The following is a 57,236-nucleotide window of genomic DNA, read 5'->3' as shown; positions in this document are numbered from 1 at the left end:
TTCTTCCTGGCTCATCCGCGGACCATCGCCGCTTTCGGCAGGGAATGCAACCGACGGGGCGTCTACCCCCAAAGCATCGACATCAACGGCAACAAAGTTCCCTCCTGGCGCGGTGTCCCCATTTTCCCGTGCAACAAACTGCACGTCAGCGACACCCGCACGAGCTCGATACTGCTGATGCGCACCGGTGAGGACAGCCAGGGCGTCGTCGGGCTGCACCAGACCGGCATACCCGACGAGTATCAGCCCGGACTGTCCGTGCGGTTCATGGGTATCGACGACAAGGCCATCATCTCCTACCTCGTCAGTGCCTACTACGCCGCGGCAGTGCTGGTCCCCGACGCGCTCGGCGTCCTCGAACACGTCGAGATCGGACGTCAGGACTGATCGTATGCGCCCCTTCGAACTTCCGGATTTCTACACGCCCCACCCCGCCCGGTTGCATCCGCACGTCGACTCCGCCAGGACACACACCACACGGTGGGTGGGGGAAATCGGACTGCTCCGCCAATCCCGAATCGACCCTTCGGCCACGGCGATTCCCGGCGAAACCGAATTCGACGACCACGACTACGCCCTGTTGTCCGGCTACGCCCACCCGGACGTCTCGGTATCGACACTGAACCTGCTCGCCGACTGGTACGCGTGGATGTTCGTCCTCGACGATCAGCTGCCGCCTCACGACGAGCACACCGACTCCTCCGCGGAAGCACGATCACACGTACAGCGGCTCCTCGGATTCCTGCACACCCACGCAGCGTCCGTTCCGGAGCCGAACACACCACTCGAACGCGGGTTGGCCGAGTTGTGGCAGCGTACCGCCGCGACGGCCCCTCCCCGGCTGCTGCGACGACTGGCCGCCGACACCCGCCTCCTGCTGACAGCACGAGTACGGCAACCATCCCGCACAGTCGCGTCCATTCCCAATCCCGTGGACCATCTCCGCGACAGCCGCCACTCGAGCGGCGCCCGCTGGGTGGCCACACTGGTCGAGTACACCCTCGGCGACTCCCTGCCACCAGACGTGGCCCGCAGCAGGCCGGTACGACTGCTGCGGGCGTGCTTCGCCGACGCGCTACGACTGTGCAACGACCTCTTCTCCTACCAACGCGAAACCCGGCAGGAACGAAAACGTGACAACGCGGTACTGAGCATCGAACGTTTCCTGGAATGTTCACCCCAGCGAGCCGCTGAGATCGCCAACGCGGTGCTGACCCGACGGGTACATCTCTTCGAGACCACGCTGCACCGTGGTCTGCCCGCCCTGCTCACCGAACACGCACTACCCGAACAGCAGCGCACAACCGTGTTGGCCTATGCCCACGGGCTGCGTGACTGGTTGGCCGGCGCGCACGAGTGGCACTCGATGTCCACTCGCTACATGAACACCGGACCGATCCACACCACTCGGATACGGCAGCCCGCCGGCCTCGGTTTCACAACCGCTGTCCACGACGCTCACCCGGTGGGCAACACCGGCCCAGCGGTGACATCCGGCGAAACCCGACCGTGGTGGGAACTCCCCTCGTGGAGCGCCCGAAGCCACGACACGAACCGGACCACCACGAACCCGCTGCTGACACGGTTGCGATCCCGCACCGCGACCTGGGCCCAACGACACGGGATCCCCGAGAACGCACTGTCGAGCACGACACGCACCAACGATTACGCCCTGCTCGCGGCCAGAGTGCTCCCCGACGCGGGCGAGACCGAGCTGGCCCTGATCGCCCACTGGAGTCTGTGGGCACGGTTCGTCAACGACGGTGCTCACCGAGAGCAGTATCGGCCTTGGCCACGACTGGCCGAATTCCTGCCCCCGAATCCCGACGATATGCCCACCACCACCGAACCGGTCGAACAGGCACTGGCCGAGCTGTGGACCCGCACTACCACGATCATCCCGGCACAAGCGCGGCGCCGTTTCCGACAACGCATCCGGAAATTCCTGCATCACACGGCGGATGAACCGTTCGAGTCCGTCGGGAACGAGCCCACCGATTTCCTCGCCCCGCTGGAAACGCCACACCGAACCGCCCGATCCCACCTCCGGCTGGCTCTGACCGAACTGCGGTTGGGACCGGATATACCACCAGGAGTGCTACGCAACCCCGCGATGCGTTCACTACGGCAGGTTTTCACCGAGATCACGGCACTGCACGAGGACCTCGTCGTCGCGCACCACCGCGGCTGGTGTGAAGTCCCGGTGGCAGCGATACCGACACCGAGACGATCGCACGACGAGCGAGGACACCACGCAGTCAGCGTACTGACCGATCTGCTTCGCACACGGCGGCGACGATTCGAATCCCTGCTGAACCGAGACGTAGCCGAGGCCCGTGCCGAGTACCGGCTCTCCCCCACGGCCGGCAGGCAGCTCGACAACTACCTCGACGCTCTCGACCACTGGATCACCGGTGAGTTGAGTTGGCTGCTGGAAAACGCGCGACACAACCTCAACCCCGCACCCGCGACCCGGTCGGCCCAGCATCGGCTGCCCAGCACCGACCGTCCCACCGCGGCTGCCTTCCCGGCATAACCACCGCTGCCGTCCCGGCCGCGTGCGCACCTCGTACGCGGCCGCACACCACAACGCACGTTTTCGCATTCGAGCAGATTGGTAACCGCGCATCGTGACTGTTTCCGACCCGGACACCGGCGTTTCCCCCGAACACTCCAGCCTTTCTGTCGAAGCCGCCCGCAAGCTGTCGACAACCACGAAGTCGGCGCCGCAGATGCAGGGCATCACCTCGCGGTGGTTGCTGCGGATGCTGCCCTGGGTGCAAGTGGAAGCAGGCACCTACCGCGTCAACCGGCGGTTGACGTATCAGCTGGGGGATGGGCGGTTGACGTTTACCAACACGGGGGCGCAGGTGCGGGTGATTCCGCAGGAGTTGCGGGAGTTGCCGTTGCTGCGCGGGTTCGACGACGAGTCGTCCCTGGCCGTGTTGGCCGACCGGTTCACACAGCACCACTACGACCCCGGCCAACTGATCACCGAACAGGGTGAGGCCGCGGATCGGGTGGTGTTGTTGGCGCACGGTAAGGCCAACAAGATCGGCCCCGGTGAGTACGGCGACGACAGCGTCCTCGACGTACTCGCCGACGGCGAACACGTCGGACAACGAATCCTCGTCGACGACGAGGTCAGCTGGCCACACACCGTCAAGGCCATCACCCCCTGCACCGTGCTCACCCTGTCCCGACAGGACGTACGTGAGGTGACCGAACGCTTCGAGAACCTCTCCCGGCACCTACGACAGGCCGAGTCCCGGCCGGTTCCACCACACAACAAACACGGTGAGGCGTCGATTGATGTGGTGTCGGGTCATTGGGGTGAGCCGTTGTTGGCGGGGACGTATGTGGATTATGAGGTGGCGCCGCGGGAGTATGAGTTGAGTGTGGCGCAGACGGTGTTGCGGGTGCACAGTCGGGTGGCTGATTTGTACAACCAGCCGATGAATCAGACTGAGCAGCAGTTGCGGTTGACGATTGAGGCGTTGCGGGAGCGTCAGGAGGAGGAGCTGGTCAATAATCGTGAGTTCGGGTTGTTGCACAATGCGGATTTGTCGCAGCGGATTCACACGCGGACCGGCCCACCCACCCCCGACGACCTCGACGAACTACTCTCCCGCCGCCGCAAATCCGAGTTCTTCCTGGCTCATCCGCGGACCATCGCCGCTTTCGGCAGGGAATGCAACCGACGGGGCGTCCATCCCGCGACGACACAACGCGACGGCGTCACCCTGCTTTCCTGGCGCGACGTGCCACTGCTGCCCTGCGACAAGATCCCGATCAGCGACACCGCGACCAGCTCCGTGCTGGTGATGCGCACCGGTGAGGACAGCCAGGGCGTCGTCGGGCTGCACCAGACCGGCATACCCCACGAATGCGCCCCCAGCCTCAACGCGCGGTTCATGGGTATCGACGACAAGGCCATCATCTCCTACCTCGTCAGTGCCTACTACGCCGCGGCCGTGCTGGTCCCCGACGCGCTCGGCGTCCTCGAACACGTCGAGATCGGACACTGACCCCTTCGACCCGATTTCAACCACTCGTTTCGCCACCGGCCCGCGAGCCCCTCCTCACAAGGGATGATCACCTTGGCCACCGTCGAAGACACCGGCAACATCCGATCCAGCGCCGAGATACTCGATTTCACCCGTGAACTGGTGCTTCCCACCCTGCGCGCCACCGTCGACCAACTGTCCCCGGCAGCCCGCGCCGTGGCCACCTATCACCTGGGCTGGCGGGACGAACACGGCACACCCGTCAACGGCCAGAGCGGCAAGACGCTGCGCTCGGCGCTGGTGCTGCTCACCGCCGAAGCGGTGGGCGGTTCTGCCGAGGCGGCCGTGCCCGCGGCGGTGGCCGTGGAACTGGTGCACAATTTCTCCCTGCTGCACGACGACGTCATCGACGGCGACGAAACCCGACGACACCGCCGTACCGCCTGGGCCGTGTTCGGCTCCGGAGAGGCGATCCTCGCCGGGGACGCCTTGCTGGCCACGGCCACCGACGTGCTCGTGGCCAGCGAACACCCCGCGGCCGCCGAAGCCGTGCGCACCCTCAGCAACGCGGTACACACCCTGATACGGGGGCAGAGCGCGGACATGGACTTCGAACGTCGCCACGACGTCACCCTGGCCGAGTGCGAAAGCATGGCCACCGCCAAAACCGGTTCGCTGTTGGGGTGCGCGTGTGCGCTCGGGGCCTCGTTCGGGGGTGTGACAGGACCGCGCGTGGACAAACTACGCGCCTTCGGCGAGTATCTCGGGTTGGCGTTCCAGCACGTCGACGACCTGCTCGGTATCTGGGGCGATCCGCGGCACACCGGAAAACCCGTCCACTCCGACCTGCGGGCCAGGAAGAAGACCCTGCCGGTGTTGGCCGCGCTGAGCACCACCACCCCTGCCGCCGAGCAGTTGCGCACCTTGTACTACCGCGGACATCCGCTGTCGGCTCCGGAACTGGCCCGGGTGGCCGAACTCGTCGAGTCGGCCGGTGGTAAGCAGTTCAGTCTCGACGAGGCCGATCGGTTGTTGTCGTTGGCGTTGACCGAGCTGACCACGGCGGGAACGCAGCGGAGAGCCGGTTCGGAACTGGCAGAACTGGCCCGGGTGGTCACTCGGCGGGATCGTTGACTCGAACGAGGAGATCCGTTGATCACTCGCTCGGACACGGGATAGCCTCACCACCGGTGGGCACGGGGGGCTGCCGTGGGGGCGTGATCGCCACGGGCAGGCACCTCGTGGCCGCAGGATCCGACCGATGTGTCGGTGCTGTCGACATGGGCACCGAAAGTCGCGGCGCGGTCACGGAACACGCCCGGCCGCCGTGGCGGCGACAAGAGGTAACAAGTGCCACACTCCCCTGCTCCCAACCGCGCAATACCAGCTCAGCGGGATCACGAAGAGGTTCGCAGCACCGCTGTGATCTTGCTGTGTCGTTGTCCAGCACAGACGGGTGGTGCTTTATCGCAGTGTTACCGGTAGGCTCTGTCACACCGGACGGGATCACCCGCCGGTGTTACTGACCGTTGCTCCTATCACGAGTCAAGACGGATGACACTTCAAGACGACCGTGCTCGGACCTGGTTCCAGCCCATGGTGCCAACCGAACAACCGCACAGGGACGCCGCAGACGACGCCGGGCCGCTGACCACCCGGATCGAGGGGGAACTCGTCTTCCCTGAACAGCCACCGACCCCGGCTCCCTGGGCGGAACGGCTCGAAGTCACCCAGCCGTTCATACCCGCGATCCGTGACCAAACTCCGGAGTTCGCCAAACGGTTGACCGCCGAACCGGTGACCGCCGCTCCCCACCCGCCGGACGACTCTCCTACAGTCAGCGCCACGCCAGTAGGGGAACCGCAGTCGTCCGTGCCCAGCGAGACCACCGAAACCTCGACCCCGTCGAACGGAGCCGAGGTCGGACAACCGCAGAAACGACGCAGCCTCGCCCGCCGTGTCGTGCGACGGATCCTCGGCCCGGACCTGCTTCGTAAGGACCCGGCTCCGAAGAAACGCTGAATCGTCTTCGGTTGGGATCGGGCATAATCGGAACGGTCCACACTCGACCGATTCCTTTGTCGCCAGGGAGCGCATTGTCCACAGCACCACCGGCCACGGCCGGCAGAGTCGATACCCTGCCCGCTCCCGGCCCCCGAGCCACCGGGCGGTTGCCGTTCGCCGCGGTCTCCGTCGGTGTGATCGCTGTCGTCTTCGCCGTGGTGTGCGCGTTGACCACGGGCCGCTACGGCTACTTCGGGGACGAGCTCTACTTTTTGGCCGCGGGCCATCACCCCGCGTTCGGCTACGTCGACCAGCCCCCCGGTGTGCCGCTGCTGGCCAGCGCCATGCAGGCCCTGTTCCCCGAATCGCTGAACGCGCTACGAGCACCGTCACTGCTGGCCGCGGTCGGCTACATCGTGCTGACCGCGTTGAGCGCCCGCGAACTGGGTGCCACACGCGTGACACAGGCGTGCGTGGCCGGAGTGGCCGCGTTGACCCCGCATCTGGTCGCCTCGGCGCACCTGCTGGTGACCTACTCGTTCGACCAGACGCTGTGGGCATGGGTCGTATGGCTGTTGCTCCGCTGGGCACGCCGCCACCACGCCGGAGAACCCGCGAATTCGACATTGGTGGCCGCGGGGGCGGTCACCGCCGTCGCGGTCCAGTTCAAACTCCTCATCCCCGTGCTGTGGCTGGTCGTGCTCCCGATAGCGGTGCTGTTCGGTCCTCGTCGATTACCGCTTCGCCCCGGGCTGTGGGCAGGCGGTGCGATCGCGATCGTCTCCGTCCTGCCCGGAGTGTGGTGGCAGGCACGGCACGGCTGGCCCCAGCTGGCCATGGGCCGGGTCGTCGACAGCGAAACCGGCGGCGCGTGGACGTTTCTCAACGCCTCGGTCAATCAGCTCGGCCCCGCGAGCACGGTATTGGCGTTGCTGGGGCTGTGCGGCCTGTTGATCAGCCCGAAGTTGCGTCCGTACCGGTTCCTCGGCGTGAGCGCACTGGTGGTCACGCTGGTGTTCATACTGCTCAGCGGTCGTTCCTACTACACCGCCGGGCTCTACGCCGTACTGTTCGGTGCCGGTGCCGTGGTGGTGCAACAGTGGTGGTGGCGTCTCGACGCTTCGCGGTACCGGTGGACGCGGTGGTCGCTGCCGCTGGTGGCGCTGGGGTGCTGTGCGTTGAGCCTGAGCGCGGCCGTGAACACGCTGCCACTGACCCCGGTCTCGCGGGTCAGCCCTCGTAATGTGGTCGTCACGGCCAGCCTCGGCTGGCCCGGTATCACCGAGCAGGTGGCACGGGTCTACCGCGAACTGCCCGACGACGGCGCGCCGACCGCGGTGGTCACGCACGACTACTGGTCGGCGGGAGCGCTGCATCACTACGGGCCGGAGCGCGGTGTTTCCGACGTCTACAGCCCCAGCCGTGGCTTCTGGTACTTCGGCAGACCCGACGACGCGGTGCGTCGTGTGGTCTACCTGGGTGGTGATCCACAACAACTGCGCCAACTGTTCGGCACGGTCCGTTCGGCGGGGTCGGTCGAGACGGATCCGGCTTTTCGGACCTACTACGACGACATGCGTATCTGGGTGCTGCGCGACCCGAAACTCCCCTGGTCACAAATCTGGCCCCGCCTGCATCACATGAGTCTGTGGTGAATACCGCAGTAGTCCTCTGCCCGGGGGTGGCCCGCGCAGTCCCCGGCCCGACGCCTCAGTGACCGCCGTCGGGCTCCGCGCAGCCGCCGTCCGCACTCGGGCCCTCGGCCCGTATCGACACGTCATGATCATCGATCTCGCCGTTGACGCAGATCCCGTTCCCGGCGGTCGACCAGAAGTGGACACCGCCGGAAACGGCGGTCACTTCACGTGGTCGCAGTCCCGCACGGCGCAGCGCACCGTCCACTGAACCGGGGCTGAGCCGCTGGTGGTCATCGAGACCTACCAGCTCGGACCGTAGCAGCGCCACTGTTGCCATCGACCACGCCCGCTGTGGGCGAATCGCCCGTCACGAACTGTTTTCAGCACGGCTGTCCGAGTTTTGCGTCCCGGCTTAACAACAGTTTTCGGTTCGCCTAAACTTTTGGTTGTGCACGACGTAGCAGCAGAGGGGTCGGGGGTGGCGAGCACGGCCACGACGCTGGACCGGCTCAGGCGGGACCAGACGGCCACGGTGACATCGGTCAACATCCACGGTCCCCAACGACGGCGCCTGATGGATCTGGGAATGTTGCCCGGGACCCGGATCCACATCGATCGGGTCAGCCCGCTCGGCGACCCCACCGCCTATCTCGTGCGGGGCAGCGTGATCGCACTGCGCCGCGAACAGGCCCGCGGTATTCACATCACCGTCGAACAGGAGTGACCACCGTGGCAGAAGACCTGCCCACCCCGAGCGCGAGCCCACCACCCGCCGCGAACACGGCATGCGGAACCTGCGTGTTCAACAACGCCGCCCAGCTGCGCGCGCTCGGCGTCGACGTCTCCGGACACGACCACGTGGTGGCACTGGCGGGCAACCCGAACACCGGCAAGAGCACGGTGTTCAACGCGCTGACCGGGTTGCGCCAGCACGTCGGCAACTGGCCCGGCAAAACCGTCACCGGCGCCGAAGGGGGATTCGGGTACCGCCAGCGACACTACAAGCTCATCGATCTTCCCGGCACGTACTCACTGCTGTCCGACAGCCAGGACGAGGACGTCGCCCGGGACTTCCTGCTGTTCGGCCAGCCGGACGTGACAGTGGTCGTCGTCGACGCCACCCGCCTGCAGCGCAACCTCAACCTCGTGCTGCAGATCCTGCAGGTCACCGGCCGGGTGGTGGTGGCGCTCAACCTGGTCGACGAGGCCCATCGGCACGGTCTCGCGCTCGACCAGCGCCACCTCGCACGCGAGCTCGGGGTGCCGGTGGTGCCCATGACGGCACGAAATCGCCAAGGACTGGACACGCTGCTGGAAGCGATCGAACAGGTCGCGCTGGGGACAGTGGCCACCCGGGCGCGGCGCGTCCGGCACGGCGACGACCGCACCGAACACGCCGTCTCCGAACTGGCCGCACGACTCCGTCGGGACCACCCCGGACTGGCCAACACCAGGTGGATCGCGTTGCGCCTGCTGGAAGGTGATCCGGGCATCGAACGCGCCGTCACCGACGGCACCCTGGACCGGCTGAGCGGAGCGACACCACACGCCGTCTCATCCGAAACGACAGGGACATGACCAGCTCCTCGATCCTCGACCACGCCGCCCGGCTGCGCGACGGCCTCCCCGAGGGATTCCGCGACGAGGTCGTCGAATCCCTCTACAGCGACGCCGCACGCATCACCGAAACCAGCGTCACCGAACGCCACGACGGAACGAAACTGACCCTCGACCGCTTGCTCGACCGGGCGCTGACCCACCGGGTGTGGGGGTTCGTGGCGATGGGCCTGTTGTTCTTCGGCGTGTTCTGGTTCACCATCTCCGGCGCCGCGGGCCCGTCGAGCCTGTTGTCGAACGTGCTGGTCGACTACGGTCACAGCCGGTTGCACGCGCTGGTGGCACCATTGCCGACCCCCGACTGGGTGACCGGGTTGCTGCTGGACGGGGTATATCTCTCCACCGCCTGGGTGGTGGCGGTGATGCTGCCCCCCATGGCCATCTTCTTCCCACTGTTCACCCTGCTGGAGGATTTCGGCTATCTGCCGAGGGTGGCGTTCAACCTCGACCGGCTGTTCGCCAAAGCGGGCGCGCACGGCAAACAGTCCCTGTCGATGATGATGGGCTACGGCTGCAACGCGGCCGGGGTGACCGCCACCAGAATCATCGACAGCCGCCGGGAACGGCTGATCGCCATCATCACCAACAACTTCAGCGTCTGCAACGGACGCTGGCCCACCCTCATACTGATGGGCACGATCTTCATCGGGGCGCTCGCCCCGCCCGCCCTGGCGGGCGTGATCGCCGCGGCCAGCGTGGTCACCGTGGCGTTTCTCGGTGTGCTGGTCACCCTGCTGGTGTCCTGGACGCTGTCGAAAACGGTACTGCGCGGTCACAGTTCCACCTACTCCCTGGAACTACCCCCCTACCGCCCACCGAAGGTGTGGCGCACCCTCTACACCAGCCTCATCGACCGCACCCTGAAAGTGCTGCGCCGCGCGGTGGTCATGGCCGCCCCCGCCGGAGCGGTCGTCTGGCTGATCAGCAACGTCACCATCGCCGACGCGAGCATCGCCGCGCACCTGGTGGGCGCGCTCGACCCGCTGGGATGGGTGCTCGGCCTCAACGGCATCATCCTGCTGGCCTACCTCGTGGCGATCCCGGCCAACGAGATCATCATCCCCACCATCCTGATGCTGACGATGACGCTGGGGACCAACCTGTTCGACGCGCAGCAGGGTGTGATGCTCGAGCTCGGCACTGCCCAGACCCACACGGTGCTGACCCAGGCCGGCGGGTGGACCCTGCTGACCGCGGTGAACCTGATGCTGTTCAGCCTGCTGCACAATCCCTGCAGCACCACCATCCTCACCATCTGGAACGAAACCAAAAGCCCGAAATGGACCACGGTGGCCACGCTGCTGCCGATCGGGCTGGGCTTCGCCGTCACCGGGCTGACCGCGACCGTGGCACGTCTGGCGGGCTGGGCGTAGCCGCCACCGGCCCGCCCTTCGACTTCCCCGATACGGACGGGACATCCGGTGCGCCCCGCGGAACGAGGAACGCCCGACGAGCAGCGCCGAGCTCGTTCAGGGCGGGCCGGGAACTCAGGACCGTGCCAGGTGGGCCTCCAGCGCGTCGGCACCGGCCACCGCTCCGCCGGTGCCACGTATGCCCGCCGCGGTGGCGGTGACCGTGGCGCGCAGGTACTCGTCACCGGCGACCTCGTCGACGGTCTTGCGCAGCGCGGCGGCGTCGACATCGTCGGGCAGTCGTCGTGCCAGCCCCAGTTTCTCGGCCTGATCGGCGTTGGCCCGCTGCTCGGCCATCTGCGGATAGGTCACCAGTGGCACCCCGTGATACAGCGACTCCATCGTGGAGTTCATCCCCGCGTGTGAGAGAAACACATCGGCGTGCCGCAGCACCTCGAGCTGCGGAAACCGGGCACGCACGTCGAAATTGGCGGGCAGCGGGCCCAACTCGTCGGGTTCGATCCGGTCCCCGATGGACATCGCCACCTGCCACCCGCTGTCACCGAAGGCGCGAACACATTCGCGGTAGAAATCGGGACGCTCGTTGAACGTGGTGCCCAACGAAATGAACAGCAGCGGCGCGTGCTCGTCGCGGGGTGCGAAGGAGTCCCCTCGTGCCCGGTTCCCCATCGACGGCCCCAGGAAACGGAAGCGCTCGTCGAAGGTCTCGGCGGCGGGCTGGAACTGGTGGGGCACGAAAACCAGGTTCAACCCGGCCGGGGTGGGTGCCAACATCGATTCCGGAGCCGACACGCCGAACTGCTCGGCCAGTTCGTGGTGACGCGTGGAGATCTCCCGCAACGCCGGGTGGTCCGGGTCGAGACCGTCCGGCAGGAAGTACTTCATCAGTGAGAACCGCTCGTTGGCGGCGAAACTGGGCACCAGCGCCACCGCGGGAACCCCCAGTGCCTCGGCCAGCATGGGCCCACCCAGGCTCATCATGTCGTAGCACACGGCTTCCGGCGGGTCCGCCGCGAAGTGCTCGCGCAACACCGGAAGACTGTCCCGGGTGTGATCGAGCATCATGTGCATCATGTGGGAGATCATCTCGACGGTGATCTCGTCCAGCGACGGTGTCGGCGGCACGGAAACGTCCACTCGCGTGTCGACACCCCACGCCCCCGCGGCGGCAACGGTGTCCAGTTTGTGGTTGCCGGTGGCATAGCTGACCCGATGGCCCCGGCGGCACAGTTCCTCCACCAGCGGCAGGGTCGGGTTCACGTGCCCGTCGAACGGCGGCGCGACGAACGCGAAATGGCGGGGCATACATCCTCACAACGGCTTCGGGAGAAATAATGGCACGACTGCCGGTTTTCGCCGTTCGATTATTCCCCGACGATTCCGCCCACGCCCGTACGTACCCTCAAACGTGACATCATCAACATCGCTGTGTGGTGCGAATACGCCAAAACGGACGAGAACGGCGCTCCCACGAACCCCACGTACTCGAAATGGTGGGTGCTTCGTTGATCGTGTTCGGCCGTTCGCAGCGTGGATGGTGAGTCGACGGTCGGAATCCGACGAGGACGCCGTTCCCTCGCACAGTGCGGGGGCACGTGGCGGGCGAGCAACGTGTTTCATGCCGCCCGGCCCGCTCCCAAACGGAAGACCCCCAACGATACACCCGACCAACGGTACAAGGTCGCTCAGTCATAACCCGGGCAGTGGTTGTTTCGTCTGGTGAAACAGATTCTTGTGCTCTGTTCGGTGGGATTTCACAGTGCGTACTCAACACACCCGGGTGCGCTCGATGTTCCGGTCGCGGATCGGAAAGGTGCGGCCACTCACGAAAGGGGCAAGGATGTCGTACTACCTGCTGCGGACCGCCCGGGATTTCGTCGCGACGAACATGGCGAACGTGGGGCACTCCGACACCGCGGGGAACACGACGTGTGACCGATGGACACTGCGGCATCTGGTGAACCATGTGATCGCCACGACCGAGGCACTCGGACGGATGAGCAGAGGCGAGCCGATCGGACCGGAAGACATCGCCCCGGACACCACGGCTGAACGCGGCTACCTGGGCGGGGATCCTGTGGCCGCTTTCCACCGTGTCTCGGATCCTCTGGTGAGGATGTACCAGGGGGTCAGTTCCTCCGAACGCCTGACCTGCACCCTGCTGCGTCTGCCACGGCCCCCTACGCCACTGTTCGTCTCCCTGTGCCTGCTCGAGTGGTCGGTACACGGCTGGGACATCGGGCGTAGCACCGGCCGGGCCGTACGGATTCCGGAACCTCTCGCCGAGACGGTGTTGCCCTTCGCCTCGCAGCTCGGCGGAGGCGTACCCCATCAACTGCCCAGTTTCGCCACACCGACTGACTCTCCCCCTCATGCAAGCGCGGACGAACGGCTTCTCACCTTCCTGGGGCGCGAGCCCCGGCAGCAGGGCGAGACCACGACCGAACTCGGTGACAACACCGCGGTTCCCATCTTTCGCGAGGAGGACAGATGAGCGACCACACGGCGATCCTCTTCCCCGGGCAGGGCTCCTACCTGCCGGGAGTTCTCGCCAACGCCGCCGACCATCCGGGAGTGCGGCCGGTACTCGAGGAGATCGACCGTACCGTTGCCGAGTACGGACACACCGCGGTGAGCCCGCTGGTACTCAGCTCGGACGCCGCGGATCTGGACGCTTTGGTTTCGCGTCCCTCCGAGCTGTCCCTGGCGATTTTCGCGGCATCGCTGGGTGCCTACGAATTGTTCAAGGCGGCGGAAGTGCCCGGTGATGTTCTGGTGGGGCACAGCATCGGGGAAATCACCGCGTTGGCCGCCGCCGGTGCGGTGTCAGTGCGGGATGCCACGCGCATGCTGTGCTGGCGCCACCAGCTGTTGGACAGCGCCGCGCTGCCGGAGGGAGGAATGCTCGCGGTCAAGGCCGGCGCACAGCGGGTCGTGCATCTGACCGGCACGGTGGATGACTGGTCGCTGAGCATCGCCGCGGACAACTCGCCCCACGAGGCCGTCGTGTCCGGCTCGGAGCGGGGACTGCGGGGGCTCGAGCAGGTGGCGGAGGCGGCTGGGTTGAGAACGACTCGGCTGGCCAGCGCCTACCCGTTCCACAACCCGGTGTTCGCCCCTGTTGCCAAGCGGCTCACCGAGGTGCTGGACACCATCGTTGATCACGACCCGTGGCCGAGGATCTATTCCCCGATGCTGGGACGCTACCTGGCCGGTCCGCAGGATGTACGTGAGCTGTACGCGGGACATCTGCACCGGCCCGTGAACTTCCTGCAAGCCACGCGCGCCTTGTCCGACCGCGGTATCTCGGTGTTCGTGGAGGGAGGTCCCAGGCAGGCACTGACCACCCTCGTCGGCCAAACCCTGCCCGGGGTACGCAGCCTGGCTCCGCTGAGCCGCCGAACCTCGGCGACAGACATCATCGAGCAGATCCGCACCACAGCCGAGACGACGACGTGGAACACCGAACCGTCCGGCGACAACGTCTCACCGCCGCCGCCCGAGCAACCACCAGCTCCGGAAACACCTGCCGCGGACCCCGGCGCGTCCACGAACGGGATTCCCGCCGAGAGCAACAGCGCATCGCTGCCTCCGAGACAGGACCTGGCGGCACAGCTGCGGCAACTGTTCGCCGAGTCCGTGGGCTATCCCACTGACGTGTTCACCGAGGACGCGGATCTGGAGGCCGACCTGGGGATCTCCTCCGTCAAACAGGTCGAACTGTTCACCAAGGTGTTGGACCAGTACGGCGTCCCCAATCCGCCGAACAACATTCGGATGCGGGCGTACTCGACCCTTCCACGACTGGCCGAGTTGTTGCACCTGCTGGCAGCGGGAGAACCGGTCGAAAGCCGCTGAGCAGCCCCGGGAGAATCACCATGATCACCGACTTCACCGGCAAGGTCGTTCTGGTAACGGGCGGGGCCAAAGGCGTCGGAGGTGCTATCACCACCGCCTTCGCTCACAGCGGCGCGCACGTGATCGTCAACTACTTCCATTCCGCCGACGAGGCGCGCGAACTGGTATCCACCATCACTCAGGACACGCCCGGCTCCGCCGAGATGCTGCGGGCCTCGGTGGCACGCCGCACTGAGGTAGCGGAAATGTTCACCGAGGTCCACCGCCGCCACGGCGGCCTCGACGTGCTGGTCAACAATGCTGCCCGCGGTGCCATGGATCCGATCGGACGCACCGAGGACTCGGAATGGAAACGAGTGCTCGATGTCGATCTGCACGGGACCAGATGGTGCATCGAATACGCGGTGCCCCTGCTGGAGCTGGGAGACGGCGGAGTGGTCGTCAACATCTCGGCCATCGCCGCCCAGTACGCCTTCGGCAACTTCGCTCCAGGTGGAGCGGCGAAGGCGGCCATGGAATCCTTGAGTCGTCATCTAGCGGCCGAACTCGCCCCCGCAGGAATTCGACTGAATGTCGTCTCCAGCGGACTCCTCGACAACGACACCCTTCCCCTGTTCCCCGATAGCGACCGAATGGCCGCCACAATCACCGCCGGTACCCCCCTGGGGCGACTGTCTACCGAGGATGACCTCACCGGTGCCACGCTGTTTCTGGCCTCCCCACTAGCGGCGGGCATCACTGGTCAGACGCTGGTCGTCGATGGCGGTCTGACTCTGTTCAACGCCAGTCTCTCGCCGCCACGCAGCGATCCACCGACGTGGACCACGACGTTCCCCGCACAACAGCGCGGGCTCCTACCGGCGGCGCAGCAAACACCCACGACACGCGTCGGGACCGAAAGCACGGCCGAACCAACGACTGTGACAGAGCCTCCGCGCAATCACTCCCCCCAACGGGATCGCACAGCTGAGGACCGACTGATCGCGGTAGTTGGGACCGGACTGGTCGCGCCAGGCGCCAACGATCCCGAGGAGTTCTGGCGTCTGCTCGGCCAGTCCGAGGACGCTTTCGGCGAGCCACCCCGCTTCAACGTGGACCACATCCACTCGGCCGCCCCGGAAGCCGAGGACAAGGGTTACTCCCGGGTATTCGGATTCATCCGCGACTTCCAACCACACCCCACACTCGCGGCGGAGCTCGCGGAGGGGCACTGGTCGCGGCAGGATCTCGCACCGTTGTTCCTGCGACACGCGCTGCTGCAGGCTCGGGAAGGGATCACGATCGGTCAGGACACCCGTTGCGGGCTTTACGCCGGAGCCTGGACCGGCAGCAGTCAGAGCCTCGAGGATTCCCTGCTGGTCCATGCGGGAACCCGTGGCGCAGCGGCCCGGCTGTCCGGTAACGGACACGAGGAGCGGTTACGCGAGGTGCTGCGTCGCCATTTCCAGCATGCCGGTACGCGCCCCCGCTACTGCCTGCCCGACATGGTGCTGCGTACCGCGATGAGCGGTCTGCTGCCGGAGAGTTCCGACACGTTGGCCGTGGACACCGCCTGCTCCTCCTCGTTGTACGCGGTGGACATCGGAGTCAAGAACCTGTTGTCCGGCCGCTGCGATCTGGCCATGTGCGGCGGAACCGGCACGGTCGACCGACGGGTTATGGTGCTGTTCTCCAAGCTGCGCGGTCTATCACGGACCGGGGAGGTGCGTGCCTTCGACGCCGACGCAACCGGTGTACTGTTCAGCGAATGCGCCGGCATCGTCGCACTGAAACGGTTGTCCGACGCCCGTGACAACGGCGATGAAATCCTCGGGGTACTCACCGGGTTCGGTGGGGCCTCCGACGGCAGTGGCCAGGCGATCGCCGCTCCCAGCGAGACCGGCCAGGGCCTGGCGATCGACCGGGCCCGCACGGTCAACGGGACGACCAGCGAGGACGTCGGTTGGGTGGTCGGGCACGGCACCGGCACCGTCGCCGGCGACACTGTTGAGCTGCGAACCCTCGCACACCGCGCGCGAATCGGTGGTCTGCCCGTAACCTCGAACAAGTCCCTGGTCGGTCACGGCGGCTGGACCGCAGGGCTGCTCTCCCTCATCCACGCCCTGCTCGGGTTGCGGCACAAGCGCATCCCGGCCCAACAGCATTTCGCCACCCTGCCCCCGGACGTGCCCCCGGACACGATCACTGTCCCCACCACCGACCTCACTTGGAACGACAACCGTGACCACCCGTCGGTGGTGGGTGTATCCGGATTCGGCTTCGGCGGAACCAATGCCCACCAACTCGTCAGCGAGCCGGAGCTGTCCACCACCGAACCGCTCCCGACTTCTGGACCGCCCCAGAGCGAGGATCAGATGGTGCTGATCGCCTGGAGCGCTCATCTACCCGGCCATCCCGACCACGACGCGGTCCGACAGTGGCTGATCGGTCAGGGCAAGGCCCCGCCCCGTTCCTTCGGTGAGGACTACCCGCTGCCGCCGATCCCGGTGCGGCGCCTGCCCGACACCACCGCCCGCGGTATCGACCGCTGCCAGCTGATGGCTCTGGAAGTCGCCCACCAGTTCACCAGCGAACACGGCGAATTGTGGGCCGATCACCGCGACACCACCGGTGTCATCGCCGCCCACATGGGCCCACCCCGCGCGATGGCCGACTACACCCTGCGCGTGGGTACCGACGAGCTGCTGGCGGCTGTGCGGTGGGAAAGTGACAGTCCGAATGAGGACGAGCAGGCCATGCGGGACTTTTTGCACGCGCACCGGCAGACCGTGCCCGCCTCCAACGAGGAGTCGATGCCAGGGGTGATGACCAACATCGTCGCCTCCCGCATCCCGAACCGGTTCGACCTGCACGGGCCGTCCATGACCGTGGACTCCGGACACGCCTCTACCACGGCCGCTCTCGATGTCGCCGGTCAGTACCTGCGTACCGGCGAACTCGATCTCGCCCTGGTGCTGGGCGCCAACGGCAACACCACCCCGGAGATGGCCGAGATCGTCGAACTCCCACAGCATCAACTGGCCGAGGGTGCGTTCCTGTTCGCGCTGACCCGGGAAGGGCTCGCCCACCAGCAGGGATGGCCGATCCTGGCACGCATCCACAGTGCGTTACAGCACGCCGAGCCGAACGGGACCCCACCGGCTCTGGAATGGGGCACCGACGACGAGCCCAGTTATCTGGCGGCCGACGCGGCGCCGGCGCTGATCCGCGCGGTCGAATCCGGTACGCCGGAAACCGAGATCGACACCCGCGACCGCGGTCCGCGCATCACCGTAACGACGACAACGGACGCCGCAGGAACCCCACCTTCACCGCGACCTGCCACCTCGCCCGCCACATCCGACATTTCCCCAGGTGGGACAGCGATACCAATCGAGCGCTACACGCCGGTTACCCGACGCGTCGAGCTGGTTCCCGCCGGCCCGGAATTGCCGAGCATCCCACCACGCGGTATCGCACTCGTCGGCTCGGCGGAGCTGGCCAAGCAGCTCTCCGAAAGGATCTACCACACCGGCGCGATTCTGCTGTCCACCGACCCGGACACACCATCCGATGTGGCCACCGTTGTCGATCCCTCCGCTTCGGAACTCGGCACTGCCCTCGACGTCATCGAACAGGCGAGCCCACACGTGCGGATCATCGCCTCCTCGCGGGAAACCACCCAGCCATGGCCGACCCCACCACCGCAACCGCTGCTTCGGTTGCCGGAATTGGCCGTGCTGGTCTGCCAACGGCTGGGAACGCGGCTACGCGACGGATCCGTGGCCGCACTGCTGCTGGACACCCTTCGAACGGAGAATCCGCACCCGCATCTGACCCTCATCAGCGGATTCCTCCGAAGCCTGCGCCGCGAGCTGAACACACCGGTGTGGGCGGTGGCCACCAACGCCGAACTGAGCGATGCCCTCGACGAGCTCCAACGGGAATCCGCCGCCGACGACGAACACACCCTGGTCCTGTACCGCAACGGCGCCCGATACCTCGAACGGCTCCGCCCCTTGCCGGCAGCCGCCACACGGGAGTTGATCGTGGACTCCTCCTCTGTCGTCGTCGCGACCGGCGGGGCCCGCGGCATCACGGCCGTGGCCCTCACCGCGCTCGCCCGTCAGGCACGCCCCAAGCTGTGGCTGCTGGGCAGCACCCCACCGGACCAAGCCATACCGCCGGAGATCAGCGACGCCACCGAAGAAGAGCTCCCGAAGCTGCGCGCGCGGTACCTGAACGAGGCTCGGCGTGCCGAACCCGACCGCACGATCCCCGAACTCAACGCCCGCTTCGACCAACTCCTACGCGCCCGCGAGGTCACAGCCACCTTGGACAATCTCCGCGAACTCCTCGGTAACCAGCGCGTGCGCTACCTGCGATGTGACGTCACCGACCCGGACGAGGTCCGGCACGCCGCCACCGCGATCCACGCCGAAGACGGTCATGTCGACCTGCTCGTGCACGCGGCCGGCCGTAACCGCTCCGCGGCCCTCGAATCGAAAACACTGAGTGACTACCGTGCCGTACGCGATCCCAAAGTCACCGGGTACCATAATCTCAAAGCGGCCTTCCGCGACCCCGAACCCGGCTACTGGTGCAACTTCGGCTCCGCCCTCGGCACAGTCGGGCTCGACGGTGAAACCGACTACGTCCCGGCCAACGAGTACCTGGCCAACGCCGCGCGCCACACCGACCGGCGTGGTAGTGGTACGGAATTCACCATCGGCTGGAGCCTGTGGGGCGAGGCCGGCATGCGTGCCAACACCCCGGAATCGGCGACAAAACATCTGCCGGAGCCGATCAGCAACGCCAAAGGCGCCACCGACTTCCTCACTGAGCTCAGCACCGCACGCGCGCCCGAATCCTATGCTCTACACCTGCCGGACAACACCGGGCGTACCCACACCGCACTGTTGACCGGTCATCTCGAAACGAGTGAGAGCACCGACAGAGTGGGCCAGGGCGTGCTGGCCGAGCCTGAGCACCACGACGATGGCCAGGCCACGTGGTCCTGGCGAGCGGACCTCAAGCGTGACGGTTTTCCGCTGGAACACGTCATCGCGGGCAAACCCGTGCTGCCCGGGCAATTCATGGTCGCGCTGGCCGGGGAAGCCGCCATGGCGACAGTACCCGGAACCGTCGTTCGCGGATGGCGGGAAGTTCGCTTCGACCACTTCGCCTTCGCCCTCTCCCGAGGCGAACCCGTTCCCTACGGCATCCGTGCCGAACTCCTGGCACACGACACGCCAACACATCGCGTGCTGGTCACAGTTCTGTCCGACGTAGTCGCTCCCGACGGACGGATCCTGCAACACGATCGCGAACACTGTCGTGCCGAAGTCCTCCTCGGATCCCCCCGCACACCGCCCACATGGCAGCCCCCACCCGTTCCGGCAGACGCCGTCCGCACCGTCGATCCTTTCACCAGGCCGGAATCCGAGATCAACTTGAGCGGGATCTTCCGCACCACCACCGCCGTTACCGTTGACCCGCACGGTGGCCGGGGGCGATGGCTACCCGGTATCGACAGCACCGACGGGCTTTCCGCGCTGCGATTGCCCGCACTCCTGCTCGACTCCCTCATACGGAGCCGCTCCTTCGTCACCACGGAACAGGACACGATCGCCACGTCGGTTCCACTGCGGTTAGGCCACATCGACCTCTACACGACGGACAACGATGCACGGCTGGCCCGCCGCCATCCTTCGGGAATCGAGTTGCACCACGATGCGGAAGCCAGCGTGTGCACCGCGTCCACCGTCGACGGGCACATGCTGGTCCAAATTTCCGACATCGACACCAAACTCGCGAGCACCATGCCCCTCGACGAACCCTGACCGGCCCGACGCCGCGCTCCGAGGAGGGTCACGTGAGCACTACGTTCGACATCGAACACACCGTCACCGCCGACGACACTGACTACGCCAGAAACGTCTTCTTCGCGGATTTCCTCAAGTGGCAGGGCCACAGTCGTGACAGGTTCCTCATGCGATACGCACCGGATTTCCTCGAGGAACTCAACAGTGCGCGGACAGTGATCACCACCCGATGCCAGTGCGAATACTTCCTGGCGGTCACGGTGGCCGACACAGTCTCCATTCGGCTGTCCATCCCCACCGTGTACTTCAACCTCGCCATCTTGCGCTTCGCTTACCACCTGCTCGACCCCGACAACAACGATCCGCTAGTCGCCCGCGGCGAACAACAGGTCGCCTGTGTACGCCGCGACGAAAACGAGACCGTCCCCACGAGCTGGCCCCGAGAAGTACTGCGGGCAGCCGAGGATCTGGGCGGCGATGTCTCCCGAGCATTCGTCGACTAGCTCCCGAGCAAATTCAATCGCGGAAGCAACATGTCCGAGCACCCACACCGAGGAGAACCCCATGGAATTCCATCAGGACAACCGGCTACCCCTGCTTGCCGTTGAAGACCTCTCACCAGCCGGAGTCGAACTACGCGAGAAGATCATCGACACCTTTCACAGCACGTTCGACGTAGTCGACAACGACGACCACATGTTGGGTCCTTTCAACGCCGCGCTGTACTCCCCGAAACTCCACGATCTAGTGGTACGGCTGGCTACCACCTCGATGACCAGCATCCAACTTTCCGATAGTGAACGAGAGATCGCGGTGCTGACCCTCGCGGTCCAGCGCAAGGCCGACTACATATGGTACGCGCACGAACGAGTGGCGCGCGCCGCCGGACTTCCGGAAACCATTCTGCGCCGCATAGAATTCCAGCAACCGCTGGACACGCTGGACCGACGGGAACAGGCCGTCCAGCGGATCAGTCGTTCGCTGGTCTCCTACGGAAACGTGCCCGACACCCTCTACGAGGAGGCTGTGGAGGTACTCGGATACCAAAGCTTGGTCGAGCTGGTCACAGTGATCGGCACCTACGAACTCATCGCCCTGCACCTGGCCACGTTCCGCTGCCATTCCCACGCGGAAGTCCCCGCGGATCACATCAAACTGGGAGAGGACTGACCCCGAGCAGTCCCTGCGTGTCGGCCAGTGCCTGAAGTTCTTCCCCGACGACGGTATCCAGCTCGTCAACTGCCCGTACCGGGCGTCGTCGCCAGGTCGCTACGGCGAGCCGCGAGGTAAGGGTCACTGCTTGGTCGTGGTGAGGTAGCCGTCCGGGATCGTGGGTGTTCAGCTCAACCCGAGGGTCGGGGCGAGTTCGCGCAGCGCGGGCAGCGGATCGTCGTCGAGGACTTGCACGAGCACGTGGTCGGCGCCCGCGTCCAGGTGCCGCCGCACGTGCGTGGCGACCGTCCCGGCGTCGCCCATGGCGACCATGCCTTCGGCCAGCTTGTCCGAGCCGCCGATGACCAGGTCGGATTCGTCGAATCCCTGCCGCAGCCAGGAGTTCTGGTAGTTCGGCAGCTGCGAGTACATGTGCAGGTGCTGGTGCGCACGCCGCAGACCGGCCTCCCGATCCGTGGTGAGCGCGACAGCCTGCTCGCTGACCACCCACTTGTCGGGACCGAGCCGCTCGCGGGTGTGCGCGGTGTGCTCCGGGGTCACCAGGTACGGGTGTGCCCCGTCGGCGGCGGTACCGGACAACTCGATCATCTTCGGTCCGAGCGCGGCCAACAGCCGGGCCGGGCGCTGCGCACCCGGCTCGATCCCCTCCGGGACCGCGTCCATGGTTCGCAGGTAGTCACGCATGGTGCTCAGCGGTCGGGAGTAGGAACCGGCGTAGCTGTGCTCCACCAGCGGGGCGTGACTGACCCCCAGCCCGAGCACGAAACGGCCCGGGTGCAGCGCGGCGAGGGTGCGGGCACCGGACTCGCTGGCCGGGGCGCTGCGGGCATGGATGTTGGCGATGCCGGTGCCGACCACCAGCCGTTCGGTGCCGCCCAACAGCGCGGCGGCCTGGGTGAAGGTCTCCTTACCACCGGCTTCGCCGTAGAACAGCGAACCGTAGCCGAGCCGCTCGATCTCACGGGCACGGGTGATCACATCGTTGATCGACCACAGGTCGCTGGTCCACCACACGCCGACGCGAGAAACGAAGTCGATCTGGGCCATGCCGCCGAGCCTACCGGCACCGTCCGGAGACTCGCACGATCCCGACCGGACGCGTCGCTGAGCGGATCCCTCACTGAACGGGATCTTGTGTGAGTCCGTCGACGACGGTGTCGAGTTGGGGTGCGAGTGTGTGGCGGAAATAGCGCCCCCAGTGCGGTTGACTGCCGTCTCTGTCGGTGAAGCCGTATTCTTCCGCCAGATCCCACGTCGCCAGTGACTGCCCGGTCTTGGACAACACGTCGGGGTCCGTGGCGAGGGCGACCACGGCACGGCCGAGGAAGGCCGGTGTTTCCGAATGTGCGAAATGGGGGTCCTTGCCGTACTCGGCGGTGTCCTCGATCGTTTCGGGACGGTCCAGATCGGATTTGGCGGCGCGGGTGCTGCGGCCGGTGACGTATACCGTGGCACCGGCGGCGCCGAGTTCGGTCGCGATACCACGGCCACCGCCACGGGTGCCGCCGGCAACGAAGGCAACATGTCCTGCCAAGGGCAAGTTCATGATCCAGGCTTACCAAATACCCACGACTGTCCCCTTCGAATCCCATCTCGTTGCAGGAACCCCACTGAAACAGCACCTTCCGGGCGCCGCAGCCGCGAGGCGAAGCCACGAGCTGGTGTTCCTCCGACCAGGGCTGTCTCAGGAAATCAGTGGGAAGTCGGTGGTCATCGGGCCTTGTGGGTCACTCTGCCCTGGCCAGGGGGTCGGGGTGTGGTCCTCGGTGTGGAGTTCTCTGAAACCGAGCTTGGCGCACAGTGACGGTGGGATGAGGGCGAGGTCGGCGGGATCCAGCACGGGCAGACTCCCGCGCGTTTCGACGTGTTTCACCGATTCCTTGAGCAGGTATCGCGCGATGCCGTAGGCGTGCTTGGCCGGTTTCACGAACACTCGCCCGATCACCAGCAGCTCGCCGACCCGTCGACCGGTCCGTGCCGCGACGTCGTGGACCCAGCGGGCCTCGGGCGGGAGGTAGATCTGGACGTGGCCGACCACGTTCCGGGTCGGGGCGGCGCTCACCGGTGCCTGGTCGAACACCCACGAGCGCTCGGCGTCGACCTCCTGCAGCCAGTCCCGCGGTGGTCGTGTTCCGAGGACGTGGGCTTGGTCGTCCAACTCGCTCAGGAGGTCGCACAGGCGATCGAGGTCCTCGTTTCTGCGGTCACGGATCATCGTGGCTCCAGGGCAGCGGTCGCCAGATCGTGTCACTTCGGGCGCGCGTGGCCTCTGTCGAACCGTGAGCGATCCCTATGACTCTGCTTACGCTGTCCTCACGGCCCCCGACTGCCCAGCGGCGGGATTCTCACCGGCCCGACGGGGGTTTCCCGGCTCGCTTGCCGCTGGAACGAACGAGGGTGGTCAGTCCGGTGACGAGCCCCGTTCCGGCCAGCATGCCGGTAAAGACCAGCACCGCACCTACACCCCACAGCCCGGTGCCGTCAGTGCCGGCGGCCGTCCACGACCACGCCGCGGTGAACGACAACGGCATGACCGCGAGCACCAGCCACCAGGGAAGTCTGACAGTGGCGAGCACCCCCAACCCGATCAGGCACACGACGCAGCCGATCACCTGCCACGCCTGGTACGGGCCGCTGGTCGCTCCCGTCGCCGGGTCGGTGTGATAACCGTTGTCCCACGCCATCCAGACCCACCAGCACGAGGCGGTCAACAGCGCCAGCACCACGCCGCTGATCAGATCGCGGTAGATCCCTCTCGCGAGTCGCCGTCCGCTCATGCCCCCACGGTGACGAGCTCACCCGTGACCGGGCATCCGTGAAACTACCCAGTCCGTCCGGGCGCGGTCGGCAGCCCCGCCAGCGGCAACACCACCGCGTCGGCACCGGTGAGAGCCTCCCCGCAGCCCACCCGTGGCGGGGAAAACGGGTGATCACGAGCTGGTCAGCACCCGTGGCCCCCACCGGGTGACCGCCACGGTGTGGCCGAACACGCACGCCCGACTGCCGTCGCCGGTGACCACGACACCGTCCTGCCCGCGCACCCCCTCGTCACTGCCGCTGTCGCAAACCCCGGCCACGACCGTGAACACCAGTCCCGGACGCGACGTCACGCCCGTCGACCGCTTCCCGGGCGCCGGGACGACAGGTCCTTCACGCAATCGGCGGCCGATCCCGTAGCCGCACGCCACCGGCATGCCGCAGCCTGCGCCCCGCGCGACCACCCCGATCGCGTGCGCGACCTCCCCCAGCCGGTTGCCCACCGACACGGCTCCGATGCCGCTGCGCAGTGCCTCGGCAGCCGTCCCGGTCAACCGAAGATCCGACTCGGCGGGAACCCCCACCGACGCCCCGAACGCCGACCACGCGCACCAACCGGCCACGCTCGCGGCACACTCCACAGTCACCAGCTCACCGGCTTCCAGACGCTCCCCCACGGGTGGGCCACCGCAGACCACCTCGTTACGCGAGAGCGACAACGCACGTGCGCCACCGTCGGGGATCGGTACCGCGGGCGCCGCGCCGCACTCGGCCAGCGACGCCACCGCGGCCCGCTCGAGATCGGCGGGAAACGCCCCGGGAAGTATCCGCCCGCCCACGCCCGTCAACGCGGCGGCCACGGCAGCACCCGCCGAGCTCAGCAGCCCGATCTCGTCCTCACCGCGGAGTTCGACACGGTGCCGCATTCACGTTTCCCGTCCCCCGGAGTCGTCGCGGCGGAACTCGGTACGCAGCGTGTGGTTCTTCGTCGGCCCGAAGACCTCCCAGCACTGCCACCACGTGTCGGCGTCGAGCACCTCGAACTCACCGCGGTAGAAATCGTCGCGACACGGATGACTGGTGTCGCAGTACCCCTCACGCAGATCCAACTCGTGGAAGAAATCCCCGTAGTCGAAATACACCGCGGCCTGCCCCGGCCCGGTCGGCTGATACCGCAGTTGCCGAAAAGCCGAGCCCTGATAACCACCGAGCCGCAGCGTTCCCCGCTCCCGATAGGTCAACACCTCACCAGCGGGCGCGAACGATGCCGAACCGGTGAACTCACCCCACCGCTCCCCCTCCGGCGAGAGAATCGTTCGGTGCAACGACCACGAGCCCACCAGAAACGCGCTCAAATCGAGCACGGGATAACGGCGCGAACCAGTCAACCGCCCGTCGACCCCCCAACCACGGCATCGCCCGAGGTTTCCTCCCGCTCGGCGGGCAACAGCCCAGACAGGTCGGTGCCGGTGTCATTGATCCGCAGCACGAACGGCCTCGTGTCGGTGTAGCGCACCACGCTGAACGAACACGGCTCGACCACGATCCGCTGAAAACCGTCCAGATGCAGCCCCAACGCGTCGGCCAGAATCCCCTTGATCACATCGCCGTGCGTGCACGCCAGCCACACCGCTTCCTCGCCGTGCTCGGCCGCCAACCGCGCGTCGTGCGCACGCACCGCGGCCACGGCCCTGGCCTGCACCCCGGCCAGCCCTTCACCACCGGGAAACACCGCGGCCGAAGGGTGCTGCTGCACCACCTTCCACTGCGGCTCCTCACTCAACTCCCGCACCGAACGCCCGGTCCAGTCACCGTAGTCGACCTCGGCCAGATCCTGCTCGGTCTCCACCGCCAGACCACGCTGCCCGGAAAGCCCGGACAGCGTGTCGACACAACGCCGCAGCGGCGAAGCCACCAAAGCTCGTAACGGGACGGGCGCAAGCCGCTCGGCCAGGCCGGCAGCCTGCGCCCTCCCGCGCTCGTCCAACCCGACACCAGGCGTGCGACCGGCGAGCGTACCGGCGCCGTTGGCCGCCGAACGGGCATGTCGCAGCAAAATCACCGTCGCCACGGCGCCAGCATACGTGCCGCTCGGACCCCGCTTGGGTCAGGCCTGCAGCACCCCGAACGTCAACAACGCGTACACCGCCACACCGACGATCACACGCCACCAGACGAACAGGTAAACGCTGTGCTTTTCCACATACCGCAACAACCACGCGATGCAGGCGTAACCGACCAAACCGGCCAGAATCGTGGCCACCAGCATCTGCGGACCGCTGGGCTGCACACCCGGCCCCTCGGGATTGAACACATGACCCAGCTCCAACAACCCCGCGGCGAACACCGCCGGAATCGCCAGCAAGAAGGAGAACCGCACCGCCGTGGACCGGTTCAGCCCCAACGCCAACCCCGCGGTGATCGTGCCGCCGGACCGGGAAACACCCGGCACCAACGCCAACGACTGCGCCAACCCCATCAGCACACCATCGCTGAGCCGCAACTCCGCCTGCTTACGCAACTGCGGCCCGTAACGCTCGGCCACCCCCAACAGCAGACCGAACACGATCAACGTCGTAGCGGTGATCCACAAACTGCGCAACGCACCACGAATGAGATCCTGGAAAAAGAAACCCAGAATGCCGATGGGAATGCTACCCACGATGACGTACCACGCCAACCGGTAATCCTGCGTCCGGCGAATCTCGGCGTTGACCATCCCGCGAAACCACGTTCCGACCAGCCGCACGATATCGCCGAAGAAATAGATCACCACAGCCAGCTCCGTGCCGATCTGGGTAACCGCCGTGAACGAAGCCCCGGCATCGGTATCGAACAGCAACTGCGACACGATCCGCAAATGCCCCGACGACGAGACGGGCAGAAATTCAGTCAGCCCTTGAACCACCGCAAGCACCACGGCCTGCAACCACGTCAACGAAACCCACTCCAGCACAGTCGAATTTCGCGCCCCACCGGGACGCCATCTCTACAACCCCTCCCGCCCCAAAGATCTTGCAGCATCCCCCGAACCAGCTCAGGAGCGCCCCCACAACCGACAACCCCAGGGCAAACCCGCTTTCCCGAAAAGAACAGACCACCACGCAACACCCCCGCCCCACCCCACACCCACAGCGTCGTTGTGATACGCGCCACCACACGAACGGATTGTGTCGAACCCGACACAAAGCGAAACGGCCGCACCAGGCATACGCTGTGCCCTCGTGCGACAACGACAACTCGGCAACACCGGCCTACAGGTGTCCCGACTCGCACTGGGCACCATGAATTGGGGATACAGCACTCACACCGACCAAGCAGCCGCCCAACTGGCCACATTCCACGAAGCCGGCGGAACCCTGCTGGAAACCTCACCCACCTACCAACAGGGCCGCAGCGAAGCCATCCTCGGTGAACTGCTGGAAACCACCTTCCCCCGCGAACGACTGACCATCGCCACCCAAACCGAGCCCCGAGCCACATCCCGCGCCAACCTGCTCGACTGCCTGCACGGCTCACTACGCCGCCTGCGCGTGGAACACATCGACCTGTGGCAACTACGAGGCTGGAACCCGAACATCCCCCTGCGCGAAACCCTGGACACACTCCAACACGCCGTCAACAGCGGAAAAGTGCGCTACATCGGGCTGTCCGAACAACACAGCTGGCAACTGGCCACCACCGCCACACTGCGCCGGGCACTCCCCACACACCTACCACTGGCCAGCACACAAACCGAGTACTCCCTGCTGCGGCGCACACCGGAAAACCGACTACTCCCCGCTGCCGAGCACCACCAGATCTCCGTACTCGCCCAAGCCCCACTCGGCCGCGGCGTCCTCACCGGCAAATACCTCGACGAAACCCCACCCGACTCCCGCGGCGCGGACCCGAAGATGACGGCCTACATCGACCACCACGACGCCACCCGCGCCGCACGCATCACGCACGCCGTGACCACCGCCGCCGACGGACTCGGCGCCTCTCCCGCGGCCGTCGCGCTCGCCTGGATCCGCGACCGCCCCACCGTGGGTGCCCCCGTGCTCGGCGCCCGCACCCACGAACAACTCAAAACCTGCCTCGGCTGTGAGGAGATCACTCTCCCACCGGCCATCCAAGCCGCACTCGACGACGTCAGCGACCCGCACAACGACCACTGAACCACCCACCCCGGGCCACACCGCACACCGCGACAAGCAACCCTGTCACAGCCCCACAACCGGATGCGAGACCCTGGGAACCAGCCCGTTCCCGCACCCCAGGGGAGATCGTCGTTGCGTCGCCTGATCACCACATGCCTGGCCGCAGTCGCGCTACTGACCGCATGCTCCGGCGACAACACCTCCCGCCCACTGCAGGTCACCGACCAGCTCACCTCGGCCACACCAGCCCCCGCCCCCCAAGCACGAACCCAACCGGCAGGCACGGTCGTACCCGCCCCCGCCGCCGAACACATCACGCTCGTCCCACGACGACACACCCTCGCCCTGGCCAACACCGACACCGCCCGAATCAGCCTGTTCGACACCAACGCACCACGACAGAAACCCCGCACCGTCGAACTTCCCGCCCCGGCGAGCTCGCTGCGCCTCAGCCCGGACGGCACAACCCTGCTGGCAGCACTGCCCGAGGCCAACACCGTCGCCCGCATCGATCCGAACACCGCACGGATCACCCAACGCACCGACGTGCCGGGCTCACCCGCCGACGCACTCGACGTCGGCGACGAACTCTTCGTCAGCCGTCCCCAAACCGACGACGTGGCCATACTGCGCGACGGCGAGATCCAACAACGCGTCGACGGATTCCCCGGCGCCGACGACCTCGTGCGACGCGGCTCCACAGTCGTCGTGCTCGACCGGCTCACCACCTCGCTGACCCCCATCGAGATCAACTCCGGCGACAAGCAGCCAGCGCTGCGCGCCGGTGAAGGCGCCACCAACGCGATCGCCGACGCGTTCGGCCGCGTGCTGGCGATCGACACCCGCGGCGAAGAGATCATGGCCTTCGCCACCGAACCCCTGATCATGAAACAGCGCTATCCCGTCCCCGGCTCCCCATACGGACTCGCGTTCGCGCCCCGGCGCGACCTAGCCTGGGTCACACTGACCGCACGCAACCAACTCGTCGGCTACGACACGGCAGGCGGGCAACCGCGTGAAGCCCACCGTCTACCGACGGTCAGGCAACCGGACTCGGTGACGGTGAACCCCCGCACCGGGACGATCTACATCGCCTCGGCGACCGGGGACGGCCTACAGGTGGTACGAAATTGACCGACACCGGATCCACAGGAGCAGACCCCGACTGGGAGTACCAACCGCTGCGCCTACCCGCCGGGATCTCTCGGCTCAGCGCGGCGACCAGACTCAGCATCCACGCCGAATTCGCCGGCTGGGAACTCTCCCGGGTGCTGCTGTACTCCGACGGCACCCGCAAGGTATGGCTACGTCGCCGACGCACCACCCCCGGCCTGCCCAACCCACTGCCCTGAAAGCGGGACGAACCAGGCAGTGAAGCCACCCGAAACCGCACAAGCCCCACCCCCGCCGCCCGGAAAACCACGGCTCAGGGAACCCGGTGCAACCACTCCTCGGTGGCGAACTTCTCGAAGATCAACTCCTCGGCGCGGCGCTGCTCGTCCTCGGTGACGCGGTCCTCGACAAGTCCGTGCCGATCACCGAAACCGCCCACCAGCCGATCGATCACGACCTGCCGGTCCAACCCGGTCTGCCGTCGCAGGGGATCCACCCGCTTGACGACACTGCCAACCCCCTTGTCCGAGAGCTTCACCCCACCGACCCGCAGCACCTGTCCCAACTTCTCCGCATCCACGTCATAGGACATCGTCACGTGATGCAACACCGCCCCCGCCGCTACCCGCCTCTGCGCCGCACCACCGATCTTGCCGCCGTCGGACGTGATGTCGTTGAGCGGCTGATACCACACGTTCAGCCCCAACTCCCGCAACACCTGCAGCACCCAGTCGTCGAGAAAGGCATAGGAGGCGGCGAACGACATTCCCGCCACCAGCGAACTCGGCGCGTACAGCGAGTAGGTCACGGTGTTGCCCGGTTCGACGAACATCGCACCGCCACCGGTGATACGTCGAACCACCTCGACCCCGTACCGTTCGGCGCTGGGCATGTCCACCTCATTGCGCACCGACTGGAAACTGCCGATGATCACCGAGGGAGCGGCCCACTCCCAGAAGCGCAACGTGGGAGGCCGGTTCCCGGCCGCCACCTCCTCGGCCAACACCTGATCCAACGCCATGTGCATCAGCGGCGAACGAGCCGGCTCCCGCACCAACCGCCACTCGTGATCGAGCCACCCCGTCGACCCGGTCACCGCGCGCCGCACCGCCACGGCGACGGACTCGACGGTAAACCCCACCAACCGTGCCTCGGGATCGAGTCCCTGCCGGACAAGATCGGTCAGCGTCTCGGTGTCCGCGTTCACGGAGGCGCCCCGCAACGACCGATTGAGATCTTCCAACGCCTCGTCGGGCTCCAGGAAGAAATCCCCGCTGATCCGCACCCGACTCAATCGCTGGTCCACCACCTCCACATCGGCCGAAACCAGCTTCCCGTCCGGAACCTTGTACTCACCGTGCACCCGTGCACCTCACTCCCGGCGCCGCGTCATCCGTCCCAGAATCAACTCTAGGCAGCACGAGCCACGACTCCTCACGAGTGCCGCGAAGTTGTGAGATGCGGAACGAATCGCGGTGACGTTCCTCAATCCGAGTACGTTTACCTCGAGGACACGCCAATCGGAATGCGCACGCAACGTGAGAGCCGCATGATGGGCGGATACGACCCACCTCCCGCTAAGGAGTACACCGTGCACTCCGAACAGAACGAAGCCAAGCACCCCGTCACCACCACTCCCCTCGATCAGGAAGCGATGCGGACGGCAGCACTACGGATACCGAGACAGAGCGCCTACCACTTCAGCGACACCACCACCATGTGGGAGTCCGATGATCTTGAGGACACCCACTTCGTTCGCGGTTATGACTGAGTATTTATTCCGTATTTAGTAGTTGTTGCTTTTTTGGTTTTTGTTTCATTCAACACTGAAATGACAACACTAACAAATATACTGCACCGCACCACGGAGAGCACCCTCGAGTGCGAGTGATCAGCCCACGTCCAGGAAACTGGTGATGGTCGAGGCGAAAGCTTTCTCACGCACCACACCGAGATGGTCCCCGGCGAGAGTGAACAGGGTCGCGTGTGGAAGTGCCTCGACGAGTCGTTCGGGATTCCGGGCCAAGTAGTCCTCGGTGCCCGCGATCAGCACGGTCGGGGCCGTGATCGCGTCCAACTCGATCGGGGTGTCATGAACCGCCGCGGCCTGCGCCGCCAGCGAGGGAAGATCGGCACCGTTGGCCTCGGCGAACCGGCGGAACTCCGCGGCCGGCCCGGTCAGGTTGGTGGGATCGTCGGTACGCAGCGCCGAAACCAGTTCCCCACCACCATCCAACGCGCCGGTGTCGACCCCGCCGAGCTCGACGACAGCCCCACCGACCCCACCCACGACGAGACGACGAACGCGTCGATCCCGACTGGCCGTAAGCAGCGAAACGATCGCACCCATCGAGTAGCCGACCAGATCGACCTCGGCCAGCTCCAGCCGATCGAACAACGCCTGGTGATCACGGGACATGTTCCGCTCACCGAAGAAGGCCGGATCCCCGCTCTTCTGTGAACGACCGTGCCCGCGTGCGTCGACACCGACCACCCGCCGACCGGACTCGAGCAGCGCGTCGACCACACCGGGCCCCACCCAGTTCGACTCCGTGCTCGCCGCGAAGCCGTGCTGCAGCATTACCGGAGGAACCCCTTCGGCGGCTACCCGTGGTTCCCAGGTGTGATACGCGATCTCGGCACCGTCGAAAGACGTGAAAACCGCCGTGTCCATACCGTCGCTCCTTGCGCTACGCGGACTTTCGTCGAGCACGAGCCCTGCCGGTGCCATACGACGAACGAAACCGTACCGCGTTGGTCGAAGGTGAACGACACCATCCGCGATCACGCCGAACGTGCCAACAACAGATTCCGGTGACGAGGTGAGCGCAGCGAGCGGAACAACCGTGCTTAAACGCCCTGGGCCGGGAAGCACAGCGTGCCAGAATGCCACTGATGAGCGATCTCGAGATCAGAGCCGAGGATCCCAACTCCACGGAAGCGAGGGAACTGCTCGGCCGGCATCTGAGGTTCACCCGGGACCACAGCCCGGCCGAGGAGTGCTATGCGCTCGACGAAACGGGCCTCGACTCGAAGGACGTCTCCTTCTTCGGCCTGCGCGACAGCTCCGAGCTGCTGGCCATCGGCGCACTCAAACGGATCGAACCGTTCCACCTGGAGCTCAAGTCGATGCACACCGCGGAGTCGGCCCGGGGGCGCGGTGTGGGACGAACGATGTTGCGTCAGCTCGTGGAGTGGGCAGGCTCGAACGGCTACTCACGGATAAGCCTGGAGACCGGGAGCAACGCGGCCTTCACTCCCGCTCGCCTGTTGTACGAATCCGCCGGATTCCGGATCTGCGAACCGTTCGGGGACTACGCTCCCAGCGCCAACAGCGTCCATATGACTCTTGAGCTGTAGTTGCTCTCCTGTGGTTCGAGGCGTTTTTGGTTGTTCTTCGTGGTTCGGCCAGTTTGTCGTGTTTTTATTTCGGTCAACACTGAAATAACAGATGCAATTTATCGAAAATGTACTACGGCACACGTCTAGTGTCGGAGCGGCTCGCTCAGTCCGAGTCGTTCTCGCCGATCTCGCGGAGCACACGTTCGACTTGTTCACGCACCGCGTGAACGGATGTCGAGGTCCGAACGACGCCGACAACGACCTCGCCGGTGTCGGCGGCCGACTCCGGCGACGAGACGCGCGTGTCTTCGGCCGTCACCTCGTGCAGCGCTTCCCGTAGTGCCGCACGAGCGTCGAACCCTCCCCCGCTCTTCAGCCAACGACGCAACACGTGGTTGTGCGTGGCCACGACCGTGGCGGCGGTGACAGCGGCCCGCAGCTCCGCGTCGGGCGGCTCCGAGAACCGTTGTCGGAGATACCGCGCGAAGACCCGCTGATAGCGATCGATGCTGACGATCTCGCGGTCGCGCAACGAGGGAACCTGCCTGGTCAGTTCGAAACGCTTCAGCGAAACCTCGGGGTCGGCCAGATACATGTCCAGCACCGTCTCCGCCGTACGGCACACCACCGCCATCGGCGGCTCGGATTCCCCGGCCTGTTCGAGCTCGCGTACGACCCCGGCGAGACGCTCGTCGTGGTCCGGGAACACCACTTCCTCCTTGGAGCGGAAGTGCCGGAAAAACGTACGTCGCCCGACCCCCACCGCCGCCACTATGTCCTCGACGGTGGTGGACTCGTACCCCTTGGCGGCGAACAGGTCGAGCGCGGCCACGGCCAGCGCACCACGCAGTTGACGGCGTCCGTCCGCCGTACGGCCGGCGCGCGGCTTGGACTCACCGGAGTTCCCCTCGGACATGCCGGGAATGTAACAGGCCAGGATTGCTGATGGCACTCAGTGCCGCTAGCATCGCGATAACATGCCGCACCACGGCACTCGATGCCAATCTCAGGTGTGTTCCCAAGGCAGAAACAGCAGGAAGTCCGGCTACGGCCGTGTCACATACCAGGAGGACTCTCTCGTGGATTCGAGCTTCGACACCTACCAGCTCTCCGAAGAGCACGAAGCGCTCCGGGAGGCTGTTCGCTCTCTCTCGGAGAAGGAGATCGCACCCTACGCGGCGGAGTGCGACGAGCAGGAACGCTACCCGAGGGAAGCGTTCCACGCGCTGTCGAAGTCGGGGTTCGCCGGGGTCCACGTTCCGGAGGCCTACGGCGGGCAGGGAGCGGACTCCGTGGCCACCTGCATCGTCATCGAGGAGGTGGCCAGGGTCTGCGCCTCTTCCTCACTGATCCCGGCGGTGAACAAGCTCGGCACGATGCCGATCCTGTTGTCGGCCTCCGAGGACCTCAAGCACAAGGTGCTGCCCTCCATCGCGGCGGGTGAGCACACCGCCTCCTACGCGCTTTCCGAGCGGGAGGCGGGCTCGGACGCGGCCGCGATGAAGACGCGGGCACGCCGGGACGGCAACGACTGGGTACTCAACGGCACCAAGTGCTGGATCACCAACGGTGGGGAGTCCAGTTGGTACACGGTCATGGCGGTCACCGACCCGGACAAGGGCCCGAACGGGATCAGCGCTTTCGTCGTCCACGCCGACGACCCGGGCTTCGAGGTCGGCGGCAAGGAGAAAAAGCTCGGGATCAAGGGGTCACCGACCGCCGAACTCCACTTCAACGACTGCACCATCCCGGAGGACCGCATCATCGGTGAACCGGGAACCGGCTTCAAGACCGCGCTGCGAACCCTGGACCACACGCGCCCCACGATCGGGGCGCAGGCACTGGGGATCGCGCAGGGAGCACTCGACGCCGCCGTGGACTACGTCAAGGAGCGCAAGCAGTTCGGGCAGGCCATCGCCGACTTCCAGGGTGTGCAGTTCATGCTCGCCGACATGGCGATGAAGATCGAGGCGGCTCGCCACATGATCTACGTCTCGGCGGCACGTGCCGAGCGCGAGGAGGGAAACCTCGGTTTCATCTCCGCCGCGGCGAAGTGCTACGCCTCGGACGTGGCCATGGAGGTCACCACCAACGCGGTGCAGCTGTTCGGTGGAGCCGGTTACACCCGCGACTTCCCGGTCGAGCGCATGATGCGCGACGCCAAGATCACCCAGATCTACGAGGGAACCAACCAGGTCCAGCGCATGGTGATGGCTCGCTCGCTGCTGAAGTGAGGATCGGCGCGACGTGAGACTCCGGCGCTCCGTCGATCTCGTGTCCGGCGGTCGGTCCGATCGTCGACCGCCGGACCAAGCCGGCGTCGCCACATCCCACGAAACACGTACGGCGGAACTTCGTCCGGCATCTCGACCAAGGTGGACTGTAGACCTCGCCCACACCGGGGGTTTCAGCCCCTGTTCGAGCGGTCCACCGATCGCTTTGGTGGCGTACTCAAGCGGGAGAGCTCAGGACGCAATCGACCGCGGTGTGGAGCGTCTCGGCCTCGGACCGCAGGATCGACTCCTCGGCCGGGAGCGCCCGCTCGATCGACAGGCCGTTGAGGACGGTGCAGAGGAATCTGGCGCGTCGCGTGTTGTCGCCTTCGGCGAGCGCGCCCTCCTCGACCAGGACGCTCAACCAGTACTCGACACGACGCTGCCCCTCGCGCTCCATGCCCAGGTACGCAGCGCGGATCTCATCGGTCTGCTCGGGGACGATGAAAGTCCGGAAGACCGTGATCCAGGACTCCCGCGCCTGTTCGCCGACTGCGGGGGTCAGCACGAGCCGCAGGCAGTCGATCAGCCGTTCCCTGGCTGGGACGGTCCGGTCGTGGATCCGGTCGTCCGAGACCACCTCGTCGTAGACGCGTGCGAGCACCGCGTCCTGCAACGCACGCTGCGTCGGAAAGTGGTGGCGGAGCGATCCGGTGCTGACACCGGCCCGCTCCGCGACCGCGCGCACGCTGAGCCGTGCCCCCGCGTCCTCGCTGATCATCACCGCGGCCGCCGCGATGATCCTGTCCCTCGAACTCATGTCCTGCTCGTCCGCCGTCACTGCTCAACCTCCTCCAACACACTGTACTAGTACGCTGTGCTAGCGTGACTTCAGCAAACCAACACGGCGTGTTGGAGTATTCCACCAAGGGGATTCGAGGGGTGTTCGTGTTCGAGGAGTGGCGACGTCGACGTGCCGCGAGACGTGTACGCGAGGGTGACGGTCGAGCACTGCAACGCTTCCGTTGGTGGCAGCTGCCGGGACGCGCTCTGTTCCGACTCCGCCTGCCGAGCCCATCAGGGGCCCAAGTGGACTACGCGGTCGACGTACGGCACTGGCAGAACCAGGGTTCCGGAGAGGTCGAAGCGCACCTCTACCTCGACGATCGGCAGCACGCCGTCTCGAAGCTCCCCGCCGCGTTTCCCGTCGAGGGCGGCACGATCGAGGTGGCGATGAGCTGTTTCGGGATCAAGCGCTGCCACTACGTGACCACCGATGGCACCGAGAGCCAGCTCCTCCCCGACCCCCGATCGGCGGAAGGACGCCGCGCACGCCTGGACCGGGAACATCCCGTGGTCAGCCGCGGTATCGGTCTCCTCTCGCTGATCCTGCTCCTGATCGGCGCCTGCCCACTCCTGCTGCAGATCGTCGAACCGGTTTCGCAGATCCCACCCATAGCCCAGCGCTTCGGAAGCTTCGAATCCCCGATCCAACCGCCGCTGTGGCTCAACCTCACGCTCGGCGCCTCGGCCGCGGTAGCCGGCGTGGAACGAGCCCTCCGCCTGCGATACCACTGGCTGCTCGACGGTGCGGCGAACTGACTTCGAAGCGCCGCCGTGCCTCTCGCCGACCACGAACTCCCCAGGAGTGCGCGATGCCTACTCGTCCCCTCGACACCTCCGCGCCGTCGCCGATCGACACATCCCGGCCGTTCGGTGCCCATGTCCGGATGAACCGGTGGAAACCCCTGGTGATCGTCTCGGTACTGCCGGTGGGGATGGTCCTGCTGCAGATCGTGTTCTACTACGCGGCCGCGATGATCGAGGGCAGGGACGATCCGCTCACGAACGAGATGACGCCACTGACGCTTCTGGCGAACAACCTGAGCGTAGGGGCGACAGGCTTGCTGGCCGTTTCATTCGTGGCACGGCTCGCCGAGGTGCCCTGGCGCAGCCTCCTGAGCTCGTCGCGACGGCTGGACTCCCGACGTTGGAAAGTGTATTCCGGCGGCTCCACTCTGCTGGTCGCCGCGGGTGTCGCACTGGTGGCGCTCGTCGCGCCGGCCGACACCGGCTGGACCGGCTTCGAGATCACCAACACGACGGTGGCGCTTCTCCTCGTCGTCGTGTTGACCACCCCGCTACAGGCCGCCGGTGAGGAACTCATCTTCCGCGGCACGATGCTGCCTGCGATCGCGTCGTGGGTGCCCACAGCACGTCGGGCGCTGCTCACCGGGCTGGTGGGGTCGAGCATCGTGTTCGCGCTCATCCACGGATCGGCCGACCCGTGGCTACTGGGTTATTTCACCGTCGTCGGTGTCTGTACGGGCCTGATGGCGGTGATCAGCCGAGGTCTCGAAGCACCGATCGCGTTCCACGTCTGCAACAACCTCGTGGTGACACTGCTCAATTCGCTGTTCGCCGACGGCGGCACGTCCACGTACGAAAGATCGGTGGGTGCGGGTGGACCGTCCTACCTGATCCTCGCCGCGGTCAATCTGGCGGTGGTCGGTCTGGTGTGGCTATGCGAACGTGGCTGGCATCGCCCGGCTAGGGGGAGGACGGACCGCACTAACCGCGGCTGAGCTGCGCGTCGACGAACTCGTCGACCTCCTCGTGGATGCGACTCAGTCCCCAGGCCCACCCCCATCGGTCCATCCCGGACAGTTCGCCGGTTCCCCCGAGAAATCGGGCGCGCACCTCCTGGGACCAGAATCGCTCACTCGGTCCGAACTCCAGCACCACCCAGTCCCCCAGCTTCTCGGGGGCCAGCGCCTCACCACCACCGCGGCTCACCCGGCCGGGGCGATAACGACTCCAGCCGCTGGACGGGCCCGCCAACCGCGCGAAGCCGTAGAACAACCCGCGCAGCTCCCCCACCGCGCAGTCCACCCCCGCACGGCGCCAACTGTCCAGTACCCGCACCTCTGCCGGAAGATCTTCGGAAAACACCGGAGAACCTCCCATCACCCCTCCCCTGTCGAGTCGGCACGACTCCCCCGGAGGGGTCAGTATGCGCCCGAGAAGCCCCGCTCGCACCGGAAGTTTTCCACCTGAATCACGTGGTTGAGCGTTTTCGAACCCGCGACCGGGGCAGTGCTTCGTTACCGTTTGACCAACCGGATTCGGCGGTGCCTGAGCAGCCGTACTTCAGCCAGGGGGAACTTCCGTGGTCGAGCAGCGCCAGCGTCCACCCCGTGGGCGAACGCCGTCACTGGGCAGCGCCAGCGGCGCCATGGCCGTGGCCACCATGGCCAGCAGGATCAGCGGACTGTTCGCCAAGGTGTTGCTGGTGTGGGTACTCGGTCTGGGAATGATCAACGACTCCTACACCGTGGCCAACACCCTGCCCACCGTGGTCAACGAGTTGCTCCTGGGGGGCGTGCTCACGAGCGTGGCCGTCCCGCTGCTGGTGGGGGCGCGGCAGAACAGCGAGGAGGAGGGCGAGTCCTACGCGCAGTGGATGATCACGATGGGCGTGGTTCTGCTGGTGGTGGCGACAACACTGGCAGTGCTGGGAGCACCGCTGCTGACCGAGCTGTACCTCGGCTCGCACACCCGCGCCAACAGCGAGTTGACCACGGCCTTCGCCTACCTACTGCTGCCGGGGATCGTGTTCTACGGCCTGTCGGCACTGCTGATGGCCATTCTCAACGTACGTCAGGTGTTCGGCCCACCAGCCTGGGCACCGGTGATGAACAACCTGGTGATCATAGCCACGGTGAGCCTGTACGCGGTGACTCCCGGCGAGATATCGGCCGATCCGGTGCGGATGGGGCAGGCGAAGCTGTTGATTCTGGGGTTGGGCACGATGCTCGGAATAGCGGCGCAGAGTGCGGTGATGGTGCTCTCGCTGCGCAGAACCGGTTTCCGGTTCCGTTGGCGGTGGGGTTGGGACCGGCGGCTGGCGGAGTTCGGTTCGCTCGCGGGCTGGGTGGTGCTCTACACCGTTGTCAGCCAGATCGGCATGATCGTGACCATCCGGGTGGCCGGGCAGGGCACGTCGGGAAGCGTGGCGACGTTCCACTACGCGTGGCTGCTTTCGCAGGTTCCCTACGGGGTGTTGGGCGTCTCACTGCTGCAGGCGCTGATGCCGCGAATCAGTCGTTCGATAGCCGAGGGGGACACCGAGGGTTTCGTCCGCGACGTGGGGCTGGGGTCGCGGTTGAGTGCGATCCTGCTGATGCCGGTGAGCGCGTTCATGCTCACGGCGGGATCGGGTATCGGGGTGGCGTTCTTCTCGCTCGGTCAGGGCAGTGTCGGCGCCGCGGACCGTCTCGGGGTCACGCTCGGCGTGGCAGCGGCCGGAATCGTGCCGTTCTCGATCACGATGCTGCAGCTGCGGGCGTTCTACGCGATGAAGGACGCCCGGACGCCGATGCTGATCAACGTGATCATGGTCGTGTTCCGCACCGTCGTGTGCTACACGCTGCTGATGTGGTTGGATCCGCGTGACCTGGTGATCGGCGTGGCACTGGCCATGTCGTTGAGTTTCCTCGTGGGCGCCGCCGTGGGCCAATGGTGGTTGCACATCCGACTCGGGCGGATACAGACCAGGCGAACCCTGGTCGGGATCGGGTGGTCGCTGCTTGCCTCGGTAGTGGGATGCGGATGTGCCTACGCCGTCTGGCACTGGCTGGGAGGGAGTCTGCACGGACTCGGCGAGGTGGCCACGGCCTGGGTGGGCCTGGGGATTCGCGGCACGCTCGTGCTCGGCCTCGGTTTCGGGCTGATGCTGTTGTTGCCGATACCGGAGATGACCATCATCCGACATCGACTGCGGGGGCTGCTGAACCGGGTGTGACCTGCTCCCCTTTCCGCTGCCGCACGACAGCGCCCGGCTCGCGGAAGTACGCGATCGTGAAGTTGCCACGAGGTTGGTAAGCGGCGCACACGGGCGCCGCGGGACCTACCGAAAGCGAACCCCGGATACCGCCCCGCGGTCGTAACCCACATCGGAGGTTCCCGCGATGAGTTGCTTCCGATGCTGGTAGATCTCGAAACCTCTCTCTATCCTTACGGACAAGACGGCTGGTGAACGGCTGCATACCGACTGTGCGCAGGTACTGGCCAAGGATGTCTTCGATGGCCGGCGCCTGGTGGGCGTGAACCGAGAGGAGCGCGATGCGCAGGGTATTGCAGATGAACAGTGACACGTTGTTCCAGGCTCTGCCGACGGCGATGGCGGTGCTGGATGAAAACGAGCGCGTGTTGGCTGTCAACGAGTCGCTGTGTGCGCTGCTGGGCCGCACCCACGAGAACCTTGTCCGGCGCTCGTCGATGGAGTTGCTCTCCCCACATGATCGCGGCAGCACTCTCACCGCGTATGACGGTGGTGGCGGCACGGACCGCGGTGGCGACGGGTTGACGCGTCATCAGCGACGGTTGCGGTGCGCCGAGGGGCGGACGGTGTTTTGCGATGTGCACGCCACGTTCCTGGCGTACGAGGGTCGGGCCGGTGTGTGGCTGGTGGCCTTCATCGATGTCGGGCAACGTCACCACTACACGCAGGCCCTCCACGCCGAGACCGAACATGACGAGCTGACCGGGCTGCTCAACCGCAAAGGCGTGCGCCGCCTGCTGGACCAGCAGCTTTCCGACGAGGGACAGCGCGAGGGCGCTGTGCTGTTCTGCGATCTCGACAACTTCAAGCGCGTCAACGATACGCTGGGGCACACGGCCGGAGACGATCTGCTGGTGCGGCTGGCACAACGATTGCAGCAGGGTCTGCCGCCGGAGTGCGCGGCGGCGCGGCATTCCGGCGACGAATTCCTCATCGTATGCCCGGACGTGGCCGCCCACGGCGGGCCGCAGGAGCTGGCCGAGAGGATCTCGGTGCTGCTGCGCACGAATATGGCCCGGGAAGATCATTTGATCGCGGTCTCCGCCTCGATCGGAATCGCTACCACGAGCGATCCCGGGGTTGAGCGGCCCGAGGAGCTACTGCGATTGGCCGAAGTGGCCATGTACCGAGCCAAAGACCACGGCACCGGACACGTTTTCCGCGCCAATGCCGGCTTGAGCACATCGCTGGAACGCGAGGCCAACTTCGAACAGGAACTGCGCCAGGCGCTGGCTCGCGATGAGCTGACGCTGCACTACCAGCCCATCGTCGACCCCACCGGCCGCGTGCACAGCGCGGAAGCGCTGCTGCGTTGGCCGCATCCGCAGCACGGCCTGCTGTCGCCGGGGGCGATCCTGCCCGCCGCTCGCAACGCTCACCTGGTCTCCGAACTCGACCGGTGGGTTTTGACCACCGCCTCGCGTGAAGCGGCAACCTGGCCCGGCCAACAGGGGCGGACCGTGGCGGTGACGGTCAATCTCAGTAGCACGCTGCTGCACGAGCCCGACTTCGCAGCGCAGCTCGAACGGATCGTGCCCGCGACCGGGCTGGACTGGCACCGGCTCGTCCTGGAGATCACCGAAACCGACCTGCTCGATCTCGCCCCCGCCACCCTGACAGCCATGCACGAACTCGCGGCTCGGGGCGTGCGGTTCGCCCTGGACGACTTCGGCACCGGCTACTCGTCCCTGGAACGTCTCAAGGAACTTCCCGTCCAGATCCTCAAACTCGATCGCACCTTCGCGGCCGGTCTGGAGCGGGAAGCGGTCGATGCCGCCATCGCCGGCGCTGCCCTGAGCATCGCCCAGGCCCGGAACATGACTTGCGTGGCCGAAGGGGTGGAAACCACCGGCCAGCTCTACCAGCTGGCGCGAATCGGCTTCACCGACTACCAGGGATTCCTGTTCGCGGCAGGCGTCCCCGCTGCCGAACTGCGCGCTCTGATCCAGCGTCCCCCCACCCTCGCGGCCCGCAAGGAGGCGAGGAGCCAGCCGCAACCCATCGAAACCCAACCCGTGCCCGACGATCCCGACACGATGCCCCGCACACCGACCATCACACCGCCGAGCCGGCGAACGACCGGCGAAGTCACCACCGCGGGTTCCCCCGTTCCGGGCGGGCACGAATGCTGGATCTTCCGCGACCACGAGGAGTTTCGCACCCGCGCCCGCGAGTACGTGCGGGACGGACTCAGGCACGGGTACTTGATCGAATACGTGGACTACGCCCCCGCCTCGCGGTTACGGGCACAACTCGCCGCCGACGAGATCCTCGGCCCCGCGATGGAAACGGGCGCGATGGCCGTCGCAACCATCGAAGAGTTCTACCCCACCAGCGACGGGGGAATCGTCGACGCCGAAGCGGCCATGGACGCCCGCCTCACATCCGTCGAGAAGGCGCTCGCCGCCGGCTACACCGGTTTTCGGGCCATCGTCAACGCCACAGCCATGGTCACCACCCCCGACCAGCGCGCGGCCTTCGCCTACTACGAATACCTGTGCGACCACGTGATCAGCACCGAACCCGTGACCGCACTGTGCGCCTACAACCTCACCGAGCTCGGCAGCGCCGCTGTCGCCGAGATGGCCTGCCTGCACCCGGTAACCACTCCCACCGCCAGCCCCTTCCGTCTCTACACCGACAGCACCGACGAACACGCCGACAACGAATACGACACCCGTCTCGCCCTGACCGGGGTGCTGGACCTACCCTGCGCCAACCTGTTCACCGCCGCGCTGGAGCACACCCGAGCCCACAACCTCCTGATCAACGACCACGGCCTCGACATCCTCGACCCCCGCGTCATCCACGCCCTCGACCAGCACGCCCGCGCCCACCACAAACACGTCACCCTGCGACTGACACAGCCCTTGAGCACCCGGTTGCGGCCGCTCCTCCACAACCTCACCCACACCCGCATCGAAACCCACCAGGCGTACCCCACACTGACGGCAACCCCACCCGCACGGGGATGTACTCTCCGACTTCGAGGAAACGTCTGAAGTCACGGCTTTCCGGGGCTCCTGCTCGGCTACCGCTCAAACACCGGGAGGCCCTCGCAGGAGGACAAGCGAGGTGACCCGGCCCGACGCGGGGTCATCCGGCGGCTCGCGCCCGTTCGGTCCGCAGCTCGGTGAGTTCCGGGAAGGGAGCCAGTTCCGACAACGGCTCCCCTACCGCCCAGGACAGCATCGTGTCCGCCAACGCCGGATTCCGCGCCAGCGCCGGGCCGTGCAGATAGGTGCAAACGACACGCCCGCTGACAGCCCCCTCGGTGTCCTCGGAGCCGTTGCCGATGCCGTGCAGCACACGTCCCAGTGGACGGGCCGCCGGACCCACCGTGCTCCTGCCGAGGTGGTTCTCGAAGCCGGTGAGCAGCCCCAGACCGTGCTCCTCGGAGCGCGTGCTCAGTTCGCCGATGGCCCGGTTGGGACCGGGCTCGGTGGAGATGTCGATGAGTCCCAGTCCGTGGTGGGTGGCGCCGTCACCGGTGGTGAAGCTGGTGCCCAGCACTTGCAATCCACCACAGACCCCGAGCACGACCGCCCCCGCGTTCACGGCCCGCCGTAGTCCGTCACCGCGTGCCAGGAAGTTCACCGCGGCCTGTTGCGCGACGTCCTCGCCACCACCGAGGAGATAGATGTCGCAGGAGTCGGGCAGGGTTTCGGCCGAGGACAACACGGTCACGATCTCGGCGCGATAACCTCTCCAGCGCAGTCGTTGCGCGAGCACCAGGGCGTTCCCCCGGTCACCGTAGGTGCCCAGCAGGTCGGGCACCACGAGTGCGATGCGGATCGCCGAATCGTCGGTCAATGTTGTTGCCTCTTCGCGAACAGGTCCCGGAAAGCGGTGTAGTTGGCGATGATCTCGACCGAGTCGGCCGAGTCCCCGATGGTGGCACTGTGCAGGGCTCGCTGCACGTTCGTGGCGATTTCGCAGTTCACTTCCGCGTAACGCAGTCGGACCGCCAGATCCAGCGCCCGCTCCCCCGTTACGACGACCTTCCTTCCCACCAGCCGCTCGAACTCGATGTCCCACAGCCAGGAGACGTCGTGTCCGTCGGCCTGCCTGCTGTTGACGACCAGGATCAGCGGGCGATCGTTCTCGGCCACCAGGTCGAGCATCTCGAGCCAGCTGGCCGGGTTCTTCGCCAGCAACAGCCGCACGTCGTGCCCGGCCATGGTCGTGTGTTCGTACCGCCCGCTGGCATCGCGCAGTCGACGGATGCGGTCGAGCGCCTCGGTGCGGGGTATGTCCAACGCCGCGGCTGCCGCGAGCGCGAACGTGGCGTTGACCCGATTGACCTGCCCGGGCAACGGCAGGGACAGTCGCTCGCTCGTTCCGTCCGGAGCGGTGAGCCCGCCCGCGTCGACCGTCCAGTCGGCGTTGGGCCTGCGCAACCCGCACACGCACTCCCACGCCCCGTCGAGTTCCCCGAGGAAGGCCCCGCACCTGGGGCAGTTGAGCGCGTCGTGTTTCCAACGGCAGCCGCCCGAGACCCAGGTCACGTGGGGATGGTCGGCCGCGACCGAGACGATGTTGGGGTCGTCGGCGTTGGCGACCACCCGTGCACCCGGTGCCTGCCGCAGGGCGCGCCGCAGGCTGGCCTCCACGCTGCGAATCTCCCCGACACGATCGAGCTGGTCACGGCTGAGGTTGAGCAGCAGAATCACCGAGGGCTGGAATCGGTCGGTCAGCTGGGCCAGATGCAGCTCGTCGACCTCCAAGGAGGCATACGGCGCTCGTGGCTCGGCCATCAGGGCGGCGACGTGGCCGTCGAGCATGTTGGCCCCGGTGGCGTTGCTGACCGAGGCCCCACCGGCACGCAGCGCCTGGGCCACCATGTGGGTGGTGGTGGTCTTGCCGTTGGTTCCGGTGATCACCACGATTCGTTTGTCCACGACCAGTCGTGTGAGCAGATCCGGTTGCAGCGCCAGCGCCACTCGGCCGCCGATGATGCCGCCGCTTCCCAGCCGCAGGCTTCTGGAGGTGGTCGTGGCGAGCCTTCCCGCCGCCAGTGCCGTGCCGGTGCGTAGTCGGGAGAGAACGTCCGCCCGCCGCGCCCGCCGCGCGGAGACCACTCGCCAACGCTGTCCGGGATCCGGTGCGGACGGTGCGTCCTGTTGTGATTGACCCGTTGGTTCGCTTCGCTCGCTCCGGCGGGTCGTGTTCGTCATCGACCGGTCCTTTCCTCGACGCGGCGGACTGGGGGCAGCGCCGTGATCCGACGGCGGGGCGCGCTTCGTGACTTCGTCTCACTGTCGTCGTCAGCGCGATCGTTCGCCACTGATCGCGTGATGAGGAGTCGGATACCGGAAATCGCGGCCAGCGTCGTTCCCACGGCAACGGCAGCGATGCCCACCCATTCCCGGGGTAACGCGACGGCCAGCTGTAGTGCCGCCGTCAGACAGGGCAACTGTTCTGCGAACATGATTCATCGTGTCCGTTTCCGCGCGTTCACACCTATGATCGGCGTCTTCTGAGTCCGCTCTCACACACTTTCCTAGTCCGATTCGTAGATCGTTTCGATCTCACTACTGGATACCCCTTGACCACAGTTTACTCCGAATCGACGACACCGGGAGTCGACACTCATTCCCACCATATATCTCCCCCGAAAGAATGACACCACACAACAGAGTAACCACACGTAACCAAAACACGAAAATCAACAGCTCATTGTTCGCATCCAACGGCTCGTCATATAACCGGGCCACCTTTCCGAAAGGACTCGAAAACACGCCCAGTAGCAGAAACCGAACGACGATTCAAAACGAACCCGAACACCCGAATGACATCCACTTGCCTCGAACGAGTGAGTGAAACACGCTTGAACCATCGTCGAGGAAATCCACCGGAGAACGGCCGGTTCGCCGCGTGCGCAGCAGCGTACAGAGGAGGCGCCAATGGAAATGATCGTGCTGCTGTTGCTGTCGGGTTTCGTCGCGCTGGGAATCGGGTGGACGGTTTGGGACATCCACACCGACAGACGCAGGTAACGCTTTCCCGGGAAACCGGTCACGTCGGCGGGGCGTCGGCGAATCTCCCCCGAAGCATCCCCGTGGCCTGACCGACTTCGATGAGATAACCGTCCGGGTCGCGCAGATAGCAACGCAGCTCGGCCCCACGATCTTCCGGAGGAGTCAGGAATTCGGCTCCCCGCTCGCTCCGCTCACGATAAGCGGCTCAGATATCGGCGACGCGTATGTTGCGGAAACAGAACACCGGATCCCCTTCGTCCGGGGGACGTAACGTGGTCTCCGGTTTGTCGGGAGTGGGGCCACCTCCGGATTTCATGATCAACCGACTATTGGCCACACGCAGCGTGCACGGATTCTCCTCGAGCACCACTCGGCCACCGACGACGTCCCGGTAGAAAGCACGCGAGCGGCCCAGGTGGCTGACCGTGAGAAAGTGGGTCAGCAGCATTCCCTCGCTCGGAGCCGGGAATTCCTGGACACTCATAGTCACCTCATCCGTTCCGCGAAATCGGTATCACAGGCGAGGCAGTACGGCGAACCGAAATCACCGCGCCGAGGCTCGTCGCTTCGGGTCGTCCTCCAACTCCCGGCGGTCCCAATCACCGCATTCGGCTGCGGCTTCGTAGGTGGTGCGCAGGAACTCCGCGAGCATCCGCTCCGGCGAGGACGCGGTTCGGACGTCCTCGTAGGGCAGCAGGAACTCGCCCTGCTCGAAATAGGCCGCCGCCGGACCGACCGGGTACCGGTCGAACCCCGGTGGCTCCGGGTAGGCGTAGGAGTAGAACGCGCCCTCGGCTCCGCCGCCCGGCCAGAAACCGCAACTGCTGAGCTCGTGCGAGTAGCCCTCGACCATGACCCAGTCGCCACAGTTGGGAGCCCCACCCGGGTGACGAGGTGCCGCACGTCCGGAGAAACGGGTCACGGCCAGATCCATGGCTCCCCAGAAGAAGTGCACCGGGCTCACCTTGCCGATGAAGCGCGACCTGAAATCGCTGAACACCCGGTGCGCACACAACAACTGCCGCCAGAACAACCACGCCTTGTCCGGCTCGTAGGAGGCGTGCTCGGTGTCGGTGTCGAAGGGCAGGGCCCGCACCACCTCGTTCGGTGTCCGGCTCACGGTGAGCCGTATTCCGAGCTCGTCCAGCGCCGCCATCGTCTCCCGGTAGAAGTCGGCAACGGTTCTGGCGGTGAGAGCGATCTCGCGTCGCCCACCGTCGCTGCGACGGATCAGCAACCGATGCTCGTGGAAGTCGAACTCGATGTCGAACACATCGTCGTAGTACGGGACCGAGTCAGTGGTCAGACCACGAGCCGAGACGTAGAGCGGCACCTGCCACCAGTGATTGATCATCGGTTGACAGGCCAGCTTGATTTTCCCGACCAGCTGTAACCACATGTGCAGGGTGTCGCGGGTATCGCTCCAGTCCTCGACCCGAAGTTCGGGCCAGTGCGGTTCCCGTTCGGTTCGTGCGCTCGTACCGTTCATCACCTCTCCCCTCCCCGACCTGTTCCGAGCCGGCTCCGGGACATCGACGCTTCGCGGGAGGTGGCCAACTCGCATCCGAGCCTCGGACGCCCTCGTCGAGAACGACCATCGGAAAACCGCGGGGAGCGCTCACCTCGTGCGCTGCGCGGGTGGCGGTGTGAAAGTGATCTCCTCGTCCGGAGCGGGAACCCTGAGCGTGGGCAGCACCTGCTCGATCTCGGCGCGGGAGGGCTCCAGCCACGGAGGGAGTTTCAATGCCCTGCCCAACTCCATCAACGGCTCGTCGACGGTGAAACCCGGTGGATCGGTGGCGATCTCGAACAACACGCCACCGGGTTCACGGAAGTAGATGGAGTGGAAGTAGCGACGGTCCAGCACCGGGGTCACGTCGAGCCCCTGATCCAGCAGCGTGTTCCGCCAGTCGACCTGTTCGGCGTCGTCGGAAGCACGCCAGGCGATATGGTGCACAGTACCCGCCGCGACCATCCCCAGCGGGGCTTCCGGACTGCACAGCACGTCCACCATCGCGCCGGACCCACCGGCCCCCGTGGCGAATCGGAAACGCGCGCCGGACTCCTCCACGAGCCGGAACCCCATGGTCTCGGTCAACAGTTCAGCGGTGTGCTCATGACCGATTTCCGTCACGGTGACCGAGTGAAGTCCCCGTATGGCGTACTCGGGTGGGATGGGCCCCTCCTCCCAGGGCGAGCGGGAGTCCGCCTCGGGATGCCCGACCAACTCGATCAACAGACCGTCCGGATCGGCGACCGTCAGGGTCTCCTCGCTCGACCTGCTGGTGGGAGTGCCGACGTTCACCTCGAGACCGTCGAGATGCTGCTGCCACCACCCCAGCGAATGCTGCGGAACGGAGAAGGCAACGGTCGTGGTCTGCCCGGCACCACGACGTCCACGCGGAGCCGCGGGCCAGGGAAAGAAGGTGATCAGTGTCCCGGGCTGACCCGATTCACCCCCGAAGTAGAGATGATAGGTGTCCGGAGCGTCGAAGTTGACGGTCCGTTTGACCAGTCGCAGCCCCAGTGCGGTTCGGTAGAAATCCGCGTTGCGCTGTGGATCCGTAGCGATCGCGGTCACGTGGTGTAATCCGCCTGGCGTAGTCGGCATGATCTCCGCCTCCCTCGCTGGCACCCGCTGCGGTTGTCGGACCAACCGACGGGACGGCTGTGGCTGTTCGCCCCATCCTCCGGTATCTCCGTGCTTCTCGCAGCGCACGCGACCAACCGGGGAGGAAAACGAGGTGGGGTGCGCCGTCGTCACCGCTCGGATCGGCCGTCCTGTCGCTGCGGCACCACCGTGTAGTAGGGATCCCTAGCCGTCTCCCGCCCCGCTTCGAACACCCCGTAACGAGTGGCTGCCGACGCGGCGGTGCCACTGGCGGCCACCAGCACCGCCACGCTCCCGCTGCGCCGAGCGAACAACGCGCCGAGGGCACATCCCGCTGCCAGCACGCGAGCCGTCCGCAACGTAGTGCCCGCCCTGCCCGTGCGGTAAGCCTCGGCGATCCTGCCCGCCCGCTGTTCCAGCACCCGGCTCGCGAGCAGTTCACCGAGAGACCCGATCACGGCCATTCGCCGGGCCGGAGCGGCCTCCGACCGCGGTGCCAATCCCGTTCCCAGCGCACCGGCCGCCGCCACCGAGCTGAAAGCGAACACGAAGGGAAGCTCACGACGAGTCTCGTGCCAGCCGGGTACCGCCGTGTCGGCGAGCAGCACCGCCGTGTAGGTCGTCATCGCCGGAGCAAGTACCGCCGCGAACCCGGCCACCACCCTGGCGAGGGGACGAGCGAACCCGGTGAGTTCGGAGACCGCGACGGCACCGCTGAGCGCGGAGAACGGAGCGAGGATCCAGGATCCCACGCTCAACGGCGAGGTGGGTTTGAACACGCGCAACATGTTCAGGAACCGTCGCGGCCGGCCGAGATCGTGAATGAGCGCCAGCACGCTGGCACCGGAACCTCCCGCCGCGCAGAGCAGCCCGACCCGGCGCAGCCGGGAGTACCCACGTAGCTGAGCGAGGGCTCCCATGACGGACGAGGCGCCCGCCATGCCTCCCAGATAGAGGTAGGCGGGCACGTCGGGAACCTTCCAGGTCGGTTCCTTGATGATCGGCCTGCCGTAGTACGAGCGAAACGGCTCCCGCGTTTCGTGTCCCGCACTCCGGTCGGAGCCCTCCGCGCCCGCACCGCGGTCCGCTCGCGCCTTCAACGACGACCTCCCAGGAAACAGGCCGCTACGGTCAACGCGGCCGTCGCGGCGGCGATCGCGGCGTGTGCGGCCATGGCGGGCAGATCCCGCGTGGTGACCACCGGGTCCGGTGGCAGACCGTAGACCTCGGGCTCGTCCAACAGCAGGAAGAACGCCCCGTCACCTCCCACACCGTCGGTGGGGTCCTGCCCGTAGAGCCTGGCTTCGGTCATCCCCTGCTCGTGCAGCTGTTCGAGGCGTTGCTCGGCCCGCTGCCGCAACTGGTCGAGCGGGCCGTACTGAATGGACTCGGTGGGACAGGCGGTGGCACACGCCGGAGCGAGTCCCGAACCGAGCCGGTCCTGGCACAACGTGCACTTGAACGCTCCGCCGTTGTCGGGATGGATGTCGATCACACCGTAGGGGCAGGCGGGAACGCAGTAGCCACACCCGTTGCACACGTCGTCCTGCACCACGACCGTGCCGTACTCGCTGCGGATCAACGCTCCCGTCGGACACACGTCCAGACAGGCGGCATGGGTGCAGTGCTTGCACACGTCCGAGGACATCAGCCAGCGCACCTCGGTGGCATCGGAGTCCGCGCCCTCTTCCGGGGTAGTGCTCGGGGCTCCCATCCCGGGCATCCCGATATCCACGCGGGCACGCGTCGAAGGGTCGATCCGCTGTTCGACGAAGGCCACGTGCCGCCACGTGGTGGCACCGAGTTCGGTGGTGTTGTCGTAGGACATGCCGGTCAGATCCAGCCCGTCCTCTTCCAGCAGGTTCCACTCCTTGCAGGCGACCTCGCACGCCTTGCACCCGATGCACACGCTGGTGTCGGTGAAGAACCCCATCCGCTCGGGATGCCGCTCCGAGTAACCCGCCTCGGCGCTGGGATCGGCCAGCGGGCCGCTGAGTCGGTTGCCTCCCGCCGGGGAATCCACGGGGCCGGATGCGGACGTCCGGACATCGCCACCGGGCTGTGCCGCACGCGCGAGCCCGAACAGCGGGTGTTCGGCAGCGCCGTCAGGACTCATCCCCACCTCCGTCGGTGTCGCTCACGTCCGGGTACCGGGCGTCCGCCGCCGAAGGCGAATCCTCGGTGCCGGTGTCCTCGGTGATGCCCGCCCGTGCGCGGTAGGTGGCGAGCAGCGTGCCGAGTTCCGCACCGCGTGGTCTGCTGCCGGGACGGATGTCGCAGGTGCCCGCCTTGGTCTCCATGATGTGCACGGTGGGGTCCAGCGCGACCCCGAGCAACTCGTTCGCGGCGTCACCGGTGGTCAACCCGTTGGGGCCCCAGTGCCAGGGGATGCCGATCTGGTGCAGCGTCCTGCCGTTCGAACGCAGCGGACGGATCCGTTGCGTGATCAGCACGCGTCCCTCGATCGCTCCGCGTGCGGTGATCACCGTGGCCCAGCCGAGATGAACCAGCTCGCGCTCGGCCGCCAGCTCCGGGGAGAGTTCGAAGAACATGGCCGGGGCCAGCTCGGCCAGGTGCGGCAACCACCGACTCATCCCGCCCGCCGTGTGGTGCTCGGTGAGCCGGAACGTGGTGAACACGTAGGGAAACACCTCCGCTCCCGGTTCGGCACCGCTGGGTTGGTATCGGTTCTCCGGGCGGTGGTACAGCTGCCGTGCGGGGTTTCGCTGCGTGGAGTGCAGCGTGTTGCGCAGCGGTGATTCCTGCGGTTCGTAGTGGGTGGGCAACGGACCGTCGCGCAGTCCGGCGGGTGCGTACAACCAGCCGAGCCCGTCACCCTGCATGACGAAGGGGTCGGTGCCGCGCAGCGCGTCGGGGCCGTGCGCGTCGGCGGCGGGCAGGTAGTCGGGAGGTTTGGTCGCGTCGAAGTCGGGCACGTCGTGGCCGGTCCAGCGCCGCTGTTCTGCGTCCCACCAGACGTAGGCCTTGCGGTCGCTCCACGGTCTGCCCTGCGGATCCGCGGCGGCGCGGTTGTACAGGATCCGCCGGTTGGCGGGCCATGCCCAGCCCCACTCGGGGGCGACCCAGGACTGCCGCTCACCCGGTTCCCGCCGGGCTGCTCGATTGATCTCACCCGCGTAGACGCCGCAGTAGATCCAACATCCCGAACGTGTCGAACCGTCGGAGCGCAGCAGGGTGTAGGAGGACAGCGCCCGGCCGTCCGCGTCGGTGCCGTTGATCTCGCGGAGCACGGCGTCCGCGCTCGGTTCGGCGATCTCCCCTTCGGTGGGGTAGTCCCAAGTCAGTTCCAGGACGGGGCGGTCGCGTTCCCGCTGCCGCGCGTCGCGTTCGAACCTGCGGGCCGCGAGCTTGGACTTGATCCGCAGCCCCAGGTGGTAGAAGAACCACAGGTCGCTGCGCTGGTCGCCGGTGGGTTCGACGGCCTTGTGGTGCCACTGCAGCATGCGCTGGGTGTTGGTGAACGTGCCGTCCTTCTCGGTGTGCGCCGCCGCGGGCAGGAAGAACACCTCGGTGCCGATCTCGGACGGCGTGGTCTCGCCCTCGTCGATCTCCGGACCGTTCTTCCAGAACGTGGCCGTCTCGATCATGTTCAGATCGCGCACCACCAGCCAGTCCAGATTGGCCAGCCCCATGCGCTGCTGGTGCGCGTTGGCGGTACCCACGGCCGGGTTCTCGCCGATGACGAAGTAGCCGCGCACCCCGCCCTCGATCTGGTCGATCACGGTGCGGAAACTGCCGTGGTCACCGGTGAGCCGGGGCAGGTGATCGAACCGGAAATCGTTCTCGGCGGTGGCGTACTCGCCCCACCAGGCCTTGAGCAGGCTGACGACGTAGTCGCGGATGTTGCCCCAGTACCCCTTGTCGGCGGCGTTGGTGGCCACGAACCCGTCCAGCGAGAGGTTCGGGTGTGCCTGCGGCATCGGGATGTAGCCGGGCAGCAGGTCGAACAGGGTGGGGATGTCTGTCGAGCCCTGGATGCTGGCGTGCCCCCGCAGCGCGAGAATCCCGCCGCCGGGTCTGCCGATGTTGCCGAGCAACAGCTGCAGGATGGAGGCGGCCCGGATGTACTGCACCCCCACCGTGTGGTGGGTCCATCCCACCGCGTAGGCGAAGGCGGTGGTGCGCTCCCTTCCGGAGTTGGCGACCAGCGCCTCGGCGACCTCGTGGAATCGCCGGCGGTCGATGCCACACAGCTGCTCCACGAGCTCCGGGGTGTAGCGGGCGAAGTGGCGCTTGAGGATCTGGAACACGCAGCGCGGATGGGTCAGGCTCGGATCGGTCTCGGGCTCGGCACGAGGCGTCGACTCGCCCTCCGAGGCCGCTCGGTCGGGATCGGGTGAACCGAAGACGTCGTTCCACTGGTCACGCTCGCCCGCCGCCGGGTTGATCCGCGCCCCCTGGTAGTACCAGCTGCTCTGGTCGTAACCGCTTCCGGTGAAGCCGGAGAACACACCGTCGAGATCCTCGGTGTCGGCGTAGGACTCGTCGACGATCGTGGCCGCGTTGGTGTAGGCGGCCACGTACTCGTGGAAGTAGTGCCCACCCCGCAGCACGTAGTTGATCAGCCCGCCGAGCAGGGCGATGTCGCTGCCCGCTCGCAGCGGCACGAACGTGTCGGCCATGGCCGAGGTACGGGTGAATCGTGGATCGATGTGAATGACCTTCGCGCCGCGCCGTTTGGCTTCCATCACCCACTGGAACCCGACCGGGTGGGCTTCGGCCATGTTGGACCCCTGAATCACGACGCAGTCGGAGTTGCGCAGGTCCTGCTGGAAGGTTGTGGCCCCACCACGGCCGAACGAGGTTCCCAGACCGGGAACCGTGGAGGAGTGTCAAATGCGGGCCTGGTTCTCGATCTGGATGGCGCCGAGGGCGGTGTAGAGCTTCTTCATGAGGTAGTTTTCCTCATTGTCCAGCGTGGCCCCGCCCAGACTCGCGATTCCCATGGTGCGGCGCAGCCGCGTACCGTCCGAATCGGTCTCCTGCCAGGTCTCGTCCCGGGTGCGGATCACCCGCTCGGCGATCATGTCGACCGCCGTGTCGAGATCCAGTTCCTCCCACTCGGTACCGTACGGCCGTCGGTAGGCGACCCTGGTCCGCCTGGCGGGCGAGGTCACCAACGAGCGGCTGGCCGAGCCCTTCGGGCAGAGCCTGCCCCGGCTAACCGGCGAGTCGGGATCGCCCTCGATCTGGGTGACGGCCCCGTCACGCACGTAGACGCGCTGCGCGCATCCCACGGCGCAGTACGGGCACACCGATCCGACCACCTCGTCGGCGTCCTCGGTGCGGGCGTGCTCGCGGTCGGTGGCGGCGGAGCGGGCCGCCTGCCCGCGACCGAGCGGGTCGGAGCCCGTCAACTGGCGCAGCACGGGCCAGCGCAGCCATTCCCGCATCGCCGATCACCAACTCTCGCCACCTCTCCGGCGATGCTGCGCCCGCCGGAGAGGTGGCGCAACCGCGAGGCTTCCGGTTCCCACCCAGGCTGCCGATCCACTCACTCGGGCGAGCCGGTGGCGGCGGTGCTTTCGCCGGATGTGCTGAACCCGGCACACGCGGAGTGCGCGGTGCGGTACGTTCCCGATGGGCAACTGATCATGCAGCCGGGCGAGCGCATGACACGTACGAGTGACCTTCAGGGGGAAGGCGTGGCCGACGAGGCGAACGGACAGTCGAGTACGGGCGAATCGAGTGGTTCGGGAACGAACGCTCAGTCCGGGATGGATGCGGCGGACCAGGCGGCGATGGACGCCGAGATGCAGGACGTGGCCGACAACGCGCTGTTCCCCGGCCCCGGCTTCGCCAAGGAGGTGGCCGACATCGCCCGGATCGCCGAACGCGCCAACACCAAGGCCGAACTGGCCCAGGCCATCAGCGACAACACGCGCATGGTCGTCGACCCCGACGAGGTCGACGCGCTGGCGGGATTCTTCGAGGAGAAGGCGCAAGAGCTGGAGGACCGATCTTTTGAACTCCAAAGCCTAGGCTCTGTACCGGCTCCTGGTACCGATCCGGTCAGCACCGGCGCCGCGTCGATTCACGGACAAGTCGCTTACGGGGACGACCGGTCCTACTTCCCGAACTACTTGAAACTCGCGCAGGTGTTCAACGACACCGCAGCGAGCCTTCGATCCAGCGCCAAGCAGACCCGCACCGACGACGCCAACGCCGCCGACAGCTTCCAACGAGGAATCCAGGATGCGTAACACCCTCACCACAGGAATCTCCCTGGCAGCCGGACTGCTGCTGCTCGCCGGATGCAGTGGTGGTCAGACCGGCCAAGCGGCGCAGGACACCACCGAAACCGGCACGAGCGCACCCAGCAGCGCCTCCGAAGTGATCCTGCCGGAACGCACCGCACCCGCCAAATCCCTCGACCTCTCCGATCCCTGCACCATCGTCACGAAGCAACAAGCAACCAAACTCGGAGTGGATCAACCGCTACGCGAAGACAAATCGGCAGGCAACTCTGGTTGCTACTACAAAAAAGGGGAAGCAGGATCCGATTCAGGTTGGGGAGCGTTCATCGCTCCTGATTTCGAACGAACCATCTCAGAGGCTATAGAGACGCATCCCGGCGGCGAAAAAACAGAAATCCGCGATTACCCCGCTTATGCGGCGAACGTGAGTGGAATCGGTTGCTACATCGCTGTCGATGTCGCCGAAGACGGTTTTCTACTGGTCAACGGCCAGGTACGTCCTGCCGAGAACCGCCCCGATCCCTGCCCGATCTTCACCGAGTTCGCCGAAGCCGCGATCAAGAACCTGCCCAACGCCTGAGGGGAGCCCGAATCATGGGGGACAGACGCACGCTGCCGCCGTCCAACCTCGACGGGGCGCAGCTGGAGCAGATGCGCTCCTGGGTCAACAGCGGCAAGGGCGCCGAGGCGCTCCACGAGAAGAGCAGCCGCTGGCGTGACGAGGAGCGGTACATGCGCGACCTCGCCACCGAGGTCAAGGACAGGCTGAAGCGGGCCGGGGCCGTGAACCGGTCCAAGGGCCAGGACGCCATGCAGGGCGCCATGTCGCCGGTGGTGCTGTGGACCGAGGTCGCCGCTGACAACGCCACGGCCGAGGCGGTGCGGTTGGAGGAGCAGGGCCAGGCCTTCAGCAGGGTGCACTCCTCCGTGCCCGCCGCGTCCGAGGAGAAACCCGTCCCGGAGGAGAACTTCCTCGGGCGGGCCTGGGCGGGCCTCACCGGCGGCAAGACCGACAACGAGCAGGCGTTGGCGCACAACGAGAAGTTGCGGCAGGACGCGGTCACGGCGTTCCAGGCCTACGACACAGCCTCGCAGACCACCGTCAGCGCGACCCCCACGTTCACCGCTCCCCCGCCGGGCGGCGTCGAGACCGGTGTGCGCTCCGGATCGAACCCCGAGGTCGGCGGCTTCGCCGTCTCCAGGGGCACGAGCGGCGGCACTGCCGCGGGCACCCGCAGCTCCTGGACCGGATCGCTGGACACCTCGAGCGGCACGCACGGCACCGGCACGGCAGGCACCGGCACTTCGGGCCAGTCGACGGGCCGGGCCGGTTCGGGGATCAACCAGCCCGCGGGCAGTCACTCCGCGTGGCAGCGCCCGCCGGAAGGCGGCTCCTCCGGGCACCGGCCGGGGCAGTCCGGCACTTCGGGCGGCGGCGTCGGAAGCGGTTCGGGCAGCGGTCGCGCCCCTGGCGGTTCCGGCGTCGCGGGCGGGGCCGGACGTGCCCCCGGCAGCCGGATCCCGATACGTGGCCTCGGTTCGCTCGCGGGCGGTTCGGGGGCGGGCACCGGCTCCGGAACGGGTGGACGGAGTTCCGCCGGACTCGGTGGCCGTTCCCTCGGCCCCGGTGGGCAGTCCGGGATCACGCGCCCGTCCACCGGTTCCGCCACGGCGGGCGGCGCTTCCTCCTCGGGAGCGGCGAACGGTCGCGGCGGCATGGCGGGAGCGCCACGCGGTCGCGGCCAGCAGGGCGAGGAGGACGAGGAGCACGAGACGCCGAGTTACCTCGTGGGTGACTACGGCTACTTCGACGGCGACCTGCCGCGTGTCGCGCCACCGGTGATCGGCGAGGACTGATCCGGGCGGTCGAGACCCGCCATCGGATCCAGCAGCGTGTGTCGTGGCGCCGGGTGCCCTCCCGGCGCCGCCATCGTTCGGGGGAAAAGGTGAACATCGAACTTTCCGAACAGGCGTTCCACCTCGCCTGGCAGCACTTCCGGCTCGGCACGAAGCCGCTCTCGCTGCACGTCCTGCCCGAGGGGCTCACCGAGTCGGAGCGGCGCGACGTCGAGCAGCGGAGCTGGGAGGAGCTGCGTCGGCTCGGTTTCGGCGACCGGGACGCCGAGGACGCCGTCTCCGGGGTGTTCTTCCCGCTGAACCGCTACCGGGACTCATTCGATCTGGTGTATCGCTATCTGTCCGAAGCGGGGGAACACCGCCGTACGGCGTTGGCCGCGAACGGCCCGGCCAGCTCGGCGCTGGCCGTCCGGGAGGACGGCGTGGTGCGCCTGCGACAGCTGCGCACCGACGACACCCCGCACCGAGCCGTGGTGGGGGTGCTCCCCGAACCGACCCCCGGACCGGGGAAAGCGGTCTCGGTGCCCAGTGACCAGCTCGACGCGGCGGCGGCCGAGGCGGGAGACTCCGACCGGGCGATGCGCGAGGCGCTGCTGCGCCGCGGGGTGCGGCGCGACGACGCGGGCTCGCTCGTGGAGATGGCGGGCGGTGAACGCGTGGGCTACGCCCAGTTCGGAGCCGCGCGG

At 66.6% G+C, this 57,236-nt stretch carries 49 protein-coding genes and 3 pseudogenes (1 of these 52 only partly in view); 28 read left to right on the top strand and 24 right to left on the bottom strand.

The features are described 5' to 3' along the window. The 6 genes and pseudogenes from BM150_RS10660 to BM150_RS10635 all read left to right on the top strand — a co-directional run. Positions 1–387 (top strand): annotated as a pseudogene (locus BM150_RS10660) (Crp/Fnr family transcriptional regulator); the annotation flags it as partial. Positions 388–391: 4 nt separating this feature from the next. Continuing rightward, entirely contained in the window at positions 392–2,536 is a 2,145-nt protein-coding gene (locus tag BM150_RS10655; RefSeq protein WP_092926607.1) for a terpene synthase family protein, read from the top strand. Positions 2,537–2,630: 94 nt separating this feature from the next. Further along, on the top strand, positions 2,631–4,028 hold the full coding sequence (locus BM150_RS10650; RefSeq protein ID WP_245755417.1) for a family 2B encapsulin nanocompartment shell protein: 1,398 nt from the start codon (positions 2,631–2,633) through the stop codon (positions 4,026–4,028). A gap of 72 nt (positions 4,029–4,100) precedes the next feature. Then, complete coding sequence (locus tag BM150_RS10645) at positions 4,101–5,141, top strand: family 2 encapsulin nanocompartment cargo protein polyprenyl transferase (protein WP_217641540.1); 1,041 nt, start codon at positions 4,101–4,103, stop codon at positions 5,139–5,141. Positions 5,142–5,561: 420 nt separating this feature from the next. Further along, positions 5,562–6,029 (top strand): hypothetical protein, encoded by a 468-nt coding sequence (locus tag BM150_RS10640; protein ID WP_092926603.1) that lies wholly within the window; start codon positions 5,562–5,564, stop codon positions 6,027–6,029. A gap of 74 nt (positions 6,030–6,103) precedes the next feature. Beyond that, a complete protein-coding gene (locus BM150_RS10635) occupies positions 6,104–7,666 on the top strand; it encodes an ArnT family glycosyltransferase (RefSeq protein ID WP_092926601.1) in 1,563 nt (520 codons plus the stop codon). 55 nt (positions 7,667–7,721) lie between these two features. Here the strand turns inward: BM150_RS10635 and BM150_RS10630 are convergent, their stop codons facing one another. Then, positions 7,722–7,985 carry a hypothetical protein gene (locus tag BM150_RS10630; protein ID WP_139219513.1) on the bottom strand — a complete coding sequence of 88 codons (264 nt, stop codon included), beginning with the start codon at positions 7,983–7,985 and terminating at the stop codon, positions 7,722–7,724. Positions 7,986–8,096: 111 nt separating this feature from the next. On the opposite strand from BM150_RS10630, the gene BM150_RS10625 reads away from it, so the two are divergent. From BM150_RS10625 to BM150_RS10615, 3 genes are read left to right on the top strand one after another with little or no spacing between them, the layout of a single operon-like run. Continuing rightward, positions 8,097–8,372 (top strand): FeoA family protein, encoded by a 276-nt coding sequence (locus tag BM150_RS10625; RefSeq protein ID WP_245755416.1) that lies wholly within the window; start codon positions 8,097–8,099, stop codon positions 8,370–8,372. 5 nt (positions 8,373–8,377) lie between these two features. Further along, positions 8,378–9,226 carry a FeoB small GTPase domain-containing protein gene (locus tag BM150_RS10620; RefSeq protein ID WP_245755415.1) on the top strand — a complete coding sequence of 283 codons (849 nt, stop codon included), beginning with the start codon at positions 8,378–8,380 and terminating at the stop codon, positions 9,224–9,226. Further along, positions 9,223–10,638 (top strand): nucleoside recognition domain-containing protein, encoded by a 1,416-nt coding sequence (locus tag BM150_RS10615; RefSeq protein ID WP_092926595.1) that lies wholly within the window; start codon positions 9,223–9,225, stop codon positions 10,636–10,638. Before BM150_RS10620 ends, BM150_RS10615 begins: the two co-directional genes overlap by 4 nt. Before the next feature lie 114 nt (positions 10,639–10,752). Here the strand turns inward: BM150_RS10615 and BM150_RS10610 are convergent, their stop codons facing one another. Next, positions 10,753–11,943, bottom strand: a complete 1,191-nt coding sequence (locus BM150_RS10610; RefSeq protein WP_092926593.1) for a macrolide family glycosyltransferase — start codon at positions 11,941–11,943, stop codon at positions 10,753–10,755. Positions 11,944–12,478: 535 nt separating this feature from the next. On the opposite strand from BM150_RS10610, the gene BM150_RS10605 reads away from it, so the two are divergent. The 5 genes from BM150_RS10605 (at position 12,479) to BM150_RS10585 (ending at position 21,470) form a co-directional block, all read left to right on the top strand. Then, positions 12,479–13,132, top strand: a complete 654-nt coding sequence (locus tag BM150_RS10605; protein WP_175496772.1) for a TIGR03086 family metal-binding protein — start codon at positions 12,479–12,481, stop codon at positions 13,130–13,132. Further along, a complete protein-coding gene (locus tag BM150_RS10600) occupies positions 13,129–14,496 on the top strand; it encodes an acyltransferase domain-containing protein (protein ID WP_092926589.1) in 1,368 nt (455 codons plus the stop codon). The genes BM150_RS10605 and BM150_RS10600 overlap by 4 nt, the downstream gene beginning before the upstream one ends. Before the next feature lie 20 nt (positions 14,497–14,516). Continuing rightward, positions 14,517–20,318, top strand: coding sequence for an SDR family oxidoreductase (locus BM150_RS10595; RefSeq protein ID WP_092926587.1), 5,802 nt, complete (start codon positions 14,517–14,519; stop codon positions 20,316–20,318). Between the two features lie 32 nt (positions 20,319–20,350). After that, entirely contained in the window at positions 20,351–20,803 is a 453-nt protein-coding gene (locus tag BM150_RS10590) for an acyl-CoA thioesterase (RefSeq protein WP_092926585.1), read from the top strand. A 61-nt stretch (positions 20,804–20,864) separates the two neighbouring features. Further along, positions 20,865–21,470: a carboxymuconolactone decarboxylase family protein gene (locus BM150_RS10585; RefSeq protein ID WP_092926583.1), complete on the top strand. Its 606-nt coding sequence runs from the start codon at positions 20,865–20,867 to the stop codon at positions 21,468–21,470. Between the two features lie 168 nt (positions 21,471–21,638). On the opposite strand, the gene BM150_RS10580 is transcribed toward BM150_RS10585, so the two are convergent. The 8 genes and pseudogenes from BM150_RS10580 to BM150_RS10545 form a co-directional block, all read right to left on the bottom strand. Further along, on the bottom strand, positions 21,639–22,520 hold the full coding sequence (locus BM150_RS10580; protein WP_092926581.1) for an LLM class F420-dependent oxidoreductase: 882 nt from the start codon (positions 22,518–22,520) through the stop codon (positions 21,639–21,641). Positions 22,521–22,842: 322 nt separating this feature from the next. Beyond that, a pseudogene (locus BM150_RS25250) lies at positions 22,843–23,019 on the bottom strand (short-chain dehydrogenase); the annotation flags it as partial. Between the two features lie 138 nt (positions 23,020–23,157). After that, positions 23,158–23,688: a GNAT family N-acetyltransferase gene (locus tag BM150_RS10570; RefSeq protein WP_092926577.1), complete on the bottom strand. Its 531-nt coding sequence runs from the start codon at positions 23,686–23,688 to the stop codon at positions 23,158–23,160. 130 nt (positions 23,689–23,818) lie between these two features. Further along, the gene (locus BM150_RS10565) at positions 23,819–24,250 is read right to left on the bottom strand and encodes a hypothetical protein (RefSeq protein WP_092926575.1); all 432 of its coding nucleotides are present in this window, start codon (positions 24,248–24,250) and stop codon (positions 23,819–23,821) included. A 153-nt stretch (positions 24,251–24,403) separates the two neighbouring features. Beyond that, positions 24,404–25,156 carry a M24 family metallopeptidase gene (locus tag BM150_RS10560; protein ID WP_092926573.1) on the bottom strand — a complete coding sequence of 251 codons (753 nt, stop codon included), beginning with the start codon at positions 25,154–25,156 and terminating at the stop codon, positions 24,404–24,406. Further along, complete coding sequence (locus tag BM150_RS10555) at positions 25,157–25,594, bottom strand: DUF6314 family protein (protein ID WP_092926571.1); 438 nt, start codon at positions 25,592–25,594, stop codon at positions 25,157–25,159. It lies immediately after the preceding gene. 20 nt (positions 25,595–25,614) lie between these two features. Continuing rightward, positions 25,615–26,301: a histidine phosphatase family protein gene (locus BM150_RS10550; RefSeq protein ID WP_175496771.1), complete on the bottom strand. Its 687-nt coding sequence runs from the start codon at positions 26,299–26,301 to the stop codon at positions 25,615–25,617. Between the two features lie 36 nt (positions 26,302–26,337). After that, positions 26,338–27,168, bottom strand: coding sequence for an undecaprenyl-diphosphate phosphatase (locus tag BM150_RS10545; RefSeq protein ID WP_245755414.1), 831 nt, complete (start codon positions 27,166–27,168; stop codon positions 26,338–26,340). Positions 27,169–27,454: 286 nt separating this feature from the next. Between BM150_RS10545 and BM150_RS10540 the strand changes: the two genes are divergently transcribed. The 3 genes from BM150_RS10540 to BM150_RS10530 all read left to right on the top strand — a co-directional run bounded on the left by BM150_RS10540 (position 27,455) and on the right by BM150_RS10530 (position 29,724). After that, on the top strand, positions 27,455–28,390 hold the full coding sequence (locus BM150_RS10540; RefSeq protein WP_092926569.1) for an aldo/keto reductase: 936 nt from the start codon (positions 27,455–27,457) through the stop codon (positions 28,388–28,390). A 114-nt stretch (positions 28,391–28,504) separates the two neighbouring features. Beyond that, positions 28,505–29,506 (top strand): YncE family protein, encoded by a 1,002-nt coding sequence (locus tag BM150_RS10535; protein ID WP_092926567.1) that lies wholly within the window; start codon positions 28,505–28,507, stop codon positions 29,504–29,506. Continuing rightward, entirely contained in the window at positions 29,503–29,724 is a 222-nt protein-coding gene (locus BM150_RS10530) for a DUF5703 family protein (protein WP_092926565.1), read from the top strand. The genes BM150_RS10535 and BM150_RS10530 overlap by 4 nt, the downstream gene beginning before the upstream one ends. 74 nt (positions 29,725–29,798) lie before the next feature. On the opposite strand, the gene lplAB is transcribed toward BM150_RS10530, so the two are convergent. Next, positions 29,799–30,848 (bottom strand): lipoate-protein ligase LplAB, encoded by a 1,050-nt coding sequence (gene lplAB, locus BM150_RS10525; RefSeq protein ID WP_092926563.1) that lies wholly within the window; start codon positions 30,846–30,848, stop codon positions 29,799–29,801. A 162-nt stretch (positions 30,849–31,010) separates the two neighbouring features. Here lplAB and BM150_RS10520 point away from each other — a divergent pair, with 162 nt between their 5' ends. Continuing rightward, positions 31,011–31,256 carry a hypothetical protein gene (locus BM150_RS10520; protein WP_139219511.1) on the top strand — a complete coding sequence of 82 codons (246 nt, stop codon included), beginning with the start codon at positions 31,011–31,013 and terminating at the stop codon, positions 31,254–31,256. A gap of 120 nt (positions 31,257–31,376) precedes the next feature. Here BM150_RS10520 and BM150_RS10515 read toward each other — a convergent pair whose 3' ends face one another. Further along, a complete protein-coding gene (locus tag BM150_RS10515) occupies positions 31,377–32,159 on the bottom strand; it encodes an alpha/beta fold hydrolase (RefSeq protein WP_092926559.1) in 783 nt (260 codons plus the stop codon). Positions 32,160–32,380: 221 nt separating this feature from the next. Between BM150_RS10515 and BM150_RS10510 the strand changes: the two genes are divergently transcribed. After that, positions 32,381–32,845: a GNAT family N-acetyltransferase gene (locus tag BM150_RS10510; RefSeq protein WP_092926916.1), complete on the top strand. Its 465-nt coding sequence runs from the start codon at positions 32,381–32,383 to the stop codon at positions 32,843–32,845. A gap of 145 nt (positions 32,846–32,990) precedes the next feature. Here BM150_RS10510 and BM150_RS10505 read toward each other — a convergent pair whose 3' ends face one another. Continuing rightward, positions 32,991–33,743 carry a TetR family transcriptional regulator gene (locus BM150_RS10505; RefSeq protein ID WP_092926557.1) on the bottom strand — a complete coding sequence of 251 codons (753 nt, stop codon included), beginning with the start codon at positions 33,741–33,743 and terminating at the stop codon, positions 32,991–32,993. 163 nt (positions 33,744–33,906) lie between these two features. Here BM150_RS10505 and BM150_RS10500 point away from each other — a divergent pair, with 163 nt between their 5' ends. Further along, positions 33,907–35,061, top strand: a complete 1,155-nt coding sequence (locus BM150_RS10500; RefSeq protein ID WP_092926555.1) for an acyl-CoA dehydrogenase — start codon at positions 33,907–33,909, stop codon at positions 35,059–35,061. A gap of 217 nt (positions 35,062–35,278) precedes the next feature. Here BM150_RS10500 and BM150_RS10495 read toward each other — a convergent pair whose 3' ends face one another. After that, the gene (locus tag BM150_RS10495) at positions 35,279–35,860 is read right to left on the bottom strand and encodes a TetR family transcriptional regulator (protein ID WP_175496783.1); all 582 of its coding nucleotides are present in this window, start codon (positions 35,858–35,860) and stop codon (positions 35,279–35,281) included. Between the two features lie 128 nt (positions 35,861–35,988). Between BM150_RS10495 and BM150_RS10490 the strand changes: the two genes are divergently transcribed. Together BM150_RS10490 and BM150_RS10485 are read left to right on the top strand one after the other, a co-directional pair. Beyond that, positions 35,989–36,642 (top strand): hypothetical protein, encoded by a 654-nt coding sequence (locus BM150_RS10490; protein ID WP_092926914.1) that lies wholly within the window; start codon positions 35,989–35,991, stop codon positions 36,640–36,642. A 53-nt stretch (positions 36,643–36,695) separates the two neighbouring features. After that, positions 36,696–37,625 carry a CPBP family intramembrane glutamic endopeptidase gene (locus BM150_RS10485; RefSeq protein WP_217641535.1) on the top strand — a complete coding sequence of 310 codons (930 nt, stop codon included), beginning with the start codon at positions 36,696–36,698 and terminating at the stop codon, positions 37,623–37,625. On the opposite strand, the gene BM150_RS10480 is transcribed toward BM150_RS10485, so the two are convergent. Then, a complete protein-coding gene (locus BM150_RS10480) occupies positions 37,612–37,992 on the bottom strand; it encodes a hypothetical protein (RefSeq protein ID WP_245755413.1) in 381 nt (126 codons plus the stop codon). The genes BM150_RS10485 and BM150_RS10480 overlap by 14 nt on opposite strands. 217 nt (positions 37,993–38,209) lie before the next feature. Between BM150_RS10480 and murJ the strand changes: the two genes are divergently transcribed. Together murJ and BM150_RS10470 are read left to right on the top strand one after the other, a co-directional pair. Then, a complete protein-coding gene (gene murJ, locus BM150_RS10475) occupies positions 38,210–39,844 on the top strand; it encodes a murein biosynthesis integral membrane protein MurJ (protein WP_092926547.1) in 1,635 nt (544 codons plus the stop codon). A 320-nt stretch (positions 39,845–40,164) separates the two neighbouring features. Further along, positions 40,165–42,885 (top strand): EAL domain-containing protein, encoded by a 2,721-nt coding sequence (locus BM150_RS10470; protein WP_092926545.1) that lies wholly within the window; start codon positions 40,165–40,167, stop codon positions 42,883–42,885. A 94-nt stretch (positions 42,886–42,979) separates the two neighbouring features. Here the strand turns inward: BM150_RS10470 and BM150_RS10465 are convergent, their stop codons facing one another. The 9 genes and pseudogenes from BM150_RS10465 to fdh form a co-directional block, all read right to left on the bottom strand. Further along, the gene (locus BM150_RS10465) at positions 42,980–43,696 is read right to left on the bottom strand and encodes a type 1 glutamine amidotransferase (protein WP_175496770.1); all 717 of its coding nucleotides are present in this window, start codon (positions 43,694–43,696) and stop codon (positions 42,980–42,982) included. Beyond that, on the bottom strand, positions 43,693–45,060 hold the full coding sequence (locus tag BM150_RS10460; RefSeq protein ID WP_092926543.1) for a MurT ligase domain-containing protein: 1,368 nt from the start codon (positions 45,058–45,060) through the stop codon (positions 43,693–43,695). The genes BM150_RS10465 and BM150_RS10460 overlap by 4 nt, the downstream gene beginning before the upstream one ends. After that, on the bottom strand, positions 45,057–45,314 hold the full coding sequence (locus BM150_RS23705; RefSeq protein WP_139219510.1) for a hypothetical protein: 258 nt from the start codon (positions 45,312–45,314) through the stop codon (positions 45,057–45,059). Before BM150_RS23705 ends, BM150_RS10460 begins: the two co-directional genes overlap by 4 nt. A gap of 587 nt (positions 45,315–45,901) precedes the next feature. Continuing rightward, a pseudogene (locus BM150_RS25055) lies at positions 45,902–46,348 on the bottom strand (VOC family protein). A 60-nt stretch (positions 46,349–46,408) separates the two neighbouring features. Then, a complete protein-coding gene (locus tag BM150_RS10450; RefSeq protein WP_092926541.1) occupies positions 46,409–47,353 on the bottom strand; it encodes a DUF5996 family protein in 945 nt (314 codons plus the stop codon). Positions 47,354–47,482: 129 nt separating this feature from the next. After that, entirely contained in the window at positions 47,483–48,475 is a 993-nt protein-coding gene (locus tag BM150_RS10445) for a ring-cleaving dioxygenase (RefSeq protein WP_092926539.1), read from the bottom strand. 149 nt (positions 48,476–48,624) lie between these two features. Further along, positions 48,625–49,575 carry an NrfD/PsrC family molybdoenzyme membrane anchor subunit gene (nrfD, locus tag BM150_RS10440; RefSeq protein WP_092926537.1) on the bottom strand — a complete coding sequence of 317 codons (951 nt, stop codon included), beginning with the start codon at positions 49,573–49,575 and terminating at the stop codon, positions 48,625–48,627. Continuing rightward, on the bottom strand, positions 49,572–50,591 hold the full coding sequence (locus BM150_RS10435; RefSeq protein ID WP_092926535.1) for a 4Fe-4S dicluster domain-containing protein: 1,020 nt from the start codon (positions 50,589–50,591) through the stop codon (positions 49,572–49,574). Before BM150_RS10435 ends, nrfD begins: the two co-directional genes overlap by 4 nt. After that, entirely contained in the window at positions 50,581–53,889 is a 3,309-nt protein-coding gene (gene fdh / locus BM150_RS10430) for a formate dehydrogenase (protein ID WP_281243679.1), read from the bottom strand. The genes BM150_RS10435 and fdh overlap by 11 nt, the downstream gene beginning before the upstream one ends. A 126-nt stretch (positions 53,890–54,015) precedes the next feature. On the opposite strand from fdh, the gene BM150_RS10420 reads away from it, so the two are divergent. The 4 genes from BM150_RS10420 to BM150_RS10405 all read left to right on the top strand — a co-directional run. Continuing rightward, positions 54,016–54,699, top strand: coding sequence for a hypothetical protein (locus BM150_RS10420; protein ID WP_139219508.1), 684 nt, complete (start codon positions 54,016–54,018; stop codon positions 54,697–54,699). Continuing rightward, positions 54,692–55,273: a DUF3558 domain-containing protein gene (locus BM150_RS10415; protein WP_092926527.1), complete on the top strand. Its 582-nt coding sequence runs from the start codon at positions 54,692–54,694 to the stop codon at positions 55,271–55,273. The genes BM150_RS10420 and BM150_RS10415 overlap by 8 nt, the downstream gene beginning before the upstream one ends. A 14-nt stretch (positions 55,274–55,287) precedes the next feature. Continuing rightward, positions 55,288–56,550 carry a hypothetical protein gene (locus tag BM150_RS10410; protein ID WP_092926525.1) on the top strand — a complete coding sequence of 421 codons (1,263 nt, stop codon included), beginning with the start codon at positions 55,288–55,290 and terminating at the stop codon, positions 56,548–56,550. Between the two features lie 89 nt (positions 56,551–56,639). Continuing rightward, on the top strand, positions 56,640–57,236 hold the 5' portion of the coding sequence (locus tag BM150_RS10405; RefSeq protein WP_092926523.1) for an ESX secretion-associated protein EspG. 186 nt of this gene lie beyond the right edge of the window; 597 of the gene's 783 nt are visible here — the first part of the coding sequence; the start codon lies at positions 56,640–56,642; its stop codon lies beyond the right edge, outside the window.

It is taken from the genome of Actinopolyspora alba, from assembly GCF_900112765.1.
In the GTDB taxonomy this organism is placed as follows: domain Bacteria; phylum Actinomycetota; class Actinomycetes; order Mycobacteriales; family Pseudonocardiaceae; genus Actinopolyspora; species Actinopolyspora alba.
The sequence above is the reverse complement of the archived record's forward strand: the minus strand, read 5'-3'. Positions and strand labels throughout refer to the sequence as shown.

Excerpts from the sequence above, each read along its gene's own strand:
- BM150_RS10655 (WP_092926607.1), top strand. The coding sequence starts at position 392 with ATGCGCCCCTTCGAACTTCCGGATTTCTACACGCCCCACCCCGCCCGG.
- BM150_RS10640 (WP_092926603.1), top strand. The coding sequence starts at position 5,562 with ATGACACTTCAAGACGACCGTGCTCGGACCTGGTTCCAGCCCATGGTG.
- BM150_RS10630 (WP_139219513.1), bottom strand. The coding sequence starts at position 7,985 with ATGGCAACAGTGGCGCTGCTACGGTCCGAGCTGGTAGGTCTCGATGAC.
- BM150_RS10615 (WP_092926595.1), top strand. The coding sequence starts at position 9,223 with ATGACCAGCTCCTCGATCCTCGACCACGCCGCCCGGCTGCGCGACGGC.
- BM150_RS10610 (WP_092926593.1), bottom strand. The coding sequence starts at position 11,943 with ATGCCCCGCCATTTCGCGTTCGTCGCGCCGCCGTTCGACGGGCACGTG.
- BM150_RS10605 (WP_175496772.1), top strand. The coding sequence starts at position 12,479 with ATGTCGTACTACCTGCTGCGGACCGCCCGGGATTTCGTCGCGACGAAC.
- BM150_RS10600 (WP_092926589.1), top strand. The coding sequence starts at position 13,129 with ATGAGCGACCACACGGCGATCCTCTTCCCCGGGCAGGGCTCCTACCTG.
- BM150_RS10595 (WP_092926587.1), top strand. The coding sequence starts at position 14,517 with ATGATCACCGACTTCACCGGCAAGGTCGTTCTGGTAACGGGCGGGGCC.
- BM150_RS10585 (WP_092926583.1), top strand. The coding sequence starts at position 20,865 with ATGGAATTCCATCAGGACAACCGGCTACCCCTGCTTGCCGTTGAAGAC.
- BM150_RS10580 (WP_092926581.1), bottom strand. The coding sequence starts at position 22,520 with ATGGCCCAGATCGACTTCGTTTCTCGCGTCGGCGTGTGGTGGACCAGC.
- BM150_RS10570 (WP_092926577.1), bottom strand. The coding sequence starts at position 23,688 with ATGATCCGTGACCGCAGAAACGAGGACCTCGATCGCCTGTGCGACCTC.
- BM150_RS10565 (WP_092926575.1), bottom strand. The coding sequence starts at position 24,250 with ATGAGCGGACGGCGACTCGCGAGAGGGATCTACCGCGATCTGATCAGC.
- BM150_RS10560 (WP_092926573.1), bottom strand. The coding sequence starts at position 25,156 with ATGCGGCACCGTGTCGAACTCCGCGGTGAGGACGAGATCGGGCTGCTG.
- BM150_RS10520 (WP_139219511.1), top strand. The coding sequence starts at position 31,011 with ATGCGCACGCAACGTGAGAGCCGCATGATGGGCGGATACGACCCACCT.
- BM150_RS10515 (WP_092926559.1), bottom strand. The coding sequence starts at position 32,159 with ATGGACACGGCGGTTTTCACGTCTTTCGACGGTGCCGAGATCGCGTAT.
- BM150_RS10510 (WP_092926916.1), top strand. The coding sequence starts at position 32,381 with ATGAGCGATCTCGAGATCAGAGCCGAGGATCCCAACTCCACGGAAGCG.
- BM150_RS10505 (WP_092926557.1), bottom strand. The coding sequence starts at position 33,743 with ATGTCCGAGGGGAACTCCGGTGAGTCCAAGCCGCGCGCCGGCCGTACG.
- BM150_RS10495 (WP_175496783.1), bottom strand. The coding sequence starts at position 35,860 with ATGAGTTCGAGGGACAGGATCATCGCGGCGGCCGCGGTGATGATCAGC.
- BM150_RS10485 (WP_217641535.1), top strand. The coding sequence starts at position 36,696 with ATGCCTACTCGTCCCCTCGACACCTCCGCGCCGTCGCCGATCGACACA.
- BM150_RS10470 (WP_092926545.1), top strand. The coding sequence starts at position 40,165 with ATGCGCAGGGTATTGCAGATGAACAGTGACACGTTGTTCCAGGCTCTG.
- BM150_RS10460 (WP_092926543.1), bottom strand. The coding sequence starts at position 45,060 with ATGACGAACACGACCCGCCGGAGCGAGCGAAGCGAACCAACGGGTCAA.
- BM150_RS23705 (WP_139219510.1), bottom strand. The coding sequence starts at position 45,314 with ATGTTCGCAGAACAGTTGCCCTGTCTGACGGCGGCACTACAGCTGGCC.
- BM150_RS10450 (WP_092926541.1), bottom strand. The coding sequence starts at position 47,353 with ATGAACGGTACGAGCGCACGAACCGAACGGGAACCGCACTGGCCCGAA.
- BM150_RS10445 (WP_092926539.1), bottom strand. The coding sequence starts at position 48,475 with ATGCCGACTACGCCAGGCGGATTACACCACGTGACCGCGATCGCTACG.
- BM150_RS10435 (WP_092926535.1), bottom strand. The coding sequence starts at position 50,591 with ATGAGTCCTGACGGCGCTGCCGAACACCCGCTGTTCGGGCTCGCGCGT.
- BM150_RS10415 (WP_092926527.1), top strand. The coding sequence starts at position 54,692 with ATGCGTAACACCCTCACCACAGGAATCTCCCTGGCAGCCGGACTGCTG.
- BM150_RS10410 (WP_092926525.1), top strand. The coding sequence starts at position 55,288 with ATGGGGGACAGACGCACGCTGCCGCCGTCCAACCTCGACGGGGCGCAG.